60 protein-coding genes (1 of these 60 cut by a window edge) are annotated in these 55273 nt (G+C 67.5%); 32 read left to right on the forward strand and 28 right to left on the reverse strand.

The window, feature by feature from the left end; genetic code table 11:
• Together AAY78_RS04955 and AAY78_RS04960 are read right to left on the reverse strand one after the other, a co-directional pair.
• A partial coding sequence (locus AAY78_RS04955; RefSeq protein WP_046747421.1) for an arsenate-mycothiol transferase ArsC occupies positions 1–299 on the reverse strand: 299 nt, incomplete at its 3' end.
• A 21-nt stretch (positions 300–320) separates the two neighbouring features.
• Positions 321–995: an arsenate reductase/protein-tyrosine-phosphatase family protein gene (locus tag AAY78_RS04960; RefSeq protein ID WP_046747248.1), complete on the reverse strand. Its 675-nt coding sequence runs from the start codon at positions 993–995 to the stop codon at positions 321–323.
• A gap of 48 nt (positions 996–1043) precedes the next feature.
• On the opposite strand from AAY78_RS04960, the gene AAY78_RS04965 reads away from it, so the two are divergent.
• From AAY78_RS04965 to AAY78_RS04990, 6 genes are all read left to right on the forward strand, one after another.
• Positions 1044–1805, forward strand: a complete 762-nt coding sequence (locus AAY78_RS04965; protein WP_046747249.1) for an MIP/aquaporin family protein — start codon at positions 1044–1046, stop codon at positions 1803–1805.
• An 11-nt stretch (positions 1806–1816) separates the two neighbouring features.
• A complete protein-coding gene (locus AAY78_RS04970; RefSeq protein WP_046747250.1) occupies positions 1817–3217 on the forward strand; it encodes an FAD-dependent oxidoreductase in 1401 nt (466 codons plus the stop codon).
• A gap of 109 nt (positions 3218–3326) precedes the next feature.
• Positions 3327–3686 (forward strand): Cd(II)/Pb(II)-sensing metalloregulatory transcriptional regulator CmtR, encoded by a 360-nt coding sequence (gene cmtR, locus AAY78_RS04975; protein WP_045264358.1) that lies wholly within the window; start codon positions 3327–3329, stop codon positions 3684–3686.
• Positions 3683–5593: a heavy metal translocating P-type ATPase gene (locus AAY78_RS04980; protein ID WP_197077672.1), complete on the forward strand. Its 1911-nt coding sequence runs from the start codon at positions 3683–3685 to the stop codon at positions 5591–5593. Before cmtR ends, AAY78_RS04980 begins: the two co-directional genes overlap by 4 nt.
• Positions 5593–6201, forward strand: coding sequence for a cadmium resistance transporter (locus AAY78_RS04985; RefSeq protein ID WP_045264185.1), 609 nt, complete (start codon positions 5593–5595; stop codon positions 6199–6201). The genes AAY78_RS04980 and AAY78_RS04985 overlap by 1 nt, the downstream gene beginning before the upstream one ends.
• Positions 6198–6731: a signal peptidase II gene (locus AAY78_RS04990; protein ID WP_227991975.1), complete on the forward strand. Its 534-nt coding sequence runs from the start codon at positions 6198–6200 to the stop codon at positions 6729–6731. The genes AAY78_RS04985 and AAY78_RS04990 overlap by 4 nt, the downstream gene beginning before the upstream one ends.
• A gap of 85 nt (positions 6732–6816) precedes the next feature.
• Here the strand turns inward: AAY78_RS04990 and AAY78_RS04995 are convergent, their stop codons facing one another.
• The 10 genes from AAY78_RS04995 to AAY78_RS05035 form a co-directional block, all read right to left on the reverse strand.
• Positions 6817–7470: a DsbA family protein gene (locus tag AAY78_RS04995; RefSeq protein ID WP_046747252.1), complete on the reverse strand. Its 654-nt coding sequence runs from the start codon at positions 7468–7470 to the stop codon at positions 6817–6819.
• A 287-nt stretch (positions 7471–7757) separates the two neighbouring features.
• Positions 7758–8069 carry a hypothetical protein gene (locus AAY78_RS05000; protein ID WP_045264357.1) on the reverse strand — a complete coding sequence of 104 codons (312 nt, stop codon included), beginning with the start codon at positions 8067–8069 and terminating at the stop codon, positions 7758–7760.
• 288 nt (positions 8070–8357) lie between these two features.
• Entirely contained in the window at positions 8358–8633 is a 276-nt protein-coding gene (locus AAY78_RS05005) for a hypothetical protein (protein WP_137772159.1), read from the reverse strand.
• 235 nt (positions 8634–8868) lie between these two features.
• A complete protein-coding gene (locus tag AAY78_RS19490; RefSeq protein ID WP_074731521.1) occupies positions 8869–9123 on the reverse strand; it encodes a hypothetical protein in 255 nt (84 codons plus the stop codon).
• 420 nt (positions 9124–9543) lie between these two features.
• Entirely contained in the window at positions 9544–10389 is an 846-nt protein-coding gene (locus AAY78_RS05010; protein WP_046747253.1) for a F510_1955 family glycosylhydrolase, read from the reverse strand.
• Positions 10390–10532: 143 nt separating this feature from the next.
• Entirely contained in the window at positions 10533–11126 is a 594-nt protein-coding gene (locus AAY78_RS05015; RefSeq protein ID WP_046747254.1) for a DUF305 domain-containing protein, read from the reverse strand.
• Positions 11127–11212: 86 nt separating this feature from the next.
• Positions 11213–11647: a DUF6153 family protein gene (locus AAY78_RS05020; protein ID WP_052748655.1), complete on the reverse strand. Its 435-nt coding sequence runs from the start codon at positions 11645–11647 to the stop codon at positions 11213–11215.
• 53 nt (positions 11648–11700) lie between these two features.
• Positions 11701–13830: a heavy metal translocating P-type ATPase gene (locus AAY78_RS05025; RefSeq protein ID WP_197077673.1), complete on the reverse strand. Its 2130-nt coding sequence runs from the start codon at positions 13828–13830 to the stop codon at positions 11701–11703.
• A gap of 54 nt (positions 13831–13884) precedes the next feature.
• A complete protein-coding gene (locus AAY78_RS05030; protein WP_046747256.1) occupies positions 13885–14208 on the reverse strand; it encodes a heavy-metal-associated domain-containing protein in 324 nt (107 codons plus the stop codon).
• 35 nt (positions 14209–14243) lie between these two features.
• Positions 14244–14525 carry a metal-sensitive transcriptional regulator gene (locus tag AAY78_RS05035; protein ID WP_046747257.1) on the reverse strand — a complete coding sequence of 94 codons (282 nt, stop codon included), beginning with the start codon at positions 14523–14525 and terminating at the stop codon, positions 14244–14246.
• A 269-nt stretch (positions 14526–14794) separates the two neighbouring features.
• On the opposite strand from AAY78_RS05035, the gene AAY78_RS05040 reads away from it, so the two are divergent.
• Positions 14795–15196, forward strand: coding sequence for a four-helix bundle copper-binding protein (locus AAY78_RS05040; protein ID WP_046747258.1), 402 nt, complete (start codon positions 14795–14797; stop codon positions 15194–15196).
• A complete protein-coding gene (locus AAY78_RS05045; RefSeq protein WP_231589657.1) occupies positions 15148–15711 on the forward strand; it encodes a DUF305 domain-containing protein in 564 nt (187 codons plus the stop codon). The genes AAY78_RS05040 and AAY78_RS05045 overlap by 49 nt, the downstream gene beginning before the upstream one ends.
• Before the next feature lie 308 nt (positions 15712–16019).
• On the opposite strand, the gene AAY78_RS05050 is transcribed toward AAY78_RS05045, so the two are convergent.
• Both AAY78_RS05050 and AAY78_RS05055 read right to left on the reverse strand, forming a co-directional pair.
• Positions 16020–17228 carry a DUF418 domain-containing protein gene (locus AAY78_RS05050; protein ID WP_052748656.1) on the reverse strand — a complete coding sequence of 403 codons (1209 nt, stop codon included), beginning with the start codon at positions 17226–17228 and terminating at the stop codon, positions 16020–16022.
• Positions 17229–17312: 84 nt separating this feature from the next.
• Complete coding sequence (locus AAY78_RS05055; protein WP_046747260.1) at positions 17313–18275, reverse strand: arsenic resistance protein; 963 nt, start codon at positions 18273–18275, stop codon at positions 17313–17315.
• A 150-nt stretch (positions 18276–18425) separates the two neighbouring features.
• On the opposite strand from AAY78_RS05055, the gene AAY78_RS05060 reads away from it, so the two are divergent.
• From AAY78_RS05060 to AAY78_RS05070, 3 genes are all read left to right on the forward strand, one after another.
• Entirely contained in the window at positions 18426–19079 is a 654-nt protein-coding gene (locus AAY78_RS05060) for a GntR family transcriptional regulator (protein ID WP_046747425.1), read from the forward strand.
• A 234-nt stretch (positions 19080–19313) separates the two neighbouring features.
• A complete protein-coding gene (locus tag AAY78_RS05065; RefSeq protein WP_046747261.1) occupies positions 19314–20354 on the forward strand; it encodes a TerC family protein in 1041 nt (346 codons plus the stop codon).
• A 94-nt stretch (positions 20355–20448) separates the two neighbouring features.
• Positions 20449–21729 (forward strand): hemolysin family protein, encoded by a 1281-nt coding sequence (locus AAY78_RS05070; protein ID WP_046747262.1) that lies wholly within the window; start codon positions 20449–20451, stop codon positions 21727–21729.
• Between the two features lie 16 nt (positions 21730–21745).
• Here AAY78_RS05070 and AAY78_RS19685 read toward each other — a convergent pair whose 3' ends face one another.
• Entirely contained in the window at positions 21746–21898 is a 153-nt protein-coding gene (locus tag AAY78_RS19685; RefSeq protein WP_231589658.1) for a hypothetical protein, read from the reverse strand.
• Between AAY78_RS19685 and AAY78_RS05075 the strand changes: the two genes are divergently transcribed.
• From AAY78_RS05075 to erm, 3 genes are all read left to right on the forward strand, one after another.
• Complete coding sequence (locus AAY78_RS05075) at positions 21882–22589, forward strand: sensor histidine kinase (protein WP_231589659.1); 708 nt, start codon at positions 21882–21884, stop codon at positions 22587–22589. The genes AAY78_RS19685 and AAY78_RS05075 overlap by 17 nt on opposite strands.
• Positions 22586–23188, forward strand: coding sequence for a response regulator transcription factor (locus tag AAY78_RS05080; RefSeq protein ID WP_046747263.1), 603 nt, complete (start codon positions 22586–22588; stop codon positions 23186–23188). The genes AAY78_RS05075 and AAY78_RS05080 overlap by 4 nt, the downstream gene beginning before the upstream one ends.
• Positions 23189–23414: 226 nt before the next feature.
• Positions 23415–24179, forward strand: coding sequence for a 23S ribosomal RNA methyltransferase Erm (gene erm, locus AAY78_RS05085; RefSeq protein WP_046747264.1), 765 nt, complete (start codon positions 23415–23417; stop codon positions 24177–24179).
• 57 nt (positions 24180–24236) lie between these two features.
• On the opposite strand, the gene AAY78_RS05090 is transcribed toward erm, so the two are convergent.
• Entirely contained in the window at positions 24237–25049 is an 813-nt protein-coding gene (locus AAY78_RS05090) for an alpha/beta fold hydrolase (RefSeq protein ID WP_046747265.1), read from the reverse strand.
• A gap of 169 nt (positions 25050–25218) precedes the next feature.
• On the opposite strand from AAY78_RS05090, the gene AAY78_RS05095 reads away from it, so the two are divergent.
• The 8 genes from AAY78_RS05095 (at position 25219) to AAY78_RS05130 (ending at position 35168) form a co-directional block, all read left to right on the forward strand.
• Positions 25219–25725: a methylated-DNA--[protein]-cysteine S-methyltransferase gene (locus AAY78_RS05095; RefSeq protein ID WP_046747266.1), complete on the forward strand. Its 507-nt coding sequence runs from the start codon at positions 25219–25221 to the stop codon at positions 25723–25725.
• An 88-nt stretch (positions 25726–25813) separates the two neighbouring features.
• On the forward strand, positions 25814–27217 hold the full coding sequence (thrC, locus tag AAY78_RS05100) for a threonine synthase (protein WP_046747267.1): 1404 nt from the start codon (positions 25814–25816) through the stop codon (positions 27215–27217).
• A gap of 253 nt (positions 27218–27470) precedes the next feature.
• Positions 27471–28811: a purine-cytosine permease family protein gene (locus tag AAY78_RS05105; RefSeq protein ID WP_046747268.1), complete on the forward strand. Its 1341-nt coding sequence runs from the start codon at positions 27471–27473 to the stop codon at positions 28809–28811.
• A gap of 42 nt (positions 28812–28853) precedes the next feature.
• Positions 28854–30401, forward strand: coding sequence for a hydantoinase/oxoprolinase N-terminal domain-containing protein (locus tag AAY78_RS05110; RefSeq protein ID WP_046747269.1), 1548 nt, complete (start codon positions 28854–28856; stop codon positions 30399–30401).
• 1 nt (position 30402) lies between these two features.
• The gene (locus tag AAY78_RS05115; protein WP_046747270.1) at positions 30403–31503 is read left to right on the forward strand and encodes a DUF917 domain-containing protein; all 1101 of its coding nucleotides are present in this window, start codon (positions 30403–30405) and stop codon (positions 31501–31503) included.
• Complete coding sequence (locus AAY78_RS05120) at positions 31500–32618, forward strand: DUF917 domain-containing protein (RefSeq protein WP_046747271.1); 1119 nt, start codon at positions 31500–31502, stop codon at positions 32616–32618. Before AAY78_RS05115 ends, AAY78_RS05120 begins: the two co-directional genes overlap by 4 nt.
• A 10-nt stretch (positions 32619–32628) precedes the next feature.
• Positions 32629–33657 carry an S-methyl thiohydantoin desulfurase domain-containing protein gene (locus AAY78_RS05125; RefSeq protein WP_046747272.1) on the forward strand — a complete coding sequence of 343 codons (1029 nt, stop codon included), beginning with the start codon at positions 32629–32631 and terminating at the stop codon, positions 33655–33657.
• Positions 33654–35168, forward strand: a complete 1515-nt coding sequence (locus AAY78_RS05130) for a PucR family transcriptional regulator (RefSeq protein WP_046747273.1) — start codon at positions 33654–33656, stop codon at positions 35166–35168. Before AAY78_RS05125 ends, AAY78_RS05130 begins: the two co-directional genes overlap by 4 nt.
• Before the next feature lie 12 nt (positions 35169–35180).
• Here the strand turns inward: AAY78_RS05130 and AAY78_RS05135 are convergent, their stop codons facing one another.
• From AAY78_RS05135 to AAY78_RS05145, 3 genes are all read right to left on the reverse strand, one after another.
• Positions 35181–35594, reverse strand: a complete 414-nt coding sequence (locus AAY78_RS05135) for a VOC family protein (RefSeq protein WP_046747274.1) — start codon at positions 35592–35594, stop codon at positions 35181–35183.
• Positions 35595–35679: 85 nt separating this feature from the next.
• Positions 35680–35946 carry a thioredoxin family protein gene (locus AAY78_RS05140; protein WP_046747275.1) on the reverse strand — a complete coding sequence of 89 codons (267 nt, stop codon included), beginning with the start codon at positions 35944–35946 and terminating at the stop codon, positions 35680–35682.
• Positions 35947–36031: 85 nt separating this feature from the next.
• Positions 36032–36772 carry an SDR family oxidoreductase gene (locus AAY78_RS05145; protein WP_046747276.1) on the reverse strand — a complete coding sequence of 247 codons (741 nt, stop codon included), beginning with the start codon at positions 36770–36772 and terminating at the stop codon, positions 36032–36034.
• Positions 36773–36884: 112 nt separating this feature from the next.
• On the opposite strand from AAY78_RS05145, the gene AAY78_RS05150 reads away from it, so the two are divergent.
• Both AAY78_RS05150 and AAY78_RS05155 read left to right on the forward strand, forming a co-directional pair.
• Entirely contained in the window at positions 36885–38231 is a 1347-nt protein-coding gene (locus tag AAY78_RS05150; protein ID WP_082108589.1) for a M20/M25/M40 family metallo-hydrolase, read from the forward strand.
• Between the two features lie 55 nt (positions 38232–38286).
• Positions 38287–39747, forward strand: a complete 1461-nt coding sequence (locus AAY78_RS05155; protein WP_046747277.1) for an MFS transporter — start codon at positions 38287–38289, stop codon at positions 39745–39747.
• Between the two features lie 3 nt (positions 39748–39750).
• Here AAY78_RS05155 and AAY78_RS05160 read toward each other — a convergent pair whose 3' ends face one another.
• From AAY78_RS05160 to AAY78_RS05180, 5 genes are all read right to left on the reverse strand, one after another.
• Complete coding sequence (locus AAY78_RS05160; protein WP_046747278.1) at positions 39751–40575, reverse strand: acyl-CoA thioester hydrolase/BAAT C-terminal domain-containing protein; 825 nt, start codon at positions 40573–40575, stop codon at positions 39751–39753.
• Positions 40576–40577: 2 nt separating this feature from the next.
• Positions 40578–40889, reverse strand: coding sequence for a hypothetical protein (locus AAY78_RS05165; RefSeq protein WP_231589660.1), 312 nt, complete (start codon positions 40887–40889; stop codon positions 40578–40580).
• Positions 40890–41039: 150 nt separating this feature from the next.
• The gene (locus AAY78_RS05170) at positions 41040–42209 is read right to left on the reverse strand and encodes an RtcB family protein (RefSeq protein ID WP_046747280.1); all 1170 of its coding nucleotides are present in this window, start codon (positions 42207–42209) and stop codon (positions 41040–41042) included.
• 275 nt (positions 42210–42484) lie between these two features.
• On the reverse strand, positions 42485–42889 hold the full coding sequence (locus AAY78_RS05175; RefSeq protein ID WP_046747281.1) for a VOC family protein: 405 nt from the start codon (positions 42887–42889) through the stop codon (positions 42485–42487).
• Positions 42890–42922: 33 nt separating this feature from the next.
• On the reverse strand, positions 42923–43690 hold the full coding sequence (locus AAY78_RS05180) for a siderophore-interacting protein (RefSeq protein ID WP_046747282.1): 768 nt from the start codon (positions 43688–43690) through the stop codon (positions 42923–42925).
• Between the two features lie 99 nt (positions 43691–43789).
• Between AAY78_RS05180 and AAY78_RS05185 the strand changes: the two genes are divergently transcribed.
• From AAY78_RS05185 to AAY78_RS05200, 4 genes are read left to right on the forward strand one after another with little or no spacing between them, the layout of a single operon-like run.
• Positions 43790–44785 (forward strand): siderophore ABC transporter substrate-binding protein, encoded by a 996-nt coding sequence (locus tag AAY78_RS05185; RefSeq protein WP_046747283.1) that lies wholly within the window; start codon positions 43790–43792, stop codon positions 44783–44785.
• A gap of 48 nt (positions 44786–44833) precedes the next feature.
• Positions 44834–45820: an ABC transporter permease gene (locus AAY78_RS05190; protein WP_046747284.1), complete on the forward strand. Its 987-nt coding sequence runs from the start codon at positions 44834–44836 to the stop codon at positions 45818–45820.
• A gap of 19 nt (positions 45821–45839) precedes the next feature.
• Positions 45840–46868, forward strand: coding sequence for an iron chelate uptake ABC transporter family permease subunit (locus AAY78_RS05195; protein WP_046747428.1), 1029 nt, complete (start codon positions 45840–45842; stop codon positions 46866–46868).
• The gene (locus AAY78_RS05200) at positions 46865–47620 is read left to right on the forward strand and encodes an iron ABC transporter ATP-binding protein (RefSeq protein WP_046747285.1); all 756 of its coding nucleotides are present in this window, start codon (positions 46865–46867) and stop codon (positions 47618–47620) included. The genes AAY78_RS05195 and AAY78_RS05200 overlap by 4 nt, the downstream gene beginning before the upstream one ends.
• 16 nt (positions 47621–47636) lie before the next feature.
• Here the strand turns inward: AAY78_RS05200 and AAY78_RS05205 are convergent, their stop codons facing one another.
• Genes AAY78_RS05205 through AAY78_RS05215 form a run of 3 tightly spaced genes read right to left on the reverse strand, consistent with a single transcriptional unit; the run spans position 47637 to position 49571 of the window.
• Positions 47637–47834, reverse strand: a complete 198-nt coding sequence (locus AAY78_RS05205) for a hypothetical protein (protein ID WP_021198082.1) — start codon at positions 47832–47834, stop codon at positions 47637–47639.
• Positions 47835–47856: 22 nt separating this feature from the next.
• Entirely contained in the window at positions 47857–48816 is a 960-nt protein-coding gene (locus tag AAY78_RS05210; RefSeq protein WP_046747286.1) for a DNA-3-methyladenine glycosylase family protein, read from the reverse strand.
• A 44-nt stretch (positions 48817–48860) separates the two neighbouring features.
• Positions 48861–49571 carry a winged helix-turn-helix domain-containing protein gene (locus AAY78_RS05215; RefSeq protein ID WP_046747429.1) on the reverse strand — a complete coding sequence of 237 codons (711 nt, stop codon included), beginning with the start codon at positions 49569–49571 and terminating at the stop codon, positions 48861–48863.
• Between the two features lie 333 nt (positions 49572–49904).
• Between AAY78_RS05215 and AAY78_RS05220 the strand changes: the two genes are divergently transcribed.
• The 4 genes from AAY78_RS05220 (at position 49905) to AAY78_RS05235 (ending at position 55158) form a co-directional block, all read left to right on the forward strand.
• On the forward strand, positions 49905–50213 hold the full coding sequence (locus AAY78_RS05220; protein WP_046747287.1) for a GNAT family N-acetyltransferase: 309 nt from the start codon (positions 49905–49907) through the stop codon (positions 50211–50213).
• Between the two features lie 52 nt (positions 50214–50265).
• Positions 50266–50748 (forward strand): DIP1984 family protein, encoded by a 483-nt coding sequence (locus AAY78_RS05225; protein WP_046747288.1) that lies wholly within the window; start codon positions 50266–50268, stop codon positions 50746–50748.
• A gap of 255 nt (positions 50749–51003) precedes the next feature.
• Positions 51004–52173, forward strand: a complete 1170-nt coding sequence (locus AAY78_RS05230; protein WP_046747289.1) for an exonuclease SbcCD subunit D — start codon at positions 51004–51006, stop codon at positions 52171–52173.
• Positions 52174–55158 (forward strand): AAA family ATPase, encoded by a 2985-nt coding sequence (locus AAY78_RS05235; protein ID WP_046747290.1) that lies wholly within the window; start codon positions 52174–52176, stop codon positions 55156–55158.
• Positions 55159–55188: 30 nt separating this feature from the next.
• On the opposite strand, the gene AAY78_RS05240 is transcribed toward AAY78_RS05235, so the two are convergent.
• Positions 55189–55273: the end of a phosphorylase family protein gene (locus tag AAY78_RS05240; protein WP_046747291.1), read on the reverse strand. Its footprint extends 473 nt past the window's final position; the window shows 85 of its 558 coding nt (coding positions 474–558); its start codon lies beyond the right edge, outside the window; it ends in the stop codon at positions 55189–55191.

Raw genomic sequence — 55273 nt, forward strand, 5'->3', positions numbered from 1 at the left:
CCACCCCGCGGGACTCCAGGCGTCGCCGGCAGGGTGAGTCCGGGCTTCATCAGGACCACGATGTCGGCGGCGTCCAGGTCGTCGACGGTGACGGCGCGCGGCACACGATCGGTGATGTTCATTCCGAGTTCTGCGACGGTGGCGGCCACGGCCGGGTTTACTTCGTCGGCGGGGGAGAGGCCCGCCGACGTCGCGGTGAACCGGTCGCCGGCCAGGTGCTCTAGGAGCGCTGCGCCGAGCTGTGAGCGGCCGGCGTTGTGCTGGCAGATGAAAAGGACGGTTGGGGGAGCGTCAGTCACGGGGTCTCTTCCGGGTTGGGTTCAGCTGGCGGCGAGACGGGGAGCGAGTTCCGCGATGCGGCGCTCCAGCTCGTCAAAGGCGGTATCGAAAGCGTCATCGGTGCCGATCCGCACCGGGTCGGGAATCGACCAGTGCAGGTGCCCGGAGACGCCGAGTTCTTCGTGAGCGTTATCGCACACCGTCACCACGAAATCCGAATCGGTCAGGACCGAAGTCAGGGCGCGCGGTGATTCCGTTGGCAGTGCGAGGGCGTGGCGCTCGGCTGTGGCAACCGCTCCCGGATCTATCCGCTCGGCCGGGTGCGTTCCTCCCGATGACGCCGGGATGCTGCTGCGGGTAGACCACAATGCCGCAGCAAGCTGCGACCGGGCGGAGTTCGCCGTACAGACGAACACGACGCGATCCGCGCGCTCCACTCGGCCGGGAGTGAGCCCGCGAAGTGCGGTTTCGGTTAGGTGAACGTAGCTGCGCCGTTTGTCGGCCTCCGAGCGGGAACGCGAGACCATCCCCACGGACTCCAGCACATTCAGATGATGTGTGACGAGGTTGGAGGGAAGGCCCAACGCCACCCCGATTTCGGTGGGGGAGAGGTCGCCCAGCGTGAGACGGTCGACGATCCGTAGGCGAGATGGGTCACCCAGCGCGGCGTGCTTTGCCGCGCGCGCCTCCACCTGATCAGTTCGTTCAGTGTTCATTGTTTCAATCTTGACTGAACTACCCCTCTCGGGTCAAGATAAGCCGACATGAACATTGCTACCCGCTCCCAGTCCGAGCCCGCGCGACCTCACATGCTGCGCCGAACTGCTGCCGAGTTCCTTGGAACGGGCCTGCTCGTCACGATCGTTGTGGGTTCCGGCATCGCTGCGCAGCGCCTCTCGCCGGATGACGTCGGCCTCCAACTGCTGGAGAACAGCCTGACCACCGCGCTCGGCCTGACGGTCCTGATCCTCATGCTGGGCCCCGTGTCTGGCGCGCACTTCAACCCCGTGGTGTCGATCGCAGATTGGCTGCTCGGACGCCGCGCCGGGACGGGACTCCCGCTGCGCGACCTCACCCCGTACCTGCTCGCGCAAGTTCTCGGCGGGATCGCCGGAACGTTCTTGGCGGGAGTGATGTTCGACGCCGCCCCCGCGCTCTCATCGAACGACCGCGCGACCGATGGCCACCTGGTCGGGGAGGTGGTCGCCACCGCGGGACTTGTGCTGTTGATCTTCGCGCTCGCGCGCACGGGCAAGGGATCGACCACGGCGGCCGCGGTCGGCGCGTACATCGGCGCGGCGTACTGGTTCACAAGCTCTACGTCGTTCGCGAATCCCGCGGTGACGATCGCCCGCATGTTCACCGACACCTTTGCCGGCATTGCGCCCGCCTCTGTCGCGCCGTTCATCGCTGCACAGCTCGTCGGGGCTGCGATCGGCCTCGGCCTGCTGCTCGCCCTCTACCCGACCGCCGCCCGCACGGCCGGCGACGTCGTGCTCCCTCAACAACTCGAAACCCAGCCCTGAAAGGCACCCTCATGCATCTTGTAGCGATCGGCGGAAGCGACGCCGGAATCTCCACCGCCCTACGGGCCCGCGAACTCGACCCGTCCGTCGATGTCACCGTTGTCGTGGCCGACGCGTACCCGAACTTCTCGATCTGCGGCATCCCGTACTACTTCTCCCGCGAGGTGCAGCCCTGGCAGTCGCTCGCCCACCGCACCCACGCGGATCTCGAAGCCACCGGCATGAACCTCCGTCTGGACACCCTCGCCACCGGCATCGACGTCAACAGCCGCCGACTCACGGTCCGCGACGCGAACGGCAGCGAATCAACGATCGCGTACGACGAACTCATGGTCGGCACCGGAGCATCCCCGTCAACCGCCGGCATCGCAGGCCTCGACCAGCTCGGCCCCGACGACGGCGTGCACCTGCTGCACTCGATGGGCGACACCTTCGCGCTAGAGAAGTACCTCGACGACCATCAGCCCGAGACGGCAATCATCGTCGGAGCCGGCTACGTCGGCCTCGAAATGGCCGAAGCCCTGACCGTGCGGGGCCTCCAAGTCACCCAGCTCCAGCGCGGCCCCGAAGTCCTCTCCACCCTCGATCCCGAACTCGGCTCCCTCGTCCACGACGAACTCACCAGACACGGCGTCGACGTCCTCACCGGCACGCGCGTCGAAGCCGTCACCCGTGAAGCCGCATGGATCACCGTCACAGGAACCCACGACGGAGAAGCACTCTCTCGCACCGCTGACGTGGTGCTCGTCGTCGTCGGCGTGCGACCTAACACCAGCCTTCTCACCGCAGCCGGCGCAACCACGGGCGCGGGCGGCGCTGTCGTCGTCGACGAACAGATGCGTACCGGCCTGCCGAACGTGTGGGCGGCCGGCGATGGGGTGGTCACCCACCACCGCCTGCTCGGCGTCACATACCTTCCTCTCGGCACCACGGCGCATAAGCAAGGACGCGTCGCAGGGGAGAACGCGATCGGTGGCGATACGCGATTCGCTGGGAGCCTGGGCACGCAGGTCGTGAAGGTGTTCGATGTCGTGGCCGCACGCACGGGGCTTCGTGACCACGAAGCGACAGCCGCCGGTTTTGCCCCGCACAGTCACACCGCGATCGCGGACGACCACAAGCGGTACTACCCGGGCGCGTCGCCCATCAGCATTCGCATCACCGGAGACACCAACGACGGCCGTCTGCTCGGCGCGCAGCTCGTGGGCACTCGCGGTGCCGAAATCTCCAAGCGCGTCGACACCTACGCCACGGCTCTGCACCACGGCATGACTGTCGCGGCGATGAGTGACCTCGACCTGTCGTACACGCCCCCGCTCGGCTCACCGTGGGACGCCGTGCAGGTCGCAACCCAGGCGTGGGAGCGGGAAACGCGCCGGTCGGCATCTGCGCTGCGACAGCCTGCTGCTTAGGATCGCTCTGACGTGGGGATACTCCGGGCCCACCAACGACGCTGGAAGCCTTACTCGAGTCCTCTTTCGACGATCGCGATTGGTCACCGATGGCTGTATAGTTCAGTACGTGCTGACTATTGCTTCCCGTATCGATGTAATGAACCGGCTTGGCCGGGCGATGGCCGATCCGACGCGCTCCCGGATCCTGATGACCCTGCTCCAGGGGCCCAGCTATCCGGCCGTCCTCTCGCGCGATCTGGTACTCACTCGTTCGAACGTGTCGAACCACCTGACGTGCCTGCGCGATTGCGGAATCGTCGTCGCGGAACCAGAAGGCCGCCAGACTCGCTATGAGATCGCCGATCCGCACCTCGCTGCTGCCCTCATTGCGCTGGTGGATGTGACGCTGGCTGTGGATGAGCACGCGCCGTGCGTGGACTCAGCGTGTACGGTGGCCGGTTGCTGTGCGACGGGGGTGGACGCGTGAGCGCGGCGTGTGGCTGCGAGCACGAGCCTGCCAGCGCGGTGGACGAGGAAATCGAAGAGGCCGAGCGCCCCTGGTGGAAAGACCGCGGAGTTCTGGTGCCGGTTTTCTCCGGGGTCGCGTTCCTGGCCGGCCTGATCTTGGAGTGGTCTGGCCAGGAGATCCCCGCGCTGGTGCTGTTCTGGGTCGGTCTGCTGCTGGGTGCCTCGACGTTTACGCCGGGAGCGGTTCGAAAGCTGTTCAAGGGCAAGCTGGGCATCGGTCTGCTGATGACGATCAGCGCCATCGGTGCAGTCATCCTCGGCTACGTGGAGGAGGCCGCAGCTCTCGCGTTCCTGTACTCGATCGCTGAGGCGCTCGAGGACAAGGCGATGGACCGTGCCCGCGGCGGCCTGCGCGCACTGCTCAAGCTCGTACCGGAAACAGCCACGATCCTGCAGGGCGACACTACTGTGCAGGTGCAGGCGAGAGAGCTGACGGTCGGCCAGGTCATGGTGGTCCGGCCGGGCGAGCGGATCGCGACCGATGGGGTCGTGCGTTCTGGTCGCTCGAGCCTGGATACCTCGGCGATCACCGGCGAATCGATCCCGGTAGAGGTGGAGCCCGGCGATGCGGTGTCGGCGGGTGCGATCAACAGTGCCGGTGCGCTGGAGGTCGAGACGACGGCTGCTGGCACCGACAACTCGCTCACTACGATCGTGGAGCTGGTAGAGAAAGCGCAGACAGAGAAGGGCGAGCGTGCTCGTCTCGCGGACAGGATCGCCCGCCCGCTGGTGCCCGGTGTTCTGATCCTCGCGGCGCTCGTCGCGATCATCGGGTCGCTGCTGGGCGATCCAGAGGTGTGGATCACCCGCGCGCTTGTCGTGCTGGTCGCGGCTTCTCCGTGTGCACTCGCAATCTCGGTGCCACTCACGGTCGTCGCCGCGATCGGCGCCGCAAGCAAGTTCGGCGTGATCATCAAGTCCGGTGCCGTCTTCGAGCGCTTCGGCACCGTCCGGCACGTTGCCCTCGACAAGACCGGCACCCTCACCCGCAACGAGTCCATCGTTACCGCTGTCCTCACCGCAGATGGCGTGTCGGAGGCTCAGGCGCTGGCGTGGGCGGCAGCGCTGGAGCAGCACAGCACGCATCCTCTCGCTGCCGCGATCACGGCGGCCGCTCCGGGTGTCACAGCCGCTGCGGACGTGACCGAGCGGGCTGGTCACGGCATTGACGGCACGGTCGACGACTCGAGAATCACTGTGGGAAGCCCCCGCTGGCTGGACGCCGGCGCGCTCGGGGATCGGGTCGCGGAGCTCGAAGAGCAGGGCATGACCGTCGTGATCGTGCATCGTGACGGGACGCCGGTCGCCGCGATCGGCGTCCGTGATGAGCTGCGCCCAGAAGCCCCCGAGGTGGTCCGAACGCTCACCGGCCAGGGCGTCGGCGTGACGATGCTCACCGGCGACAACGCCCGGACTGCCCGTGCGCTTGGTGCGCAGGCCGGGATCAGTGACGTGCGAGCCGAGTTGCGTCCGGAGGACAAGGCGACCGCGATCGCGGAGTTGTCGAAGGTAGGGCCGGTCGCGATGATCGGTGACGGAATCAATGATGCCCCGGCTCTCGCCGGCGCAGACATCGGCATCGCGATGGGCGCGACCGGCTCCGACGCAGCGATCGAATCCGCCGACGTCGCGTTCACCGGTCACGATCTGCGTCTGATCCCGCGCGCGTTTGACCACGCCCGACGGGGACGACGGATCATCAACCAGAACATCATCCTGTCGCTGCTGATCATCACCGCACTGCTCCCGCTCGCGCTCTTCGGTGTCCTCGGGCTCGCGGCGGTCGTCCTGGTCCACGAGGTCGCCGAGGTCATCGTTATTCTCAACGGCCTGCGCGCCGCCCGCACTCCGCGAGTGAAGAGCTGATGCTCGCGACCATCGGATCAGCGATCGGCCTGTTCGCTGCGACCAACATCGATGACATTGTCGTGCTCACCGTGCTGTTCCTCGCTTCCAGCCGAGGAAAGCCGCGACCGTGGCAGATCGTCGCAGGCCAGTACTTCGGGTTCATCACCCTCGTCGTGATCAGCGTGATCGCCGCGCTCGGCCTCACGATCGTCCCGGACGAGTGGGTGGGCTTCCTCGGGCTGATCCCGCTCGGCATCGGCATCTGGACGCTCGTACGTGGCTTGCGTCGAAACGGTGATGACGATGATGATGACGCCAAGATCACCGCGGTCGGGTTGTGGGGCGTCGCCGGGATCACGATCGCCAACGGGGCCGACAACATCTCCCTTTACACGCCGATCTTCCGCACCAGCGCGCCCGGCGACGTCGTCGTCATGATCGTCGTGTTCCTCATCCTCGTCGCCGTCTGGTGCGCTGCCGGACGGCTGATCGGCACCAACAAGGCCGTCACCGAGGGGCTGGAACGAGTCGAGCACTGGCTCGTACCGGCCGTATTCATCGGTCTCGGGCTGTTCATACTGATCGAATCCGGCGTCATCGTTCGCCTGATTGAGGTCCTCGGATGATGTCTTCCGAGGCCGAAGCTCGCCCGTCTATTGCGCGAAAAGTGCCGTCGGCGCCGCGCTGGCAACTCACGGTTGGAGCGCTCCTGATCGCCGTGTTCGTCGTCCTGATCGATCAGGGAACGAAAGTGTGGGCGGTAGCGACTCTCACGGAGCGCGAGCGCATCCCGCTGGCGGGCGACCTGCTGGGCCTGCAGCTTGCGTACAACCCTGGTGCCGCCTTCTCCTTCGGCGAAGACTTCACCTGGGTGTTCGCGCTGCTCGCTGTCGCCGCCACCGTTACAGCGATCGTGTTCGCGTTTCGAGTTCAACGCCTGGGATGGGCGATCATCATCGGCGCGCTCGGAGGAGCCGCAGCATCACACGCAGGCGACCGTCTCTTCCGAGATCCCGGGTTCGCCCGCGGACACGTCGTGGACTTCCTCGCCTACGGGAACTGGTTCATCGGAAATGTCGCGGACATTGTGATCTTCGCTGCTGCGATCGCCGGAGCGTTCCTTATGATCCGCGGCGGCGATGAGACCCAAGAATGAGACGTCTAGGGCAGCCGCTAATGCGCGGATGCGGTAGGAGGGCTGATTGCGGCGGCAGGACGCGAGAGGGTTCGAACACTCGAGGTCAACGGTTGGTCGCCTCGTCGAGTGCGTTAGTCAGGTCGCTGAGCTGAGTGAGTTCAAGCTTCTCGCCATCCAGGAAAAATGATGGCGTGCCGCTGACCCCAAGATACTGTCCATCGTTGAAGTCAGCTTCGACTCTCTCCCTAGTCGCCGGGGCGGCTACAGCCGCGTCATAGGCACCCAAATCCAACCCGAGGTCCTCCGCGAAGGTACGGAACAGGTCCGCTCGCGAGGTCTGCTGTTCGCCCCACTGAGTCTGCGTTTCGAACAGGCGCTGATACATCTCCTCGAACTTCCCCTGCTCGGACGCGGCTTCCGCAGCCAGGGCGGCGTTCATCGAATTGAAGTGTCCGGGGAGGGGGTAGTAGCGAACGACGTAGTTGATTCCACCCTCGTACTGTTCGCGGATCTGCTCGACGACCGGATAGAACGCACCGCACGCTTCGCACTCGAAGTCGAGGAACTCAACCAGCGTCGGAGCGTCTGGCCCGGACGCGTCGAGCACATGCGAATCCGCACGGGTACCAGGCAGTGCACCTTCTGTGCGGGATTCCGGAGCTGCGGGGCGGGTCATCAGGACGACCACGAGCGCCATAATGGCGAGCACGGTGAGGGTGGAGCCGGTGACGAGGGCGACCTTGACGGGGGGTTTCAAGACGGATGCTCCAGATCGGTGGCGGGCGTCGCCAAGGTAGGGAGGTTTAGAAGAGGGCGAGTAGGGGCGTCTCGTTCATTGCATCGAGACGAAAGCAAAAGTCAGCACACGCTGACTGTACAGGGACTGCTGACTAACTCTCCTGGTGATCCGGTGGATGGTCGCGTCGCAGACGAAGCGCAACCCACCAGCCGCACCGGCGACAGATGAACACCCCGCGCTTCCCAAGGGCATGCAATTTCCTTCGGGGCAACGATCGCCCGCAACACGTACATGTCTCGTCTGACTCAGCGGCCACGAGTGATGATCGCCTCCCGGATCTGATCAACCGTCGGCGTACCTGCCACGCCCGCGGGTGTCGCGTAGACGCGACACGCTAAGGCGACGCTGTGATCCGCGCCGGGGAACAGATCCTTCCCGTTCAGTGTGATCGTGGGAGACCCGGCAAAGGGAACCGCAGCGGCATCCTCCTCCGTGCGGATGAGTCGATAGCGCAACGGCGTGGCCCCATGGCCTGTCTCCCGAAGCGCCTCGGCAACATTGTGGCCCGCGGCGATCCAGCTGGGACAGCCCGCGATATGCAATAACTCAATCTCCATGATCACAAGGATCCTCCCATCTGCTGCTGACCGCGCAGCATCGCCGGGGGCCTACGCTTCAATCTTTTGTAACGATCGGCTATGGCAAGGCAGCGGTCGTCGTCAACCAGGTGCGCGACCAGCCGAAAACGATCATTTACGGCGCGATCTAGTGCCTGCCTAGGAGTTCCCGTCACAAACGTTCGCCGCAACCGCCAAACGACAAGGGCTTTCGGCTGATCTCGGACTGTCCCGCTCGTCTCTGCCCCGTCCGGGGTATGAGGTGACGTTGGTAGACAGTTTGGACGGTTACCAGGCGTAGACGTTCTCGGAGATCTTGACCGCCCCTTCCGGTGCTTGAACTCCGTCGACCACGACTTGGTACTTGCCTGCCAGACCGTCGACCCCGACCGTGCCGCCACCGCAGCCCACCACCCACTCATCCTTGCCTGCGTCCGCGACAAGACAAACGGTTGAGTTTTCGAGGCCGCGAGCGAGCCAGAGCGAAGTGCCCGCATGCTCCCCGACGTAGCGACTCGTCGATACGTCGACGTCGTCATACGCATAGTCCGTGAGTTCCGGCAACTCATCGCGGCTTTCTCTCTCCCCTTGAAGGTCCGAGAATCCGACCAGGTCAGTACTGCAGCCAGAGAGAAGCGTGATCGACGCGAGAACCAGAGCTGTCGCAGAAGCGTAACGGAGGCGAGGCATGGCCCCCATCTTGGCTCACCACAAACAAGAGCACCACAGGTCGACCGCCAGGCAGCCGATAACGATCGTTTCCGGCGAGCTCGCGTCGCACGTCATCGTACGCCCGCCGTTAACGTTCGCCGGTATCTGCTTTCGGTAGACGTTTCCGGCGTTCAGGTAGCTGATCTTGCTCGTCGTCCGTCGATGCGAGTTGGCGTGGTTGGTTTCGTTCCGCGCGGAGTTGTTGCTCGATCTTGGCGTGTGCTTTTCGTTCGTTGCGGTCGGCTCTGATGATGGACCGCAGGACGAACCAGAATGCTGCGACGACGGCGATCGTGGGGATGACGGACCAAAAGGCGTTGGTCCAGTAGTCATTGAGATTCATCCGCGCCTCCCGGGGGCTCACGCAGCACGAGCGCCAGTCCGACGATTGCGAGGATGAACGCTGTTTCGTAGCTTCCGAGCGTGTATGCCCAGAGTGACCATTGGTCTGGAACGGTTGTGTCGATGAGGAGATGAGCCGCGATCAGTGCGACGGCGGCCAGGAGAAGGAAGGCCCCGACACGTACGAGGCGATCGTGACGCCGCTGTGGGGACACGTGGCTGGTGCGCGTGGGAACGTGTGCTGGTGGACGGTGCCGAGCTGGGTGCAGGTGGCGGGTCATCTGAATATGGCTCCGATGAGGTAGAAGCTCGCAAGGGCGAGAAGCAAGGCGAGGACTGTGGCGCACGCGATGAAGACAGATATGCGGCGGAAGGGATTGCGGCGGGGGACCATGGGTGGCCGTTCTGGTGGTGGCGTTCTCTACCGGGCGGGGGCGAGGATGGTTGTGTCGTCGGCTGTGATCTGGACGATGCCTCGGTCGTCGACAACGATGAAGCGTTCGTCATCGATCGCGGTGAAGGCCTGAGCGGCCCCTTGAAGCGCGTCGAGGCGTTGCCATGTTCCTTCGGTGTTCTGTGACCAGAGGGCACCATCGGTTCCGACTCCTGCGAGCGAGCCATTGGGTTTGGCGTCGAGTGTGTAGAGCAGTGGGGCGTCGGCGATGGGGGTGAAGGTGGCGCCGTTGTCGGTGCTGAGGAGCAGCCCTTCTTCTGCGGCCGCGTAGAGACCGTCGCCGGTGGCCGCGAGGTCTGCCGCGGAAAGTGTTGCGCCGCGGGTCCATTCGAGACCGTCGTCCGTGCTGACGAGGAGATCGACGCCATCGGACGCGATCCCGTAAAGAGTGCCGTCTGGTCCGGCGGTGAGGACATGGAAGTCCGTGCTGCCAGTGAGCGCGATCGGTGACCACGATTCGCCGAAGTCGTCACTACGAATGACACCTAGGTTCGGGGAGCCGAGCTGTGCGGGTGTCTGTGTGCCCGGGTGTCCGGATGCGAAGAGGGCGTCGTCGAGGACGGTAAAGCCCATCGCATCGAAGTCGTGGCCTCCGATGGGACCGGCGATCGCACCTTCGGGCGTGAGGGTGAAGAGTCCTCCGTGGGTGGCTACGAAGAGGTCCTCACCGCGGGGGTCAGCGGCAACACCGTGAATGTGTTGGATAACGGGGGGCACCGCGTTGGCGCCGGGGGCCTGCGGCGCGGCGCAGCCGGTGAGGGCGACGGCTACGAGAGCGATCGCGAAAGCGGGTAAGGGCGAGTGGCGGTTCATGAGACTCCGACGTGAAGAAGTGCATGCGGGTGCGCGGCCGGTACGCGAATGAGAGTCGCGACATGGCGCCAGCGCGGTGGCGTGGGTTACTGCGAGAAGGCCAGTTCGGGGGTGCGGGCGAGCGCCGCACCCCCGAAGGTGGATCAGAGCGTGTCGAGGAGGTCTTCCATCGTGGCGATCTCCGTGGTCTGCGCCTCGATGATCGTCTCGGCCAGAGCGACCGCGTCGCTGTTCTGGCCGTTGTCGACCTCTTCTTGGGCCATCTCGACGGCACCCTCGTGGTGCTGGATCATCTGCTCGAGGAACAGGCGGCTGGCGTCCGCGCCGGTGGCATCCTCGAGAGCCTGCATGTCATCTTCGGACATCATGCCGCCCCCGTGATCCATGCCCTCCATGTCGGAAGTGTCAGCGCCCCACTCTTCGAGCCACTGGTCCATCTTCTGGATCTCGGGCTCCTGCGCGGCCTTGATCTCTTCCGCAAGGGCGACGACGCGTTCGTCGACGCCCTCCTTGCTGAGAAGCATGTCGGACATGTCGATGGCCTGGGCGTGGTGCTCCTTCATCATGCTGGCGAACATGATGTCGGCGTCATTGGCGTCCGCGGAGGCCGGGGTGGAGCTGCTGCTTTCATGGTTCATGCCGGGCATGTCGCCGCCGGAGGTGTTACTGGCGCAGCCGGCGAGTCCAAGCACTGCGGCGAGGGTGAGTGCGGCAGTCGCCGCAAAACGGGTCTTCATGATGGGGTTCTCCAAGAGTCGATGGTAGTGCCCAGCGAGAGAGGCTGGGCGAGGGCGTTACCCGCAGAAGGCGGGCACGCCTGCCATCACGTGCGACTGATGCAGAGAACGGTGAGAGACGGAGGCCGCAGCGGATGCAGCGCATCCCGGAGGTGTAGGCGGGACACGGGCGTTCCCGGGGAGTGCGCGACGGCACGCCACCAGGCGGACGGCCGGGTGAGCAGCACGACGGCAATGAGGAGCGCGAGAACGCAGGCCATCCACGCCATGCCGTGATCGTCAGAACACGTGGCGCACCCCGCCTCGTCCATCGCTGCGGCGTCGCCTGAGGCGTGTGCGGGGTGAGCGTCGGCATGCGCGGGTGCGACGGCGATGGTCTCACTGTGCCCGGAGGGCATGGTGTGCGTGTTCATCGAGTGCATAGCCAGAAGCCCGAAGATCACGGAAAAGGCGACGGCGACGACGGCCAGGAGGGTGCGGGTGAGGGTGCGCTGGTTATGCACGCGGCGTGCGATCGTCATCAACACTGTCCCACCTCCCTTTCTTCCAGGGTACGTCGCTGCCGCCCATGCGCCTACTTGTCGACGACGTCGCCCGGGCTGAGGTTCAGCCGTCGCAGCAACTGCGCATTCAGCGCGACAACGATCGTGGACAGTGACATCAACACCGCCCCGACCGACATCGGCAACACGAACCCGACGGGGGCGAGCACACCGGCAGCCAACGGCACCGAGAGAAGGTTGTACCCGGCGGCCCACCAGAGGTTCTGTTTCATCTTCCGGTAACTGGCCCGTGACAGCTCAATCACGGAGATCACCGATCTGGGGTCGTCGCTGGCGAGGATGACACCCGCGGAGGCGATCGCGACGTCCGTTCCTGCGCCGATCGCAATCCCCACGTCCGCCTGGGCGAGGGCGGGGGCGTCGTTCACGCCGTCACCGACCATCGCGACCTTGCGGCCTTCGTTTTGCAGTTCTTTCACCTTGGAGGCTTTGTCCTCCGGACGGACCCCGGCGAAGTACCGGTCGATACCCAGCTCGTCGGCGACGGACGCGGCTACCGCGTCAGCGTCACCGGTGATCATGACGACCTGCACGCCGCGCTCGTGAAGCGCATCGACTGCGTGACGCGACTCGGAGCGGATCTCATCCGCGAGGCGCAACGCACCCGTCACCTGACCGTCGACGAGCACGTGGAGGATGATCGCACCCTCACCGCGCCACTCGTCGGCAACCGGCAGCTCGGCGGCGTGTTCTTGCTCGAGCATGTACGGGCCACCGACCTGCACGACACGACCATCGACACGGGCGCGCACCCCGACCGCAGGCGAGGACTCGAAGTCGGACGAGCCCGGAACGGTGAGGTTCTTCTCCTTCGCCGCGTTGACGATCGCGCGGGCGAGGGGATGCTCGGAGTCCGCTTCCGCGGCCGCAGCCCACGCCAGCAATTGATCCGCGTCGATCCCCGTGATGGGATCGATTGCGGTCACGGCAGGGGTGCCCTTGGTGAGCGTGCCGGTCTTGTCGAACAGCACCGTATCGACGGTGCGCATGCTCTCCAGAGCAAGACGATCCTTGATCAGAACGCCACCACGAGCGGCCCGCTCGGTCGCGATCGAGACGACAAGCGGGATCGCCAGGCCAAGAGCGTGCGGGCAGGCGATCACCAGCACCGTGATCGTACGGATCACGGCAGCGTCCGGGAAGCCGACGATGGTCCAGATGATGGCGGTGATCGCGGCGGCGCCGAGCGCGAACCAGAACAGCCATCCCGCCGCCTTATCCGCGAGACGCTGGGCCCGCGACGACGAGCTCTGCGCTTCGGTGACGAGCTTCTGGATGCCCGCGAGAGCGGTGTCCTCACCGATGGCGGTGATCTCCACTCGCACACCGGAGTCAGTGGCGACGGTGCCGGCGATGACCGGGTCACCGTCGCTGCGGCGTACCGGCCTGGATTCTCCGGTGATCATCGACTCGTCCATGCTGGCCGAGCCCTGCACGATCCGCCCGTCCGCAGGAATCCGCCCGCCGGGGCGCACGACCACGACATCGCCCACCTGCAAGTCGGAAGGTGCGACCGTGACGGTCGTGTCACCGTCGATCTTTTCGGCCTCGTCGGGCAGCAACGCGGCCAGGGAGTCCAACGCCGATGTCGTCTGTGCGAGGGAGCGCATCTCGATCCAGTGCCCGAGCAGCATGATCACGATGAGTAGGGCCAGCTCCCACCAGAAGTCCAGCTCGTGGTGCAACAGGCCGAGGCTCGCACCCCACGAAGCGAGGAATGCCACGGTGATCGCGAGGGCGATCAGAAGCATCATCCCGGGCTTGCGGGCACGGAGCTCACTCACCGCGCCGGTGAGGAACGGGGTCCCGCCCCACACGTACATTACGGTTCCGAGGACCGGGGAGATCCACGCAACCCACGCGGCATCGGGCAACGGATAGCCGAGGATCGTCGAGAACATCGTCGAGAACCCGACCACGGGCACCGCGAGGAGCAGCATGATCCAGAACAGGCGCCGGAACTGGCCTACGTGATCTCCGTGGCCCCCGTGGCCGCCGTGACCCTCGTGCCCGCCGTGACCTGTGTGTTCTGGTGATGCGCCGTGGTCGTGGCCCATCGCCGCGTGGTCGTGCTCTGTTGTGGGCGCCCCGCCGTGTTTGGCGTGTGCGGTGTGATCGGTGTGGTCGTCGTGCTGGCTCATCGGAACTCCTTGCTCGAATCCGCCCGGGTCGGGCCGGACGCTCTCAGGTGCGACTCAGGCGTGGTTGGTCGCGAGGGCGTAGCCGGCCTCTTCAACCGCAGCCTGCACGGCAGCGGGGTCGACAGGGCTGGTGCTGTGAATGGTCACCCGGGAGGGGCCGCCAGCGTTCAGATTTACGGTGACGGACTCGACGCCGTCGACAGCGCTCAGTTCCTCACTGACGCTCGACACACAGTGCGAGCACGTCATTCCCTCGACCAGCACGTCCTGCGTAACCGCAGACGCCACGGGTGCGGATGTCTCCGCGTTCAAGGGGGTCGCGCAGCATGCGCAGCCCGCGTTCGCGTCCTTCAGTCCGAGTTCGATGCGATCAGTCATGCGTGTGTTCTCCTTCAACTAGACAGACGTGGGGGTCATGAACGGACCAGGCGGGCGATTGCTTCGTTGGCCTCGCGGACCTTTTCTGCAGCGACCGCCCCGCCTGTGGCGCTCGCTTCGGTGACGCAGTGACTCAGGTGATCGCTGAGCAGTGACAAGGCGACCGTCTCCAGGGCCTTCGTCGCCGCAGAAACCTGGGTGAGGATGTCGATGCAGTACTTGTCCTCATCGACCATCCGGGCAATCCCTCGCACCTGACCCTCGACACGGTTCAACCGCTTGCGCAGATCGTCCTTGTTTCCGTCATACCCGTTCATGATTCGAAGATACCCCCTGGGGGTATGCAACTCAAGTGGTTCCGGTTCCATTCCCGACGTGAGTACTTTGTGTCCACCTCGCTCACGCTGCGACCCGTGATTCGTCGGCGGTGCTGTCGCGAGTATCCGGAGTTGCGGCGGAGACTCGCGCGAACGCGGCCCACCACAGCTAACACACCCCGGCGGGGTACTCAAGGGCCTCAATGAGTGGAGGGCGCGAGCGTACCTTCGTGGCTCACGAAGCTCGTGGCTCACGAAAGGACCCCCTCATGTCTACTACCGAGGAAATGCTCCGCACCTACCCGAAAGACCTAGGCGGAATCGATCAGGAGAAGCTTGCTGAGTGCATCGACGCGTGTCTGGAATGTGCGCAAGCATGCACCGCGTGTGCCGACGCCTGCCTCAGCGAGGACATGGTCGCTGACCTGACCAAATGCATCCGCACGAACCTGGACTGCGCAGACCTTTGCGCCACCACAGCCCGCATCCTCTCCCGCCACACCGGGTACGACGCCAACCTCACCCGCGCCGCGCTTGAAGCCTGTCGAACGGCCTGCACGAGCTGCGCCAACGAGTGCGAACAGCACACCATGCACGAGCACTGCACGATCTGCGCCGAGGCATGCCGGCGCTGCGAACAAGCCTGCACTGCGCTGTTGGAGACGCTATGACACAGCACCACGCCGACAACGGGGCACGCCCACCCGTACCGGAATCTCACGAACAAGACCACGGCGGAATGTCGAGCTACCTCAAACTCGCCATCTCCCTGACGCTCAGCTTCGTCGTGATGTACTTCCTCACGTTCGCGATGATCAACGTCCTCGATGACCTCTTCCTCAACATCAGCAACCTCTACATGGCTCTGATGATGGTGTTCCCCATGGGCATCATCATGGTCATCGTGATGTGGAAGATGTTCCCGAACAAGGCGGTGAACGTCGGGCTGCTCGTAGGCTTCGCCGCACTATTTCTGGTCGCGTTCTTCATGGGCCGCGCAGAAGCCTTCGTCGGTGACGACCAGTTCCTCCGCTCCATGATCCCGCACCACTCGCGAGCGATCCTGGTATGTGAGCAATCAGATATCAGCGACCCGGAAATCCAAGACCTCTGCAAGCAGATCATCTCTTCACAACAAGAAGAGATCGACCAGATGAACGACATCCTCGACCGGCTCAACGAATAGTCAACCGACCTTTGGCGACGAGTGAGCCCGAAGAAGGACTCCGGACCCACCGCCGATCAGCGGGGTCTAGGCCGACTCGGCACACACTACGCGTGGGGACCTCCGTGAACCACCGAAAACGATCGTTTACGGCAGACGCACGGAGGTCGCCGGCCGATCGCACGACACGCCGATCGCGCACCCGCCGAAACCCCCTGCCGAAACCAGATGCGCCGAAACTGGCCGTTCGACGTTTTAGGCAGCGTGAGAGTGGAAGGTGATTTACGACATCTTTCGTGAGACAGCCGGCAGCCTCGACCGTGCATCACTCACCCGTCTTCCCGGGAATGTTCTGTCTCACCGACCGACAGCTTTCGTGAGATCGGACACGCGCGCCTGCGAGTGGGGAATCGGAAGCTGACGTCCCAGATGTACTCGAGCGGTCCTTTCCGGAACCGGCGGGACCAGAGGTTCGCGAAGAGGACGACGATGCCGGCGATGCCGACGAACATCACGAGGGTTCCCACGAGTGGGTCGAGCGTCGTCGACAGCGGCGAGTGACCGATCAGCTGCTGCGCGACTCTCCCGAGGATGTTCTGCAGCACGTAGCAGCTCAACGCCATCCGTCCGACGAGGGAGAGTTGCCGCCCGACGAACCCGATGGGGTGTCTCTGATAGAACGCGGCCATCAGGGCGAGGATGCCGAAGGCGACGAAGGGAGCGGAGAGGAACCGGTCGAGACCGAACTGGTCCTGCGCGAGAAAGAAGGTGAGCTCCAGCGGAAGACCGATGCCGAGTCCGATGATCATGACCCACCTGCGCAGGCGTGCCCCTCGCGGTTCGAACAGCCCGTGGCGATACAGGATCGCGCCCAGCGTGAAGAGCACGAGCCCGAGCGAAAGGATGGACCCGGTGTCCGTGCCGATGGTGAGGTCGGAGAACACGGTCAGTGAGTTCGCCTGCACCGTCGCCCAGTACCCCGATTGGCCGCTCGAATCGCCCGCGTCTCCGGGGAACACGAGCCCCGGGAGCATGAAGGTGCCATCGGCGGTGAACAGCGGCATGAGCATGAGGGTGATGTGCGCGGTCAGTGCGACCCCGATGAAGATCCACTGGCGCTTCTCGGGCAGCAGGAGCACGAAGGCGACCACGAAACCGAGGATCGCATAGGCCCGGAGCACGTCGAACTGCACCACGAAGATGTAGTTCAGCATTCCGTCGAGGAACAGCAGCCCGGTGCGGATGAGGTAGGTGCCGGGCCACCGGCTTCCCCGGCGCAGAGCGGCTTGACGCTGGATCTCGAGTCCGATCCCGAACATGATCGTCAGGAGCCCGAGGAACTTGCCGTTCGAGGCGGCCGACAGCAGGTCATCCCACCAGATGTCGATGACCCGTTCGCCGAAGAACGCGCGGAACAGCCAGATGTTGCTCGCGAGGGTGCCGATGATGGCCACGCCGCGGATGACGTCGAGCGACGCGATACGGCGGGAGGATGTCGGTGCCGCAGGTGTCGCGGAAGGTGGAGCGAGATCATTCATGGGTCCAGCCCACGGCAGAGGCGGTTGCCGGAGCGTATGGCGTTTTCGATACGGGCGGGATATCGGGCTGTGGGTGGAGAGCGGTCAGTCGCCCCGGACCAGGCGTGGGACGAGCGCCACCATCACGACCATGACGATCAGTTCCACCATCGTCTGCGTCACGACGATGAGCGGGGCGATCGCGAAAGCACTCGGAAGTGCCAGTGCCAAGGGCAGCACCACGAGCGAGTTGCGGGTGACGGCGCTGAACACCACGGCACGCCGCCCCGGCGCATCGAGTCGTGCGACGCGTGCCGCCAGGGCTCCGAGCGGCCCGACGATCACGGCGAATCCCAGAAAGAGCGGAACCGTCACGAGCACGCCTGCCCATGCATCGCCGAGGTCCGCCACCTGCGAGGCGACGACGGTGGACAGGGTCAGCATCATGAGCGGCACCATTCCCCCTGCCGATCCCTGCTCGACGGCCCGAGCGAACGCGTGTCTCCTCGCCGTCAGCTGCGTCAGCGCGGCCAGCCCGAGAGGGAGCACGATCAGGAGGAGGAACGCGTCGACGAAAGGGCGGGCATCGAACGAACGCAGAACGCCCGGCCCCATGATGAGGGAGACGTAGACGGGGAGCAGGAGGATCTGCACCAGCATGAGCAGTGGAGTCGCCGCCAGCAGCCGGGCGCGTTCGCCACCGGCGAGGCCGGTGAACACGATCACGTAGTCCACGCAGGGAGTGAGCAGCACGAGCAGTACACCGAGGAGCACGGCTTCGTCGGTGGCGACGAACCTGGTCAGGCCGAACACCACGAGCGGCACGACGGCGAAGTTCACGATCAGCAGCGTGACGAGGAAACGCCAGTCGGTGAAGGCCCGCCCGACGCGAGAGAAAGGCACGCTCAAGAACGTCGCGTAGAGAAGCAGCCCCAGGGCAGGGGTCATCGCAGACTCCCACCACGGAGCACTCGCAGGTGCCCATAGACCGATCGCGGCGCCGACGACGATGGACGTCAGGTACAACATCACCTGGTGCCGCTCGCCCCATGCCGTCAGCTCGCGCATAACCACCTCCAAGACCCTGTTTTTTCACGGCGATTACGCGGGATGCGATACATTGCAGTGTAGGTAGAACTTCAGGCTCTACTACATTTGCGTGCTCGAGCGGAGGACAAGGCAGTGGCACTCTCAGGCGGACCCCTCGAGCGCAGGTCGATGAGCGATGAGGCCTACAACCGGCTGCAGGACGCGATCATCAGCGGTGAGCTGCGCCCGGGAGAGCGGCTGCGTGACTATGAGCTCGCCGAGCGCCTCGGAACCTCGAAGACTCCGATCCGGCACGCTCTCGACCGACTGGCAGACCACGGCCTCGTCGAGATGCAGCGCAACCGCTACACCCGGGTCGCGCCGATCGACCTCGATCAGGTCCGCAACGCGGTCGACCTCTTCGGAGACATCTGGATCGGATCGGTGCGCCACGTGATGCCGCTCATCCAGGATGACGATCTCGCGTACCTCGCCGAGCTCGCGGATGAGATGTCCGCTGCGATCAAGTCGCGCGACGTCGCCGGCTTCGGTGTCGCGCTGCGAGGCACGGCGACGGGCTTCGCGCGCATCGAGGGCAACGCCTCGCGGGCGGTCATCATCGAACGCCTCGGGCCGCAGATCCGCCGGTTCGGTCAGCACGCGAGGGATGCCTTCGACTGGGAGGGCGTCGGTGGATTCGTCGACTCCCTGCGCAGCGCGATCCTCGAGCGTGATGCCGTGGGGACCCGGGCCGTGCTCGTGACGTTCTTCGATGAAGTGCTCCCCGCGATCATCGATCGCGCCGAGGAGCAGGAGCTCACCCGGCCCGAGATCGGGGACTAGCAGCTCCCGCATCGATCGCCGACGCTCCTTCCTCGCTCGGAGCGGGACGTTCCCGGCAGATCCACAGGAAGCGCAAAGGGTGTTCTCCTAGTCTGGGGGAACCCAAGGGGAGTACTCCGACACGGTGGGGTCGTCATTACGGATGCATGTCGCATCCCGGGCCACCGGTTCCATGTTCCATGGAATGGAGAAGACTTTGGCGGTACTGTCGTACCCCGAGTCTGGAGCCCGAATTTGGACGTCACCCCCCTGATCTGGATCATCACGATCGCCGTCACGATCGCGTTCTTCGTCTACGAGTTCTTCGCGCACGTGCGCACGCCGCACGAACCGACGATCGCGGAATCGGCACGGTGGTCGATCTTCTACATCAGCCTCGCGCTGCTGTTCGGCGTCGGCATCGGCGTCTTCTCCGGGTGGACGTTCGGCGGCGAGTACTTCGCCGGATATCTCACCGAGAAGGCCCTGTCGATCGACAACCTCTTCGTCTTCCTCATCGTGATGACCGGCTTCGCCGTGCCGAAGAAGTACCAGCAGAAGGTGCTGATGATCGGCATCGTGATCGCGCTGATCCTGCGCGGAATCTTCATCGCCATCGGCGCGACGCTCATCGAGAACTACTCCTGGATCTTCTACCTGTTCGGTGCTCTGCTGCTCGTGCTCGCCTACCGTCAGGCGTTCAGCGACCACGAGAGCAACCCGGCCAACGGGCGGTTCATGACCTTCGTGCGTCGTCACCTGCCGGTGAGCGAGGACTACAACGGCGACCGCCTCACCGTCGTGAAGAACGGCAAGCGCTTCGTCACTCCGATGCTGCTGACGATCATCGCGATCGGTTTCATCGACCTCGTGTTCGCGGTCGACTCGATCCCCGCGATCTACGGCCTCACCGACCAGGCGTACATCGTCTTCACGGCGAACGCCTTCGCGCTCATGGGTCTGCGTCAGCTGTACTTCCTGATCGGCGGGCTGCTCGAGCGGCTCGTCTACCTTGCTCAGGGCCTCGCCGTCATCCTCGCGTTCATCGGCGTCAAGCTGGTCCTGCACGCGCTGCACGTCAACGAGCTTCCGTTCATCAACGGCGGCCAGGGCGTCGAGTGGGCCCCCGAGATCCCGATCTGGTTCTCGCTGCTCTTCATCGGCGCGACGATCGCCGTGGCCACCGTGGCCAGCCTGATCAAGACCCGTCGCGTCCCGGCCTCGGGCCACGAGGTCTCATCCACCGAATCCACCACCCACACCAACAACACCACCGACAACAAGGAGCATTCTTGAGCGCGCAGCGCTGTTCTGACTCTTCGGACTCTGACAGTACGAGCGCCCGGTTCGTCCCGGGCGCTCACCCCACCACAGACGAGGCGGCCCGTTGATGGGCGACCTGCTCTGGAACATCGCCCTCGTCCTCGCGTTCGTGCTGATCGGCGGTGTCTTCGCTGCGACGGAGATGGCGCTGGTCACGCTGCGTGAGAGTCAGATCAACGCCATCGGGCAGCGCGGTCGTCGTGGAGCGAAGGTCGCCTCCCTCGCTCGCAATCCCAACACCTTCCTGTCCGCGGTGCAGATCGGTGTGACCGTCGCGGGCTTCGCGTCGGCGGCATACGGTGCGACGTCGATCGCGCCGTCCCTGGCACCGGTTCTCGAGTCGTGGGGGCTGCCGCCCGCCCTCTCGCTGACCGTCGCGACGCTCGTGCTCACCCTCGTGATCGCGTACCTGTCGCTGGTGCTCGGCGAGCTCGTGCCGAAGCGTCTCGCGATCCAGCGCAACGCGCAGTTCGCCTACGCGGTCGCGCCAGCCCTCAACGGGTTCGCGACGATCATGCGTCCGGTGATCTGGCTGCTCTCGGTCTCGACCAACGCCCTCGTCCGGCTGCTCGGAGGGGATCCGCACAAGACCAGCGACGAGATGACCGACGAGGAGGTGCGCGACATCGTGGCCAGCCACCAGGGGCTCCCGGATGACGAACGACGCATCCTCGACGACGTGCTGTCCCTGCGCGGACGCCAGGTCAGCGAGGTCATGCGGCCGCGCCCCGAGGTCGTCGCCCTCGACGAGGCCGCGCGGGTCGGAGAGGTGATCGCGCAGGTGCGCGACCTGCCGTTCTCGCGCTACCCCGTGTCGGAGACCTCGATCGACGACATCACCGGGTTCGTGCACGTGCGCGACCTGTTCGAGGCTGCCGCCGACGATCCGACTCGTCCGCTGAGCGCGCTCATGCGCGACATCCCCTACATCCCCTCGACCGCGCGCGTGCTGCCGACCTTGACCCGCATGAGGGCCGAGGGGCATCACATAGCGGTGGTCGTCGACGAGTACGGCGGGACGGACGGTCTCGTCACCCTCGAAGACCTCGTGGAGGAGGTGGTCGGCGAGATCTTCGACGAGTACGACGCGGAGGTGTTCATCTCGGCGGACGACGGCATCGACGGGCGACTCAACCTGCAGGACTTCGAAGAGGCGACCGGGTTGGCGATGCCGCGCGGATCGTCCGACACCATCGCCGGCTTCGTGACCGAGCAGCTGGGACGCCTCGCCGTGGTCGGAGACACCGTGGAGGTTCCCGGTGCGACGATCCAGGTCGCCGAGATGGACCGCCGACGCATCGCGCGCGTGCGGGTCATGACCGATCCCATCGCGGAGTCGGACGCCTGATCCCGCGCCTCCGTCGTCAGGTGCGCGGTGTCAGGGTTCCCAGCTCGTGGAGTCCCTCCGAGAGGACATCGACCAGCAGGCGGGCGTAGCGCCCATCGGGGTCGAGGTCGGGGTCGAAAACAGTCGACTCGCACCTCGACGTCGCTCCCGAGGTGCCCTTCCTCTTCACCGCCGCCTACACCGTCTTCCTCCCCGTGATGACGGTCACCTCGCTGTGGTGGTGGGATGTCTTGATCACCCTCGATCGCGCCAGGGCCTCCGAGGCTCGGCTCGCCGCCACGCAGGAACGCCTCCGGGTGGCGACCGACGTGCACGACCTGCAGGGGCATCACCTCCAGGTCATCGCGCTGCAGCTGGAGCTCGCCGAGCGTCTGCTGCCGAGTGACGCCGATGCGGGGATGGAGCAACTCCGTGCGGCGCGGATCAGCGTCGACGAGGCGCGACAGGGGACCAGAGACCTCGCGACGCGCTTCCGCTCCGTGCCGCTGGGAGACGAACTCGCCAACGCCCGTGATCTCCTGACGGCGGCCGGCCTCGATGTGGGAGCCACGATCGATGCGGATGCGAACGCCGCACCGGCATCCGCCCTCGGTCCGGTCATCAGGGAGACGACGACGAACGTTCTCCGACACGGCGGCGGACGGTATGCACGCCTCCTGCTGGGTCGCGTCGGCGACGACTGGCGCTATGAGATCGCGAATGATGTCGCGGTCGACGCCGATATCGAGCACGACGGATCGGGCCTCGACGGTGTGCGGCGCCGGATCGAGGAAGCGCGCGGAACTCTCGATGTCCGGCGTGAGGCCACCGAATTCGTCGTCGTCGTCACTGTGCCGATGGGATCGGAGGAGGCTCGATGATCCGGGTGCTGCTCGCCGATGACGAGGCGATGATCCGATCCGCGCTCGCAGCCCTCCTCCGCTTGGAAGACGATATCGAGGTCATCGCCGAGTGCGAGGACGGCGAGCAGGCGGTCGTCGAGGCTCTGCGACTTCAGCCGGATGTGTGCCTGCTGGACCTCGAGATGCCGGGGCTCGACGGCGTTCAGGTGGCCGAGAAGCTGCACAGGGCGATCGCGACGCGGTGCGTGGTCGTCACCCGTCACGCGCGTCCAGGCGTGCTGCGCCGTGCCCTGGCCTCGGGTGTCTCCGGCTTCCTGCCGAAGTCCCGTGGGGCCGATGAGGTCGCCGCTGTCATCCGCCGGGTCGCGGCGGGGGCTCGCTATGTCGATCCGGAGATCGCCGCCGATGCGCTGAGCGACGAGCGCTCACCGCTCACGGACCGCGAGCTCGACGTGCTGCGTGCCGGTCGGCGTGGGGAGACGACCGGCCAGATCGCACGGGCGCTCTCACTCGCCCCGGGGACGGTGCGCAACCATATCTCCGTCATCCTCGGGAAGCTCTCGGTCGGAACCCGTCAGCAGGCCGTGCTGATGGCCGAGGAGCGCGGCTGGATCTGAGGGCGGATATGCTGGCAGGCATGGGAACAATATGCGCAGCGCCCGTGATGGGGCGCACTCTCGTGTTCCGCGACCGCCGCGCCTGACGGCGCGCTCGCTCTCCGCACGCATCTGCGCGCCGTCCACCGAGATGTCACCGCACCTCGGGACGGGCAGTCCTCACTGACGCCTCTTCGCGTCGTCTCCCTCCTCCGAGGTGCTCCGATTCTTCTTCTGGAGCGCACTCATGCCTCGTTCAATCCATGGCGGCCGTCACGAACTCGGCCAGAACTTCCTCACCCACCGCCCGACCCTGACCCGCATCTCCGCCCTCGTCGGTCGGACCTCGGGCTCGATCCTCGAACTCGGCTGCGGCGACGGAGCGCTCACTCGCGTGCTCGCGGATCTGGGCAGACCGCTCACCGCGATCGACGTCGACGAGCACCGCGTGCACCGATTGCGCAGGGCGTTGCCCGGTGTGCGCATCGAGATCGCCGACGCCACACGGCACCCGCTCGATGCGGACACCGTGGTCGGCAACATCCCCTTCCACGTGACGACGCCCATCCTGCGGCGCCTGCTCTCGGGCGACCGCTGGAACGAGGCGGTGCTGCTCACGCAATGGGAGGTGGCGCGCAAGCGCGCCGGTGTGGGCGGCGCGACCATGATGACGGCGCAGTCCGCGCCGTGGTTCGAGTTCGCCCTGGAAGGGCGCGTCCCCGCGTGGGGTTTCTCACCGCAGCCGAGTGTCGACGGCGGTCTGCTCGCCATCACCCGTCGGGGGTCGCCTCTCGTCGCGGTATCGGATCGGCAGCGGTACGAGGCGTTCGTCCGCGCGATGTTCACGGGCCGAGGGGGGAGCCTCGCCGCGGTCGTGGCCGCCGCCGCACGCATCCCTATGGGCAAGGCCCGGCGGGCAGTGGCGGCAGCCGGGGCGAGGGAGTGTCGCCTTCCCCGTGAGCTGCGCCCGGAGCACTGGGCAGCGCTCTGGCATCAGCTCTGCCGCGGTTGACGTGTCGAGGCCGTCGAGCTGGTCGTGCGCTCGATGGCCTCGATCGGCGGGCGTTCCTCAGCGGTCGAGCACCTCACGAAGACGCGCGGCGAACTCCCCGGGGTGATCGACGAATCCGGTGTGGTCGCCGGGGAACCGGGTCGGCTCGACTCCGAGCCGTTCCCCGAGGGCAGTCGTCGTGCGTTCGCACAGCTGGCCGACCGACTCCTGGCCGATTCCGAGCACGAGGTCGGCCGTGCGCGCTCGCAGTGCCGCCAGGTCGGGTTCCCAGCGCACGCTGGCCGGAAGCTCGTGACGGAACCAGAACTGTTCGTCGGCGTGGTGCTGCGGATCGACCTCGCCGCCGAACCACTGGACGAGCGCCTCCTCGGGCATCGGGATGTTCGCCTGCGCGAAGAAGAGCCTCCAGGCGCCGACGCGGTCGCCGGAGAGCGCCGCCGACCGGAGTTCGTCGGTGAGGCGGCGCTGTTCGACGCGGTCGGGCAGCAGCTCCAGGAGTGGGGGTTCGTGGGCGATGACGACGGATGCGAGGTCGCCGTGCGCCTGCAGGACCGCCAGGCTGGTCACGGCGCCGCCGCTGGAGCCGAAGACGGTCGCTGGTCCGCGATCGACGTGCTCGATGAGCGCCGCGAGATCATCGGCGCGCTGCTCGGGGCTGGAGCCCTGCGAGCGGTCGTGCAGGATACTCCGTTTGACTCCGCGCGGGTCGGTGGTGAGGACGGCGTGATCGGTGGCGAGCTCGTCGGCGAAGGGAGCGAAGGCGTCGGCATCCATCGGCGCGCCGATCAGGACGAGCAGCGGTCCCTCGCCGCGGAGCTCGTAGTGCAGACGGACGTCGGCGAGGTCGAGCGCGGCCGTGGTGGTGTTCATGGGGTGCTCCTCGTCAGCGAGATGGTGATCCTGCCCGGTAAGGGGATGCCACCATCCAGGGTCGCGCCGGAAGCGGCGGGGCGCCATACCCTCTCCCCGCGAGATCGCTCATCCGCGCCGTGATCGTTCGGCCGGTCTGCGTGTCCGGAACGGGCGGTACTCTCGACGCATGTCGGCTTTCGGAACGCTCGCGACTCCGGTCGGCGTCGTCGGAGTCGTCAGCGACGATGGGGCGATCACCCGCGTCACGTGGCGGTCGACTCCGCCCGACGGGAGTGTGGTGGTGTCCGAGCCGGGCGCCGATCCGCTGCTCACGGAAGCTCTCGCGCAACTCCGAGCCTATTTCGACGGCAGGCTGCGGTGCTTCGACGTGCCGGTCGACCTCGGCGTGCAGACCGCGGCGACCAGAGCTGTGCTCCTTGCCCTGCACGAGACCGTCGCGCAGGGTGAGACGATCACGTACGGCGGCTTGGCCGCACGCAGCGGAACCGCGGTGCCCGCCAGGGGGATCGGCTCGATCATGGGAGCCAACCCCGTGCCCTTGATCGTCCCCTGCCACCGGGTCGTCGCCGGCGACGGACTCGGCGGCTATTCGGGCGGCGACGTCGGTCGCGGGCTCGAGACCAAGCGTTGGCTGCTGGAGCACGAAGGGGCACTGCCCACCTCGCTGTTCTGAGTGCAGCGCCCGCCTCCGTCATCGCGTCAACTCGACGGGGAACACCCTGCGAGAATGGACGGGCCGAGTCCCGAGCCGAGGAGCCAACGTGCAGTTCATCTCCACCCGCGGCGGCATGCAGCCGCAGTCGTTCAGCGAGACGCTTCTGGAGGGCCTCGCGCCCGACGGCGGACTGGCGGTGCCCGAGGTCATGCCGACTGTCGATGGCGAGACGCTCGAGCGCTGGCGTGCGCTGACGTATCCGCAACTCGCGACCGAGGTGCTCGGGCTGTTCGCCACCGACATCCCCCGTGCAGACCTGGCCAGGATGACGGATGCCGCGTACGCCGACTTCCCCGACGGTGTGGTGCCGCTGCGCGCGATCGACGACGACCTGACGCTCGTCGGGCTCTCCGAAGGCCCGACGCTCGCGTTCAAGGACATGGCCATGCAGTTCCTCGGCCAGGTGCTCGAGTACACGCTGGAGCGCAACGACGCGGTGCTCAACATCCTCGGCGCCACCTCGGGAGACACCGGCTCGGCGGCGGAGCACGCGCTGCGTGGCAAGGAGCGCGTCGCCGTGTTCATGCTGTCGCCGCAGGGCCGCATGAGCGCGTTCCAGCGGGCGCAGATGTTCTCGCTCGATGACGCGAACGTGCACAACATCGCGGTCGAAGGCGTCTTCGACGACTGCCAGAACCTCGTGAAGAAGCTCGCGGGCGACCTCGACTTCAAGCGCGCCCAGCACCTGGGCGCGGTGAACTCCATCAACCTCGCACGCATCACGGCGCAGACCGTCTACTACTTCTGGGCCTGGCTGCGGGCGACCGATGCCGGAGGCTGGACAGAGCTGTCGTTCACAGTGCCCTCCGGGAACTTCGGCAACATCCTGTCCGGTTTCTTCGCGAAGCAGATGGGACTCCCGATCCGTCGCCTCGTGCTCGCCGCGAACGAGAACAACGTGCTGGACGAGTTCTTCCGCACGGGCGTCTACCGACCGCGCAGCGCCGCCCAGACCCTCGCCACGTCGAGTCCCTCGATGGACATCTCGAAGGCGTCCAACCTGGAGCGCTTCATCTTCGAGCTCGTCGGCCGCGACCCCGCTCGCGTTGTCGGCGCCTGGGACGATCTGGAGGCGCAGGGCCACTTCGACTTCTCCGCCGACAAGGAGCGCTTCCTCGAAGAGTTCGGCATCGTCAGCGGCACGTCTACGCACGCGGATCGACTGGCGACCATCCGCGCGGTGTACGAGGCGACCGGCGAGGTCATCGACCCGCACACGGCCGACGGTGTCAAGGTCGCCCGCGAGTATGTCGAGCCCGGCGTGCCGATGCTCGTGCTCGAGACCGCGAAGCCCGAGAAGTTCGCAGAGACGATCCACGAGGCCATCGGTGTCGAGCTCGGCTACGCGCCGGAGCTGCAGGAGATGCTCGACGCGCCTCAGCACGTCACCGAGATGGGCGACGACGAACAGGCCCTGCGCACCTTCATCGAGACCAACGCGCTGCACTGACTCCACGCGCCCCAGGCCGTCCTCGAGACCCACGCCTGGTGCCGAGACCCACTCCTGCCCGCGTCGGCAGGAGTGGGTCTCGGCGTCGAGCGTGGGTCTCGGCGTTGAGGCAGGTGGGATAGCGAGGCGAGAAACCTGAGGTGTGCGACCTGCACATCCTCGCGTGATTCTCGTGCGATATGCACATGTCGGGGCCGTGGGAAGCGTCGCTACTGTGGCGCACAACCCGTCCTCCTCCTCCCGAAGGATCCTCATGGCACGCACGGCGCACGCAGACGACTTCGCGCTCTCCCGAGTGACTCCGGAGGCCCGCAAACCCTGGTTCGGAATCGCCGTGCAGCGATTCGGACAGGTCTCGGCCCTCTCGCAGTTCCTCCTCGGCGCGACCCTCGGCTACAGCATGACCTTCGGCGAGGCCGTCCTCGCCTTCCTGTTCGGCTCGCTCATCCTCGAGGTGATCATGTGCGTGGTCGGCTTCATCGGCCAGCGCGAAGGCCTGAACACCGCACTCCTCGCCCGCTGGACCGGCTTCGGCGAGATCGGCGCCTCGCTGGTCGGCCTCGCGATCGGCATCAGCCTGATCGGCTGGTTCGGCATCCAGTCGGCCATCTCCGCCCAGTCTCTCGACGCGCTCATGCCCGGTGCCCTGCCGGTGTGGGCCTGGAGCCTCATCTTCGGTCTCGCCGTCACCGCGATCGTGGCCTTCGGCTTCGTGGGGATGCAGTGGCTCGCGAACATCACCGTGCCGCTGTTCCTCATCCTGGTCGGCTGGTCGGTCATCTCCGAGCTCACCCGCCACGACATCGGCGAGCTGCTCACCGGTCCTGCCCCTGGTCCGACCATGAGCGTCTGGGCCGGGACCGGCATCGTCGCCGGCGGTCTCATCGTCGGCGCGATCATCACCGGTGACATGACCCGCTTCAACCGCTCCCGCGCCGACGTCATCAAGCAGACCGTGGTCGGCGTCTCGCTCGGCGAGTTCGTGATCGGCCTCGCCGGCGTGCTGCTCGCCCACGCGGCCGCCAGCGGCGACATCGTCGCGATCGTGACCTCGTCGGTCGGCTTCATCGGTCTGTTCATCGTGCTCACCGGCACCCTGAAGATCAACGACTGGAACCTGTACTCCTCCACGCTGGGACTGGTGAACTTCATCTCGACCGCGTTCGGCAAGAACCTGCACCGCGTCACGACGACGATCGTGCTGGGCGTCGTCGGGTCCGTGCTCGCCGCAGTCGGCATCCTCGGCCAGTTCACCGAGTTCCTGATCGTGCTCAGCGTCGCATTCCCGCCGATCGCCGGGATCATGGTCGCCGAGTACTACATCGTGCGTCGCTGGCGCCCCGAGCTCGACGCCACCCGAGAAGCCGGCACATTGCCGGCGACGGCACCGCGCATCGTGCCCGCGACCATCGTCGTCTGGCTCGTCTCGGCACTCGTCGGATACTTCGTCACGTGGGGCATCCCGTCCCTGCTCAGTCTCTTCCTCTCCATGGTGCTGTACATCGTGGCGGGCAAGCTCGGCTGGGTGCGCGGGGTCGGAGTCGCCACGACGCGACAGGCGGCCCCGATCGAAGAAGCGGCAGCAGCGGCCTGACCGGCCCCGAGACAGACATCCCCTCACCGGAAAGCGAGAATCATGCACATCGGCATCGACGTCGGCGGCACCAACACCGATGCCGTCCTCATGGACGGCACCCGCACCCTGGCGGGGGTGAAGCACTCGACCACACCCGATGTGACGAGCGGCATCATCCAGGCGATCGAGGATCTGCGGGTCGGACACGCCTTCGCCGGTGCGGACATCGACGCCGTGATGATCGGCACGACGCACTTCATCAACGCCCTGGTGCAGGCCAGCCGTCTCGCGCCCGTCGCCGCCCTGCGCCTCGGACTTCCGGCGACGCGCGCACTGCCGCCGCTGGTCGACTGGCCGGAGGTGCTGGTCGAGGCGACCCAGGCCCGCAGCTACCTCGCGCACGGTGGCTACGAGTTCGACGGCAGGCCGATCTCGCCCCTCGACCCCGAGGAGATCCGCGCCCACGCCGAGGATATGAAGGCGCACGGCATCCGCTCGGTCGCCATCTCCTCGGTCTTCAGCCCGGTCAACCACGACCTCGAAGTGCAGGCCGCCGAGATCGTCGCGTCGGTGCTGGGGGATGATGCCGCCATCTCGTTGTCGCACGAGATCGGACGGATCGGGCTGCTGGAGCGCGAGAACGCGACGATCATCAACGCCGCGCTCCGTGAGCTCGCCTCCGAGATCGTCGACGGGCTCACCTCGGCGGTGCGTGCCCAGGGCATCGAGGCGCCGATCTTCCTCAGCCAGAACGACGGCACGCTCATGGACGAGGAGTACGTGCGCCGCTACCCGGTCGCCACCTTCGCCTCCGGACCGACGAACTCGATGCGCGGAGCAGCGGCCACCAGCGGTCTCGACGACTGTGCCGTGATCGATGTCGGCGGCACGACCGCCGACATCGGACTGCTGATCAACGGCTTCCCCCGGGAGACGGCGAACGAGGTGAAGGTCGCCGGCATCCGCACCAACTTCCGGATGCCGGACGTGCTCTCCCTCGGCATCGGCGGCGGCAGCATCGTCGATGAGGAGACCGCGGAGGTCGGACCGGCATCGGTGGGGTACCGGCTGACCACCGAGGCCCTGGTCTTCGGCGGTTCCACGCTCACCGCCACGGACATCGCGGTGGCCGCGGGTCGCGCCCAGGTGGGCGATGCGAGCAGGGTCGCACACCTCGACCCCGTGTTCGTGCAGCGAGTGCTCGCCCGCATCGCCGAGCGCGTTTCCGAAGCAGTCGACCGCATGCGCACCTCGCCGGAGCCCATCGCCGTGGTGGCCGTCGGCGGCGGATCCATCCTGCTCCCCGACGAGCTGCCCCTGTTCGGCACCGTGCACCGACCGGAGAACTACGCGGTCGCGAACGCCATCGGCGCATCGATCGCCCAGGTCGGCGGCGAGATCGACAAGGTCTACGCGATCGAGCCCGGTCGTCGCGATGAGACGATCGCCGAAGTCCGCGCGGAAGCTGTCGACAAGGCGATCGCGGCGGGTGCGAAACCCTCGACGGTATCGATCATCGACTTCGACGAGGTTCCGATCCCGTACCTCCCCGGCAACGCCACGCGCATCCGCGTGAAGGCCGTCGGCGACCTCGACATGGGGGCGTGACATGAGCTGGACCATCACGTCTGCGCACATCGACGGACTCGCCCGCGGTGCTGCCGTCCTCGGCACGGGTGGGGGCGGAGACCCCTACATCGGAGCACTCCTCGCCCGTCAGGCGCTGGCCGCCGGTGAGGTCACGGTCGTGGGCCTCGACGAGGTGCCGGACGACGCTCTCGTGCTGTTCGTCGCGATGATGGGCGCACCGACCGTCATGGTGGAGAAGCTGCCGAGTCTCGCCGAGGTCGTCGAGCCGGTCAAGGCGCTCAGCATCCATCTCGGCCGTCCGATCACCCACATCGCGTGCGCCGAGGTCGGCGGAGTCAACTCGACCATCCCGATCGCGGCCGCCGCAGCACTCGGTCTGCCGCTCGTCGACGCCGACGGGATGGGACGGGCCTTCCCCGAGCTGCAGATGGTGCTCCCTACCCTCTACGGGGTGACCGCCTCCCCTCTCGCGTTCAGCGACGAGAAGGGCAACACCGGCGTGCTGCAGACGGTCGACAACTCCTGGACGGAGCGCATCGCCCGCGTGGCCTGCGTGGAGATGGGCTGCTCGGTCATGATCTCCGGGTTCTCGATGTCGGGTTCCGCCGCACGTGAGTCGCTGGTGGCGGGCTCGCTCTCCCGATGCATCGAGATCGGCGAGCGCATCACGGCGGCGCGGGACGCGAAGACGGACCCGGTCGAGGGCGTCGTCGATCTGCTCGGCGGGTGTGAGCTGTTCGACGGCAAGGTGGTCGACGTGCACCGGGCCACCACGACCGGCTTCGCCCGGGGACGCGCGCGCATCGACGGCGACGGCGGGGCGACGCTGACCCTGCAGTTCCAGAACGAGCATCTGGTGGCGGAAGCCGACGGCGTCGTCCTCGCGACCACGCCCGACCTGATCATGGTGCTCGACGGCGAGTCGGGTGAGCCGATCACGACCGAGGCGCTGCGCTACGGACAGCGGGTGCGGGTGATCGCGGCTCCGGCCGACGAGCGCTGGCATTCGCAGGCGGCGCTCGCGATGGTCGGCCCCGGGTACTTCGGGTACGACATGGATGCGCACCGCTTCGACGGCAGCGTCTCCGTCGGAACCGCTGCGGCGGGAGCCGCCGTATGAGCTGGCAGCTCACGGCCGCCGACCTGCCCGACCTCGCCAGGGGCGCGACGCTGCTCGGTACCGGTGGGGGAGGCGATCCGTACATCGGCAAGATGCTCGTCGAGCGCGTTCTCGGCGAGGGCAGCATCACGATCCTCGACCCGGACGAGCTCCCCGACGATCTGTTCGTGATCCCGACCGCGCAGATGGGGGCGCCGACCGTGATGATCGAGAAGATCCCCGCGGGCACGGAGCCCACGCTGGCTCTGCGCACGCTCGAAGAGCACCTGGGGCGCAAGGCCGATGCGACGATGCCGATCGAATGCGGTGGCATCAACTCCATGATCCCGCTCATCGTCGCCGCGGAGACCGGGCTTCCCGTGGTCGACGCCGACGGCATGGGACGGGCGTTTCCCGAGCTGTCGATGGAGACCTTCGCCGTGTACGGCGTGCACGGATCGCCTCTCGCCCTCGCCGGCGAACGGGGCGAGAAGGTCGTGATCGACACGGGCGACGACGACCGGCAGATGGAGTGGCTCGCCCGCGGGATCACCATCCGTCTCGGCGGCGTCGGGCACATCGCCGAGTACGCGATGACCGGAGCCGACGTGCGGAGGACGGCCGTGCCACGCACGATCTCGATGGCGCTCGCGCTCGGTCGCGCGATCCGCCTCGCCCGCGAGGAGCATCGCTCGCCGTTCGAGGCGATCGCCCGCACGCTCTCGACCACCCTGTACCCGCACCTGCGCGAACTCTGCGTCGGCAAGGTCGTCGACGTCGAACGCCGCACGACCGAGGGATTCGCGAAGGGGCGAGCCGTCATCGCACCGCTGGGCGCGGACGAGGGCGACACGTTCGAGATCTCGTTCCAGAACGAGAACCTCATCGCGCACCGCGGCGAGACGCTCGTCGCGATCGTCCCCGACCTGATCTGCGTGGTCGATCACGAGACGGCCGAGCCCATCACGACGGAAGGGCTCCGGTACGGTCAGCGCGTCCGGGTAATGGGTATCTCCACTCCGGAGATGATGCGCACGCCCGATGCCCTCGCCGCCTTCGGACCTTCGGCGTTCGGCCTCGCAGCGGAGTTCGCTCCGATCGAAGCGCTGGCCGCGGGTGAGGGCGTTTCTCCCTAGGCTGGAGCGCATGATGCTGCAGCGCGACGACCTCACGGCGCTCGCCCGCGGCTATGCGCTCCTCGGCTCCGGCGGCGGTGGCTCGACGACCATGCTCGAGCTGATGCTCGCCGGAGCCGAGGGCTGGCCGATCGAGGTCTCACCGGTCGCGGCGCTGGACCCGGCAACGCCATGCCTGGGGGTCGCCTTCGTCGGCTCCACGATGCTGCTCGGTGAGCGGCTCCCCGGGGCGAACCCGTTCGCCCGGCTGCTGGGCGCGGTCGAACGCTGGATCGGCCATCCGGTGCCGGCCGTCTGCTCTCTCGAGGGCGGGGGCATGAACGGCCTCGCTCCGCTGACGCTCGCAGGTTCACACGTGATCGTCGACGCGGACTGCACCGGTCGCGCAGTGCCCGGCCTCGACCAGATGTCGCTGTTCGTGGATCAGGTGCCCGGTCTCGTGTTCGCGTGCGACACGGGGTCCGACGGCGTCGCGCTCGTCGAGGCGCACCGCGCGATCGACGCCGAGAGGGTGGTGCGGTCGGCGATCGTCCAGGCGGGCGGGGTCGGATGTGCCGTGCTCGGCGGGTTCACGGTCGGCGATCTGACGGAGCACGCGATCGGTGGACACCTCGCCTACGCGCTCGAACTGGGCCGGGCCTACCTCGCAGCCTCGGCAGCACCCCTCCCTCTGCTCGCGGACGTCCTCGGGGCGGAACTGCTCGCCGAGGGTCGCATCATCTCGGTATCGCCCTGGGCGCACGATCCACACGTGAACGCGGTGGAGATCAGCGGTCTCACCGGCGCAGTCCATCGCGTGGTCAGCCGCTCCGAGACCCTCGCGGTGCTCACGGATGGCCGTCTCGTGGCGTCGGCGCCGGAGATCATCGTGGTCGTCGACGCGATATCGCGCGAGATCCTCGAGGTGACCGAGCTCCGGCTCGCGCGCACGGTGGCGGTGCTCGCGATCCCGGCGCCTCCCTGGTGGAACGCCAGAGCGGACCGACGCGCGAAGGTGCTGCCCTCGGCGTACGGCCTCGAGGGTGTGGACGCCGCGTGAACGAGAGACTGCAACTGAGCGCGCTGCTCGCCCACTCCGAGAACGGCGCCCTCAGGCGTGTCGCCGGACCCGTGGATGCACTGTGGGATGCCGTCGCGGTGGGGGCGAGTGAGGCAGAGCTGGTCGAAGCCGGCACCGGCCGACTCGCGATCATCACGGCGGCAGCGCCGACATCGACCTGGCAGCAGGATGCACTGCTGCGCCGCCTGCGTGATCGCGGGTACTCGGGGCTCGCCCTCCCCGGAGCCGCCTCGTTCGACGCGGGCGCGTTCCGCCTCGCAGACCGTATCGGCCTCTGCCTGCTCGATGTCGAGCGACCGATCCAGCTCGCGAGGGCCTGCTGGATGCTGATCGAGGCGCGGGATGCGTTGACGCTCAGTCAGGTGCGCAAGGTCGCCCAGTCCTTCGAGTACGCCGCCGATGACCTGGCCGACCTGCTCGGCCACATCGCCGCGAACCTCGGCGTCGGAGCTGCGCTGATCGACTCGTCCGGCGTGCTCCAGGAGGCGGGTGCTCACCTGGACGAGCGGCTGCACGCCGCGATCGGCTTCGAATCCTGGCTGGATCGGACGAGCATCGGGGATGCTGCGGCCGCATCGGTGCGCGTGGACAGCCCGGGGCGCAGCGGTCTGCGGCTCGTGCTGTTCGGTCGGGGGCTCGGCGAGGCGCAGGTGCAGTCGCTGTCCGTCGCGGCCGAGGTCGCGATGCCCGCCGTCGCCGCACGCATCCTGATCGACGAGGTGGCGGCCGTGAACGACGTCGCGGTGTCGTCCGGACTGCTGCGGGACTTCGTCGACCTGCACGGTGCGGCGGATGCCGACGTCGAACGACGGATGCTCGAGCGCGGGTGGCGCACCAGCGGACATCACCTCGGCTTCCGGATGGTGGCACGGGGCCGCCTCGACTCCTTCTCGCTGCTGCGTACGGTCAGCGCCGGCCTCAGCGCCATCGACGGCGAGGCGCATGCGACGACGGCCGGTCGTGGACTGAGCGGGTGGCTGACCTTCGCCGAGTCGCCGGATCCGGATCAGGTGGAGCGGGCCGTCGCCGCTCTGCGGGACCTGCATCTCGGGGTGCTGCGCGATTTCACCGTCGCCACCGGGGTCGGCTCGCTCCAGGGCGGTTCGGAAGGCCTCGCAACGACGCTCGACGAGGCGGGCGACGCGGCGCGCATCGCGGCATCGCGGTCAGCGACGGGATGGTTCGTACGGGTGGACAGTCTCGGACTGGAGCAGCTCCTTCTCGCGTGGACCGGCAACGACACGTTCGTTCCCGCGGCGGAATCGCTGTTGGCTCCGCTGCGGGAGGGAGGCGGCGAACTGCTCGTCACGCTCTCGGCCTACCTCGACCACGAATCGGGCATCGCCGCGACCGCGGCTGCGCTGGGCCTGCACCGCAACACCGTGACCATGCGGATCAGACGCGTGCAGGAGCTTCTCGGGATCGATCTGACCGACCCGGAGGCGCGCCTCGCCCTGCACCTCGCGTGTCGTGCCGTGCAGCCGCGTTGAGCCGGGGAGTCTTCATTCCTCCGGGTCGCCGTGCAGCATCCACGGGATGCCGAACCGGTCCACGAGCATCCCGAACAGGCCGCCCCATGGGGGCATGTCGAGCGGCATGGTGATCGTCGCCCCGTCCGAGAGCCCGTCCCACACGGCGCGGGTGGTCTCCTGCGAGTTCCCGCTCAGCGAGACCGAGAACCCCTGCGGCTTCTCGTAGGGCATGCCGTCGGGGGTGTCCGAGGCCATCAGCACCAGACCGTCCGGAGTGTCCAGCTGCGCATGCATGATGAGGTCCCGCTGGCTCGGATCCTGCACCATGTCGGGGAACTCCCCGAACGTGTTCACCACGAGGTCGCCCCCGAGGACGCGCTGATAGAACTCCATCGCCGCGCGGGCCTCGGTGCGGAAGGACAGGTACGGGTTGAGAGCGGGCATGAGAACTCCAGGAGGCTGACACGGACGACACGGCCGGCGCCGCTGAGGCTCAGTCTGCGCCGCGGTCGTCGTGCCCGCAAGAGGTTCAGGCCGGGAGCGCTCTGACCGCGGCGGTGAGTACCTGCGGCACGGTCGGGACGCCGGCGGCGCGGAACACTTCGAGGCCACTGGCGTCGCGGATGATCACCGTCGGTGTGACCTCGATGTCGAGTCTCTCGGCGGTATCCGGGTCTCGCGCGACGTCGATCTCCGTGATGGTCGTGTCGGGAAGGAAGCGTGCCGCCTCGGCCAGCACGGTCCTGGTCCGTGCACACGCGCCGCAGAACGACGACGACACCAGGGTCAGTTCCATCCGCACCTCCTCGGACGCTCTCGCGTCATCACCACAGGTGCAACCTCCGCCCGGTTCGTCGTGTTCCCCGACCGGCTCCAGGACACTATTGCGCGGCGAGCCACTCGGCGAAGCCCTGGTGCCCGAGGTCGGCGTCGGGGCCGGGGAGCGCATGGCCCGCCCTCATCCCCGCCATCTGCGGCCCCGGCACGTTCACGGTGGGCACCCAGCCGCGGTATCCGCGACGTCGAGCGAAAGCGCGGACCATGTCGGACAGCTGCTCCTCGCGGGGTCCGGCGAGGTCGCGTACCCGGCCCTGCGGTTCCGCCCCTGCCAGTGCCGCGAGACGCGCGCCCACCTCACGGGCTGCCACAGGCTGGGTGCGGGCGTTCGGGGCGAGGTGGAGTGGTCCGAGCTTCGCCCGCTCGAACATCTGCCCGGCGAACTCGTGGAACTGCGTCGCTCGCAGAATCGTCGACGGCACGCGGGATCCCTCGACGATCTTCTCCTGGGCGATCTTGCCGGCGTAGTAGTCGTACGGGATGCGGTCGATCCCGACGATCGACAGCAGCACGAGATGTCCGACACCCGCGTCGGCAGCCGCAGCGGACAGGTTCCCGGCCGCCGCGGTGAAGAACTCGATCGCCGTGCTCGCCTTGAGGGTCTCGACGCTCACGACATCGATCACCGCATCCGCGTCGGCGAGTGCCTCACCCACGCCCTGCCCGGTCACGAGGTCCACTCCTCGGGATCGGCTGAGGACGACGGCGTCGTGATCGGCCGATTGCAGCGCCTCGACCGTGTGTCGACCGACGGTCCCGGTTCCTCCTGCGACGGCGATCCTCATGTGCGTTCTCCTTCGTCTCGGTCCATCCTCGTCTTTTTCGCCGAGCCGGACGAGCGCGAACGCAGTCGGAAGGCTCGCGATGAGCGGATCCGCCGCTGGGTACGATGGCGCTGTGACCACATCGACCGTGCGCCCCGGCATCGCCGAGAGGCTTTCGCAGATGATCCGGATCCCGACGGTGTCGGCCGAACTCGATGAACGCGGCTCGGCTCCGTTCGAGGAGTTCGTCGCGCTGATCGCCGAGCTCTACCCGTTGACGCACGAGAGGCTGCGTCTGGAACGGCACACCGAATTCGGCCTGCTGTTCCACTGGAAAGGGAGCGGGAGCGCTGCGGCGGACGAGGGGCCCGTCGTGCTGATGGCGCACTACGACGTCGTCCCCGTCGACGAGAGCGACGCCTGGACGCACCCGCCCTTCGCGGGCGTGATCGCCGGCGGATCGGTCTACGGTCGAGGTGCTCTCGACGACAAGGGGCCGCTGATCGTGATCCTGGAGGCGGTCGAGAATCTGCTCGCCGACGAGTTCGTCCCGCCCCGCGACGTGTACCTCTCCTTCGGCGGCAATGAGGAGACGTACGGACGCGCCGCCGAGGAGATCGCGCGGGTGCTGCGCGACCGGGGAATCGTCCCCTGGCTCGTCGTCGACGAGGGCGGTGCCGTCGTCGATGCGCCCTTGCCGTTCGTTCCCGGACGGGCCGCGATGATCGGTGTCGGCGAGAAGGGTGTGATGACCCTGCGGCTCTCTGCACGGGGCGAAGGCGGCCACGCCTCGGCCCCGCCGACCCTCACGGCGGTCCGCCGCATCGCCAGGGCTGTCGACCGACTCGGCCCGACGACCTTCCGCCCCCGTGCCTCGAAGGCGATCCTCCGGATGCTGTCGCAGTTGGCCGCGCAGACGCCGGGCACGGCTCGCCACCTGCTGCGGTTCCTCGGCTCTGCGCCGCTGCTGACCGCGCAGATCTTCGCCGCGCTGGGTGGTGAACCGGCCGCTCTCGTGCGCACGACCGTCGCGCCGACGATGCAGTCCGGAGGAACCGCGGCGAACGTGCTGCCGTCGCAGGCTTCGGCTACCGTCAACCTGCGCATCGCGCTCGGGGAGACCACGCAGCAGACGGCGTTCCGGGTGCGCCGGCGGGTCCGCGATCCGCTCGTCGCGGTCGAGGTCGTCGAAGCGAGCGAACCGTCGCCGGAATCATCGACCGATAACGCTCAATTCGCTCTGCTGGCCGACGCGCTCGAGGTCGCGTTCCCCGGCGTGCCTGCCGTCCCGTATGTGATGATGGCGGCCACCGACTCGCGACACTTCCATCGCTTCTCACCCGCGGTCTATCGGTTCGCGCCGCTGGACATGTCGAATGCGCAGCGCGCGTCGATCCACGGCGTCGACGAGAGCGTGGAGATCGCCGCGCTGGAACGGGGAGAGCGGTTCCACAGGGCGCTGCTCGAACGGCTAGGGTGATCTCACCCTCCCCTCGGAGCCTGCCGGGGGACCCGAAGCAGAAGCAGGAGACGCGATGACGCGCACCCGCACCCTGGGCACCCTCGCCGTCGTGGTCGGCTTCCTCGCCTTCGTGGAGTTCACGAGCGGTGTGCTGCAGGGGTACTACACCCCGATGCTCACGGACATCGCCCGCCATCTGGGCATCCACGACGCCGACGTGAACTGGCTCGAGGGCACGCAGCTGATGCTGTCGGCACTCGTCGTCCCGGCCTTCGCCAAGCTGGGCGACATGGTCGGGCACAAACGCATGCTGCTCATCTCCACCGCGGTCACGGCGGCTGCGGCGCTGGTGCTGCCCTTCACCGATTCGTTCCCGGTGTTCCTCGCCGCGTGGGCGCTGATGGGCTTCTACGTCGTCTGGCTTCCACTCGAGATCGCCCTGATCTGGTCGCGTTCGCGCCGCATGGAGGGCCGTTCGTCGATCACCGCCAAGGCCGCGGGGCTGCTCGTCGCCGCTCTCGAGGGCGGCGCGATCATCGGCGCCCTGGTCGGCGGTGCGCTCATCGACGTGCTTCCCCTCACCATCGTGCTGCTGGTCCCGGCCGTGCTCATCGTGGTGTGCTTCTTCGTGATCCTCCTCGGGGTCAAGGAATCGCCGGAGCCCACCGGCGGTGTCTTCGACACGGTCGGCCTCGTGCTCATCTCTCTCGCCCTCGTCTGCTTCACCGGCGGGCTCAGCCTGCTCCGCCTGGAGGGCGGTCTGACCAACCCGTGGTCCTGGGCGGTGGTGATCCTCGGCGTGCTGCTCGTGGTCCCGTTCGTGCTCTGGGAGCTGCGCTGCGCAGACCCGCTGATCGACGTGCGCATGTTCCGCTCGCCCGCGCTCGGACCGGTGTTCCTCACGGCCGGGCTCTTCGGCGTCAGCGTGCTCGGCGCGCAGGCCCCGCTGTCGACGTTCGCGCGCACCGACCCATCGGTGTACGGCTACGGTCTGGGCACGACCGGCTTCGCCACCTCGTTGATCATCGGCGTCTACCTCATCGCCATGATCACGGGGGCGCTGCTGTTCCCGACGGTGGCGCGGCGTGCCACACCGCGGGTGACGCTGATGGGAGCGTCGATGCTGGTCGGCATCGGCTTCCTCCTCTTCCTGCCGTTCCACGGATCCTATGCGCAGGTCATCACGAACATGGTGGTCGTGGGGGTCGGGTCCGGGGCACTGGTCGCGGCGCTCCCCGCGGCGGCGGCCTCCGCGGCCCCGGCCACGCAGACCGGCGTCGCGACGGGCCTGACGAATTCGGTGAAGACCGTGGGCGGAGCGATCGCGTCGTGCGTCTTCGGCATCGCACTCCTGCACGGCGTCGCGAGCACCGCCGGCGCGACGGATGCCACCGCCGGTTCGCTCGCCGGGTACTTCACGGTGTGGATCGTCTGCGGGGTGACGGCGCTCGTCGCCGCCGTGATCCTCGTGTTCGTCCCGAAGACCGCATTCACCGATCGTGCCCCGGAGGTCGAGGTCGCGCCGGCGCTCTGAGCGTCAGGCCCGCAGGTGGAGCGCGTTCACGATCCGCGGCCATGCGAGGGCGCCGAGCTCCGCGTCGGCGGCGGGAGAGCCTCCCCGCGCCATCGTCACTCCTGCGGTCACGGCCGATTCGCCGGGGAGCAGCAGTCGGTGCCCCGCGTCCGGGTGAGTGATCACCGTCGTGTCCAGACCCTTCGCCGTGCGGCGTTCGACGAGCTCGCGGGCGAATCGGGTGCTGGGCCAGACCCGGTCGTCGCCGCCGGCGACGAGCACGACGACACCGTCGATGTCCTCCGCCCGGATCGCGGCGGCTGCGGCGGCCGAAGGGTCACGATCGACGCTCGACTCGTACAGAGCACGATACTCGGGCGGGTCGGTCGACGGCGTCCACGACGGAGCGAACGGGACGAACGGCATCGGGGTACCCCGACGGGTCCAGTGCGACGACCAGGTCCCCTCTGAGTTGCCAGCCCAGACGACAGAGGGCGGGGCGACGGCGACCGTCGCATCGATCGGGTGCAGGGACGCGGTCACCAGCGCCGCCTCCGCTCCGAACGATGTTCCGAAGATCGCCACGCGATCGGCGTCACGACGCAGCAACTCCACCTCTTCGACAAAGGTCTCGATCGGCACTTCGTGCGGGGCAGGGCGCTGGCTGATGCCGCCGAACCAGCGGATGGCCCTCACACGGGCGCCGTGCCGTGCCAGCATCTCCGCCCGCTCGACCTCCACACGCCCGCTGGATCCGGCGAGGAGCAGGACAGCCGTGCCGCACGGGTTCTCCGGGAAGGCATCGTGGCGGTCGGCCGGGTGCACCCCGATGCTGTGTCGAGGCGTCATCGTCACTCGCGGTCGAGGCCGAACGTGCGTTTGACGAGCGCCTGCACGTCGCGGTCGAGACCGTCGATGCGGGTGTTCACGGAATCGAAGCGGGTGTTCACGGAATCGAAGCGGGCATTCATCTCGGTGCGCAGCCCATCGATCTGGCCGTTCATCTCGGTGCGCAGTCCACCGATCTGGCCGTTCATCTCCGTACGCAGGCCCCCGATCTCGCTGCGGAGGATGCGGACGAACAATGTCGAGACGACGGTGAGCGTGCTGAACATCAGCACGGTGAACGACCCGATCATCGTCCAGATCTGCGCGTCGTTCATGACTCCCACTCCCTCATCGTCGCATCGATCCGGCAAGCCTGCCAGAGCGCAGGAGCCGAAGATATCGGTTGCCCACGATCCGTGGATGACACGCTCTCCGTCGCGTCGGTGCAGGAAGGACTGGGCGGGGGAGGCCCCGCCCAGTCCCAGTCAATCGCCCTTCACGTTGACGACCTGCCGCAGCGTGTGCCGGATCGACACGAGGCTCGCGGCATCCGCCATCACCCGGTCGATCGGCTTGTACGCCTGGGGGATCTCGTCGATGAACGCGTCGGTGTCACGGAACTCGATGCCGGCCATCGCCACACGTAGCTGCTCGTGAGTGAAAGTCCGTCGCGCCGCGGACCGCGAGTACTCCCGGCCGGCGCCGTGCGGCGAGGAGTTCAGCGACTGCGGGTCACCGAGCCCTTCCACCACGTACGAGGCGGTGCCCATCGATCCGGGGATCAGCCCCGGACGACCGGCGTCCGCCTGGATGGCGCCCTTCCGGGACACCCACACCTGCTTTCCGTAGTGCTTCTCCGACTCTGTGAAGTTGTGGTGGCAGTTGATCCGCTCCTGCTCCTCGACCGGAGTGCCGAGGAACTCCGACACCTGGCGGATGACCCGATCCATCATCTCCTCCCGGTTCAGCAGGGCGAAGTGCTGTGCCCACCGCAGCTCCCGGATGTATCGGGTGAACTCCGGTGTGCCTTCGACGAGATAGGCCAGGTCGGGGTCGGGGAGGTCGATCCACCACTGCTTCGCGAGCCGCTGCGCGACACCGATGTGGTGGCCGGCGATCTTGTTGCCGACGCCTCGCGACCCCGAGTGCAGGAACAGCCACACCCGGTCGAGCTCATCCACCGACACCTCGATGAAGTGGTTCCCGGATCCCAATGTGCCCAGCTGCAGGCGCCAGTTCCCGGCGTACTGTGCGGGGTCGAAACCGTTCTTCTCTGCCAGCTGCTCGAGCTCGGCGATGCGCGGCTCGGCTGTGGCCACGACCTTGCGGTTGTACCGGCCGGCCGACAGCGGGATGGCACGTTCGATCTGCTCCCGGAGCTCGGCGAGTTCGCGGCCGTCGAGGTCGCTCCTCGTGAACTGCGTGCGGACGGCGATCATGCCGCAGCCGATGTCGACGCCGACGGCGGCGGGGATGATCGCGCCGAGCGTCGGGATGACCGAGCCGACCGTCGCCCCCTTGCCGAGGTGCGCATCCGGCATCAGCGCCAGGTGCGGGTGGATGAACGGCATGCGGGCCGTGGTGTGCGCCTGAGCGAGTGTCTTCTCGTCGATCAGTGACGCCCACGACAGCAGCCGTGCGGAGAGCCTCTCCATGATTCCTTTCCTTGTGGTGGTGTTCAGCCACAGGTCAGGGGAGTCTCCAACGGAAGAACGCCCCGGACCTGACGGTACGGGGCGTTGCGAGAGCGGATGCTGTCACACGACGCGTGCCGGAGGGTACGACTCGTAGCGGTCATTGCGCTTGTGCTGAAGCTGCAAGACCGCGGCGATGGGGAGGTTCCGCTGCGCGGTCATCCGTCGACTCCTCGGCTGGTGTGCTGCACCGATCGGCACAGCTTTGCCACCCTAGGGGGCGACGCGCCCGGGAGTCAACTCGCCTCGCGAGGAGGGTTGTGCATGAACTCGATCCGGATGCCGTCGGGGTCTTCGACGAAGGAGGCGAAGTAGCGCTCCGAATAGCGGGGGTACTCCTTGGGCTCGCGCACGGCCGTCCAGCCGGAATCCACCGCGATCGCGTGCAGGCGTTCGACGTCGTCGCGCGAAGGCACCGCGAACGCGATGTGCTGCCAGCCCACGCGGCCGTGCCGGTGCGGAGTGGCGTCGTCATCCCAGGTGTAGAGGATGATCTCGGTCTCGTCGCCGTTGTTCCACGAGATCGAATGATCGTTCGCTCCGCCGCTGACATACCCGAGGGCGGAGAGCACGGGATGGAACTGCGCCCTGCCGCGTTCGAGGTCGGTCACGGTGATGCCGAGGTGATCCAGAAGTGCCATGTGCCGAGTCTCCCAGCAACGGCCGACGTCGCACTAGTGCGGCGCGTGGTACTCCGCCTCGCCGCGTTTCCAGTACCCCTTCACGACTGCTTTCGCACTGTCGACGCCCCACCGTTCGAGCAGTGCCCTGCCCGGCTTGACGATCGACTGCTCGGCGGCGACGAAGACGAACGGGTCGAGGCCGACCGTGTCATCGGCCGTCAGCCCCTCGAGGAAGGCGATGAGGGCGGAGCCGGAGGGCTTCTCTCCCCGGTGCAGCCACTCGACCTCGACCGGGGCCTCGACCTCGACCTCTCGGCCGGGGTTCACCGTCTCGATCACGATGCGTGCAGGAGCGCCGTCGGGGATGAGCGCGGCGAACCGTCGGATCGCGGGGATCGCCGTCTCGTCGCCGACCAGCAGCCACGATCCGGGCTCGCCGACCAGCACGGCCGCCCCGCGGGGGCCGCCGACGCCGATCGTGGATCCGAGGGGCGCGTTCGCCGCCCAGGGGGCGGCGACTCCCTGGTCGCCGTGCACCGCGAACTCGACGTCGAGCCAGTCGTCGCCCCAGGCGAGCGGCGTGTACTCGCGGCTGGGGGAGGCGCGCAGCTCCTCGACGGAATCCGTCGGGCCCGCGGGGAAGAACAGGCGCATGTGGTCGTCGGAACCGGGCGAATCGAAGCCGGCGAGATCCGAGCCGGTCAGTCGCACCCGCACGAAGTCCGGCGCCAGCCATTCACGCGTGCTCAGTGTGACGTTGCGGAAGCGCAGCTCGAGGCCGCGACGCTCGATCGAGAAACCGGATTTCGTATCGCTCATAAAGTAAGGCTAACCTAAATGGGACGGCGCGGGTGATCCCCGTGCGTCGCCCCGGCGCCCATCGTGTGCGCACCGATCCCGCAGAACAGGAGTCTCTCCATGTCCGTGCCCAGAACCCTCACCGCTACGAGCGCCGCTCTCGTCGGCCTCCTCGCCCTCGCCGGGTGCACCTCCGGAGGCTCGGAGGAAGCGGAGAAGACCGAACCGGCAGCAGCCACCGTCACGATCGAGGACAACACGGGCACGAAGGAGATCGCCACCCCACCCGCATCGGTGGTCGCCCTCGACAACCGCACCTTCCAGACGCTCTCCGACTGGGGCGTCGAGCTCTCCGCCGGGGCCGTGGCACTCATGCCGGAGACCGTGTCGTATGTGAAGGACGACGGGATCGTCGACATCGGCCTGCACAGCGAGCCGAACCTCGAAGCCGTCGTCGCCGTCGAGCCCGACCTGATCATCAGCGGCCAGCGTTTCACGCAGCACAACGCGGCGATCGCGGACCTCGTCCCCGACGCCACCATCGTCGACCTCGAGCCGCGTGACGGCGAGCCCTTCGACGAGGAGCTCAAGCGCCAGGTCACGGTGCTCGGCGAGATCTTCGGCAAGCAGGACGAGGCGAAGACGCTCGTGGACGACTTCGATGCCGCCGTCGAGCGCGCGAAGGCCGCATACGACGACGCCGACACCGTGATGGCCGTCAACACGTCGGGAGGCCAGATCGGCTACCTCGCGCCGACCGTCGGCCGATCGCTGGGACCGATCTACGACATCCTCGGACTCACGCCCGCTCTCGAGGTGGACGATGCGAGTGACGACCACCAGGGCGACGAGATCTCCGTCGAAGCCATCGCCTCCTCGAACCCGGACTGGATCCTCGTGCTCGACCGCGATGCGGTGTTCGCCGCCGAGACCCCCGACTACGTGCAGGCGGCCGAGATCCTCGAGAGCACCGAAGCCCTCGCCTCGGTCACCGCCGTGAAGGAGAAGCAGCTCGTCTACATGCCGACAGACACCTACCTGAACGAGGGCATCCAGACCTACACCACGTTCTTGAACGACCTCGCCGACGCCCTCGAGAAGAGCGCGAAGAACTGAGCTGACGCGGCGGCATCCGGGTGATCCGGATGCCGCCGCCGCACCACCATGGTCTCCACAGACATCGCTTCGCCGCCCCGCAACGCCGGGCGGCTCTTCGACGTGAAGCTGCTCATCGGCGTGCTCGTCGTCGCCGCCCTGCTCGTGATCTCGCTCTTCACGGGTGTGTACGACATCGCCGGCGCGGACGACGGCGCGCAGATGTTCCAGATCACACGTATCCCGCGCACGGTCGCCCTCGTCCTGGCCGGCGCCTCGATGGCCATGGCGGGACTGGTGATGCAGCTGCTCACCCAGAACCGCTTCGTCGAGCCGACCACGACGGGTACCACGGAGTGGGCAGGGCTCGGCCTCCTCGCCGTCATGATCCTCGTGCCGCAGCCGTCCCTCCCGCTGCGGATGGCCGGTGCGGTACTGGCAGCCTTCGTGGGCACCATGGTGTTCTTCGCGTTCCTGCGGCGGGTGGCGCTCAGATCATCCCTGATCGTCCCGATCGTCGGCATCATGCTCGGTGCCGTGGTGGGTGCTCTCTCGACCTACCTCGCTCTGGCCACGAACTCGCTGCAGATCATCGGCGTCTGGTTCGCCGGCAGCTTCACCTCGGTGATGCGCGGCCAGTACGAGATGCTCTGGATCGTGGCCATCATCGGCGTGATCGTCTTCATCGTCGCCGATCGACTCACCATCGCCGGACTCGGCGAAGAGATCGCGACCAACGTCGGGGTGAACTACAACCGGATCATCCTGCTCGGCACCGTCCTGATCGCGGTCACCACCGGCGTGGTCACCGTCGTCGTGGGGAATCTCCCCTTCCTCGGATTGATCGTGCCGAACATCGTCTCGATGGTGCGCGGCGACGATCTGCGCAGCAACCTGCCCTGGGTGTGTCTGCTGGGGATCGGGATCGTCACGGTCTGCGACATCATCGGGCGCACGATCATCATGCCCTTCGAGGTCCCGGTCTCGCTGATCCTCGGGGTCGTCGGCGCCGTGGTCTTCGTGCTCCTCCTGCTCAGGCAGCGTCGACGTGGCTAGCGGCATGATGCGCGCCGCGATGAGCGACGCGGCAACTGCCGGAGGGCTCCGTTCGGCGGGCTCCTTCACGACCCCGCAGGCGCGGCGTCGGTACTTCCTCGTGCTCGGCATCCTCATCGTCCTCGCCGCAGGTTCCGGTTTCGGTCTGCTCGCGTGGGCGAATCCCATGCCCGTCGGCTCCGCGGGCTTCTGGCGCATCGCTCAGCACCGGGCGACAGACGTGACCGTGATGGCGCTCGTCGCCGTCGCTCAGGCCGTCGCCACGGTGAGCTTCCAGACCGTGACGAACAACCGCATCATCACGCCGTCGATCATGGGCTTCGAGTCGCTGTACCGGGTGGTGCAGACCTCGACCGTGTATCTGTTCGGCGTGGCGGGCATCGTGGCCATCCAGGGCGTGGGGCAGTTCGCGATCCAGGTGGCGATCATGGTCGGCCTCGCGGTGGCGCTCTACGGCTGGCTGCTCTCGGGTCGTTACGGCAACCTGCAGATCATGCTCCTCGTCGGCATCGTGATCGGAGGCGGTCTCGGCGCGATCGCCACCTTCATGCAGCGTCTGCTCACCCCCAGCGAGTTCGACGTGCTCGCCGCGCGTCTGTTCGGCAACGTGTCGAACGCCGATCCCTCGTACCTGCCGCTGGCGATCCCGCTGGTGGTCGCGGCCTCGGGGCTGCTGTGGCTGCGCTCGCGCCGACTCAACCTGATGGCACTCGGTCCGGATGCCGCGCGCTCACTCGGCGTCGATCATCGGCGCGAGCTGTTCATCGTGCTGTTCCTCGTCGCCGTGCTCATGGCGACCTCGACCGCGTTGGTGGGGCCGATGACCTTCCTCGGCTTCCTGGTCGCGACGCTCGCGTACCAGTTCGCCGATACCCATGATCACCGGCTGATCTTCCCGGTCGCCGTGCTCACGGCCTTCACCATCCTGGCCGGGGCGTATTTCGTGATGAAGAACATCTTCTACGCGCAGGGCATGGTGTCGATCCTGATCGAGCTCGTGGGCGGCATCGTGTTCCTCATCGTCATCCTCAGAAAGGGCAGGCTGTGATCGCACTCGACGGCGTCCGCCGGGACTACAGCAGCGAGGTCGCGATCGGCCCCGTCGACCTCGAGATCCCCGCCGGCGGCATCACCGCTCTCATCGGTCCGAACGGTGCAGGCAAGTCGACTCTGCTCACGATGATCGGGCGTCTCAGCGGGATGGACGCCGGAGCCATCGAGATCGCCGGACTCGATGTGGCGTCCACGAAGTCGAAGGACCTGGCGAAGGTCGTGTCGATCCTGCGCCAGGAGAACCACTTCGTCACGCGCCTCACCGTGCGTCAACTGGTCGGCTTCGGGCGCTTCCCGCATTCGAAGGGTCGGCTGAACCGCGCGGATGAGGAGATCATCAGTCGAGCCATCGACTTCCTCGACCTCGGCGCGCTGGAGGGCAGGTATCTCGACGAGCTCTCCGGTGGGCAGCGCCAGCGCGCCTACGTCGCGATGGTCCTCGCGCAGGACACCGAGTTCGTGCTGCTGGACGAGCCGCTCAACAACCTCGACATGCGGCATGCGGTGCAGATGATGAAGCACCTGCGACGCGCGTCGGAGGAGCTCGGACGCACGATCGTCATCGTGCTGCACGACATCAACTTCGCGAGCCACTACGCCGACCACATCTGCGCCATGAAGGACGGAGCCGTCGTGGAGTTCGGGGCGCCGGCCGCGATCATGACGGACGACGTCCTCACGCGGGTCTTCGACACTCCCGTGCGCGTTGTCGACGGTCCGTCAGGGCCGCTCGCCGTCTACTACTGACCCGTCGTCCCGAGGATCAGAGCTCGATGCCGTGGTCCTCGTCGTTGACGCCGGCGTTGTTGCCGCGCCGCGATTCGTACCCGAGGAACCAGCCCAGCCACACGATCGCGGCGAGCAGCACACCGAGCCAGACGTTCTGGAAGATCAGCCCGATCACGACGCCGACGATCAGAAGGCCGACGGTGACGAGGATGCGCAGCATGGAACGGGACATGGCACCAGCATAGGTGCCGGTGTCAGCGGCGGCGATGGTCCTCCGGTGCGAGGCGAGGACCCCGTCGCGGTTCCTGCACACCGCTGGCGTGGATGAGGCGCACGACGCGTTGCCGCTGCCCGGACCAGGGGGAGAGGAGTTCGATCATCCCGTCGTCATCGGTGCGAGTGCCGGTCAGGGCGTAGCCGACCTGGTGGGCGAGGTGGTAGTCGCCGACGCTCACCGCGTCGGGGTCGCCGAGCGAGCGGATGCGGGTCTCCGCCGATGTCCACACCCCCACGCCGGGAAGGCTCGTGAGCACCCGATCGCGATCAGCCCCCGTGGAGGCCGTGCGTACGGCGCGGGCGATGCGGTCTCCGCGTTCAGCCGCACGCACGATGGTGCGAGACTGCGGTGGCTCGACTCCGGCTCTGTGCCAGGCCCAGGAAGGGATCCGGTGCCACTGCTCAGGTGCTGGCGCGGTGAACATCGGGCGCGGCGTCGGTCCCGGCGCGCGCGTTCCGAAGCGGCTGACCAGCCAGCGCCACGCGCCGAAGGCCTGCATGCCGGTCACCTTCTGCTCGATGATCGCGCACGCGAGCGCGTCGAACACCTCGTCGGTGCGGGTCAGGCGCAGTCCCGGATGCCGCCGCGCGGAATCGGCGATGAGGGGGTGATGCGACGCGTCGAAGTCCCCGGCGTCGTCGTGCGCCCCGCACAGGGCGGGGACGAGCTCGAGGGCCGGACCCGATCCGGGGCCCCACGCCGTCGCGCGCACCTCGCCGCCGATCATTCGCAGCGCCAGGGTGGCCGGTCCGAGCGGCGTGCGCATCGCCCGCCAGATGACGGGGCCGTCTATGACCATCGTGGGGTCGTTGCCACCGCGTCGGAGCATACCCACGGTGCTGCGCAGATCGAGCTCGTGCGGCGGTCGGTAGACCGTCTCTCGAGGGGCCTCCGAGCGAGCGGCTCCTGCCGCAGCGGGGTCGGCCGTCAGAGTCATGCGCCCACCCTACGCTCCGGTCCTGACACCGGAGTCCTGGGTGCTCAGAACCGGTCGGGCGAGGGCGTGCCGTGACCGTAGCGGATCACGACGTCGGCGTGCCGATCGAAGCGGTAGCCGATTCCGCGCACGGTGCGCACGATGTCCTCGTAGCGACCCAGCTTCGCCCGGAGGCGGCGCACGTGCACGTCGATCGTGCGCTCGCCCGGCGTCTCGTCGTCCTGTGCCTGCCAGAGCGCTGACACCAGTTCGCTGCGCTCGATCGTGCGTCCCTCGCGCAGCACCAGGTACTGCAGCAGCTCGAACTCCTTGTAAGTGAAGGCTGCGGACTCGCCGTCGATCAGCACACGCTTGCGGGAGATGTCGACCGTGACGCCGCTCTCCTCGTCGGTGGTCTCCTCCTCGGCGGCGGCCTTGGTGCGGGCGATCGCGCCCGGCTCCTGCAGTGCGAGGCGCACGACGTCGAGGTCGCGCCCTCCCGAACCGTGGGGCGCGAGGGCGACGGTGGCGTGGGTCTCGGCTCCCGGCGCGAGCTCGGCGAGCGTGCGACGCAGGGCATCGACGAGCAGGGGGAGGCTGACTCCGGCCTCTGCGGCCTTGATCTCGTCCAGGCCCACGTAGAGGGCGAAGCCACGGGGCGAGCGCACGGCGGGGAGGTCGGCTCCGGCAGGAGAGAGCGGCGCGGCGGTCTCGGGCTGCGTGCGGACGGCGGCGGTGGTGGTGGCGGGACGCTCGAGAAGTGCGGTGTTCGACATGATGATGAAGTCCTCAGGACGTGAGCCCGGACCGAAAGGGGCTCTGATGCGTTGCATGAATGACCGGCGGAGCCGGGAATCGAGCAAAGGGTGGATGCTCGGTGACACTGACCTCGCAGATGGCGAGGGGTTCAGGTCAGGCGGGGTGGCTGTTCGTTCAGCGACACATTCGGCAACACATGCCAACGCGACCGGGCATCATCATCCCGGCAGTCCTGTTCGCCTCCTGGGCGGACGAGGGGCTTGCGTTGGTAGTCATGGGGGGATTATGTCCGATCGTGACGTCTCATGTCAAAACGCCCGGGCGTCCCTGACGGGCGTAACGTGGTTCCAATGACGATCTCGCACACCGTCGGCGGCTTCATCCTGACCGACGAGAAGGACGCCTCGCGTTACACGCTCATGCGTGACGGCAAGCTCGTGAGCGTGCTCGACTACCGCGACGACGGCCACACGATCGCCCTCACCCGAGCCTTCACGATCCCGACTTTCCGCGGGAACGGCTATGCGGGGAAGGTCGTCGAAGGTGCGGTGGCCGACATCGAGCAGCGCGGCGATCGCAAGGTCGACGCCGTGTGCTGGTACGTGGCCGACTGGTTCGCCGCCCACCCGGAGCGCGCCAGCCTGCTGCGTACTCGCTGACTCTCCGACCGTATGACGAACTGTTACGCCGCGCCCCTGCGAGGATGACGTCATGAAACTCGCCGAGGCCCTCACCGCACGCGCCGACCTGCAGCGCCGGATCGAGCAGCTGCGGGCGCGCATCGTCGCGAACGCCCGCTACCAGGAGGGCGAGGAACCGGCGGAGGATGCCGCCGCCCTGATCGTCGAGGTCGACGCGGCGTTGACGCAACTGCGCGACCTCATCCGCCGCATCAACGCCACCAACGCGCGACTGCATCTGGGTGCGGACGGCACCATGACCGACGCGCTGGCTTCCCGCGACGTGCTCCGTCTTCGGCACTCCGTGCTGACGGATGCGGCAGCCGCCGCTTCGGGGGCCAACGACCAGTTCCTCCGCCAGATGCGCTCGGAGCTGCGTCAGGTCTCCGCGCTCCCCGTCTCACAGCTGCGCTCGCGCGCCGACGCCGTCGCGCAGGAGTTGCGTGAGCTCGACAACAGGATCCAGCAGGCGAACTGGTCGAACGATCTCGAGGAGGAGAGCGGGAGTCGGTAGTCACGACGAAGCGGGCACAACCCTCAGCCGGCGGGGCAAGCCGGCACCTGTCGGGCGGAGGGCAGCCCTGATCTCGCATCGCGCAGCCCTGCACTCCGCACAGGTGAAGGTGCACAGCGCATCTCGCATCACCGCGTGCCGATCGTCGTGGCGAGGGTGGGTCAGGGGACCTTCCGCTCCCTCCTCCGCGCCGGGTGCGGGCCGCGCACGGCACGCCTCGGACGGAATGTCGGAGGGGGTTCGTACCGTGTGAGTATGCGGATCCTGCACACCTCGGACTGGCACATCGGCCGGACGTTCCATGGCAATTCGACCATGGACGCTCTCGCCGAGGTGCTCGAGGCGCTCACCGCGCAGGTTCGCGACAATGCGGTCGACGTGGTCGTCGTCGCGGGAGACGTCTTCGATTCCGCCACCCCGTCCGGCGCGGCATACACGCTGCTGGGCGATGCGCTGGTGGCGCTGCACGAGACGGGCGCCCGCGTCATCGTCACGAGCGGCAACCACGACTCCGCCGCACGACTCGGGTTCCAGGCGCGCCTTCTCCGCGAGGGCATCCACGTGCTCACAGACCCCCTCGCGGTGGGTGTGCCGGTGACCATCGCCGATGACCACGGACCGGTGCATTTCTACGGCATCCCCTACCTCGAGCCGGCCATCGTGCGTCAGCACTGGCCCGAGGGCGATGCATCCGGGCGTCAGCTGCGCACCCAGGCGCAGACCATGGCGCATGCGATGGACCTGGTCCGCGCCGGCATGGACCAGCACGGAGGCCGAGCGGTGGCGATCGCGCACTGCTTCGCCGCGGGTGTCGACGCGACCGCCGGGCTCGAGCGCGAGGTGCGACAGGGCGGTCTCGACGTCGTGCCGCTGAGCGTGTTCGACGGACCCGACTACGTGGCGCTCGGCCATATCCACGGACGCCAGCAGCTCAGCGACCGCGTGCGCTACGCGGGCGCGCCTCTGCACTACAGCTTCGGAGAGCAGCACAAGCCCCGTGGTTGCTGGCTCGTCGACATCGACGCCGAAGGACTCGCCGGCGTGGAGTGGATGGAACTGCCGGTGCCCCGGCGGCTTGTCACCCTCACCGGCCCGCTCGAGGAGATCCTGTCCACCGAGCTGGTCGCGCAGCACGCGGATGACTGGGTCTGCGCCGTCTACACCGATGCGGTGCCGCAGCGCGAGCCCATGCGGCGTCTTCGCGAGAGCTTCCCGTACTGCGCCATGGTGCAGCACCAGCCGGAGGTGACCGCCGAGGTCGACGAGCGCTCCTATGTGCAACGGCTGCGCACCGCTGTCACCGATGCCGACCGCATCGATGCCTTCCTCGAGCACGTGCGGGCCGGGCACGGACCCACAGAGGCCGAGAGCGAGCTGATCCGCGCGGTGCTCGACGAGCGGGTGCGTGCCGAGGCGCTCGTCTAGATGCGTCTTCATCGTCTGGAGGTCGAAGGCTTCGGCCCGTTCCGGTCGCGACAGACCGTTGACTTCGACGCCTTCGCCGACGACGGCATCTTCCTGATCGCCGGACGGACCGGGGCGGGCAAGTCGAGCATCCTCGATGCGGTGTGCTTCGGCCTGTACGGCGGGGTGCCTCGATACGAGGGCGGCGAGAAACGCCTCCGAAGCGATCACTGCGAGCCTGACGATCCCTCAGAGGTGGTCGTCGAGTTCAGCACGCCGGCCGGTCGATACCGCGTCACGCGCTCGCCCGAGTACCTGCGCCCGGCCAAGCGCGGTGGTGGCATGACCAAGCAAGCGGCCGCCGTGTCGCTCGACGAGTGGACGGACAGTGGATGGATCGGCCGTGCCGCGCGGGCGGTCGACGTCGCCGGCGAGCTCGATGAGATCCTTCAGCTCAGTCGCGAGCAGTTCCTGCAGGTGATCCTGCTCGCACAGAACCGGTTCTCGGAGTTCCTGCTCGCGGGCAGCCGCGATCGCCAGGCACTGCTGCGGCGGCTGTTCGGAACGCAACGATTCGAAGACGTGCAGGCGCGGTTCGACGATCGTCGCCGTGCGGCCGAACAAGTGCTCGGCAGTCGTCTCGCCGCCGTCGAGGCGCGTATCGACGAGGCCGAGAACCTCGTGGTCGCCGGCGGGCTGTCGGGAGACGGCGATGACACCGTGGCGGAGACGTCGCAGGCTCCCGCGTCGATCGACGAGCGGCTGGAGGCCCTCCGGCGGGCGAAGGCTCGCGCCGACTACCGTGCGGAGCGTCGTGCCTCCGATCGCGCCGATGCCGAGCAACAGTCGACCGCTGCCGATGCCGAACTCGCCATCGCCCGGGAGGAACGACGCGCGCAACAGGAGCGCGATCGAGCCAGATCCGCCCTCGAACGCCTCGATGCCGAGGCGCCGTCGATCGAGCACGCCCGTGCCGAGCTCGCCGCGTCGCGCGCCGCCGAGTCGCTTCGTCCGATAATCGCCGCCGCTGCGCGAGCGGCTGGAGCGCTCGAGGCTGCCGGCCTGGATGAGCAGAACGCCCGCGTGACCGGGCAGGCGATGGGGCTTCCCGTCGACGACGACCTCGAGGCGTGGGCGCAGGAGCGCACCAGGGAGATCGGCGCCTGGCAGCGGGCGCGGGAACTCGAAGAGAGCGCACCGGCTCTGGACGCCGAGGTGCGCGCCGCCGAGGAGGCGGTCGCGGTCGCCACCGCACGCATCCAGGCCGCCGATGCGAAGCGGGCCGCGCTCCCGGAAGAGGTCACCGCACTCAACGCATCGCGCGACGCGGCGCGGAGCCTGGCAGATCGGGTGGAGGACAGGCGGGCGGCACAGGAGACCGCAGACGCACGACGCGTGGCGGCGCGGGAGGCGGAGAGGCTGCGGACAGCGGAGCTCTCGGTAGACGTCGAGCTCACGCAGGCGACGGCGTTGCATGCGGCGGCTCAGTCCACGCTGGCCGAGCTGCGCCGGCGCCGCACGGACGGCATGGCGGGAGAACTCGCGTCGACGCTCCGACACGAACAGCCCTGTCCGGTCTGCGGCTCGCTCGAGCACCCTGCGCCGGCCACGCACGCCGATCCCGTCTCGCCGGAGGACATCGCCGTCGCGGAAGAAGCGCGCGACTCCGCGGCCCGGCGGGAAGGCGAGCTGGCATCCAGATCCTCTGCGCTCCGCGCCGAACTCGCGGCCGCCACCGCTCGCGCCGACGGGCGCGACGTCGAACGTGCCGAGACCGAGTACGAGGAGGCCGCTGCGGCTCTCGCGGACAGCCGAGCGGCTGTCGAGACGCTGACCGCGCTCGACACGCAGCTCGCGGACCTCGTGACGCGGCTCGAGCATCTCGACACCGAACGAGAAGACGACGCGAGGGCTTTGGCCGAGGCACGCGAACAGCATGCCGTCCTGCGTCAACGTCGCACGGAGGCACGGGAGCTGATCGCCGCGGCGCGGGCTGCGTTCCCCACGGTCGCCGAACGGCTGGCGGACAACGAGGCCAAGGTCGCGGCTGCGCGTGCGCTGAGCCAGGCGATCTCCGAGCGCGTGCGCAGGGCCGAGGCCCTCGTCGGCGCCCAGGCACAGCGCGACGCCGGTCTCGCGGACTCCGTGTTCGCTGACGAGGTAGCAGCAGTAGAGGCGCTGCGCCCGCTCTCAGTCCAGGAAGCGCTGGACGCGCGGATCACGCAGCACGCGGTGCAACGGGAGAAGGAGCGGGCCGTGCTGTTCGACCTCGAACTCCGCACCCTGCCGGAAGAGCCCATCGACCTGGCACCGGCCGAACGAGCATCAGCGGAAGCTCGTAGCCTCTGGACCACGGCGGTCGACGAGGCAGCCAAGGCCGCCGGCGCCGCGGAACGGCTCGGCGGGCTGATCGATTCTGCCGCGATCGAGCAGGCTCGCAGCGCCGACGAGGCCGCGGAGTTCGAGGTGCTGCAGAACCTCGCGGACACGATCGCGGGCAGGGGCGTCAACACCCGCAAGATGACTTTGGAGACGTTCGTCCTCGCGGCAGAGCTCGAGGAGATCGTCGAGGCGGCCAACCGTCGGCTGCACGAGATGTCCACCGGGCGGTATCAGCTGCGGCACTCCGACGCGCTCGCGGCCCGCGGTGCGGCTTCCGGACTCGGCATCGTGGTGTTCGACGCGTTCACCGGCCAGACCCGACCACCGCAGTCGTTGTCGGGAGGTGAGACCTTCCTCACGTCACTCGCGTTGGCGCTGGGATTGGCAGAGGTCGTGACGGCACGCGCGGGCGGCATCCGCTTGGACACACTCTTCATCGACGAGGGGTTCGGTTCCCTCGACGGTGACACTCTCGACGTGGCCATGCGCACACTCGATGAGTTGCGGCAGGGCGGCAGGACCGTCGGCGTGATCAGCCATGTCGAGGCCATGCAGGAGCAGATCCCCGCGCAGCTCACGGTGCGAGCGCTGCCCAACGGCCCCAGCATCATCGACGCCCGCTGACGCGGGCCAGTGCGATCCGCCTGTCGTGCGTCAGACGCCGTATTCGCTGCGGATGACGTCGCGCAGCTGCACGCTGCAGCGGGCGACGGCCTCGCGCCAGTCTGTCAGCGCGCCG

It is taken from the genome of Microbacterium sp. Ag1, from assembly GCF_001005635.1.
GTDB lineage: Bacteria > Actinomycetota > Actinomycetes > Actinomycetales > Microbacteriaceae > Microbacterium > Microbacterium oxydans.

What these genes read in the sequence shown, in the direction of transcription:
- AAY78_RS05175 (WP_046747281.1), bottom strand. Translation starts at nt 42,889, where the DNA reads ATGGCACTTCTGGATCACCTCGGCATCACCGTGACCGACCTCGAACGC.
- AAY78_RS05035 (WP_046747257.1), bottom strand. Translation starts at nt 14,525, where the DNA reads ATGAACGGGTATGACGGAAACAAGGACGATCTGCGCAAGCGGTTGAAC.
- AAY78_RS05165 (WP_231589660.1), bottom strand. Translation starts at nt 40,889, where the DNA reads ATGAACGACGCGCAGATCTGGACGATGATCGGGTCGTTCACCGTGCTG.
- AAY78_RS05235 (WP_046747290.1), top strand. Translation starts at nt 52,174, where the DNA reads ATGCGTCTTCATCGTCTGGAGGTCGAAGGCTTCGGCCCGTTCCGGTCG.
- AAY78_RS04990 (WP_227991975.1), top strand. Translation starts at nt 6,198, where the DNA reads ATGATGTCTTCCGAGGCCGAAGCTCGCCCGTCTATTGCGCGAAAAGTG.
- AAY78_RS05220 (WP_046747287.1), top strand. Translation starts at nt 49,905, where the DNA reads ATGACGATCTCGCACACCGTCGGCGGCTTCATCCTGACCGACGAGAAG.
- AAY78_RS05095 (WP_046747266.1), top strand. Translation starts at nt 25,219, where the DNA reads ATGTCGGCTTTCGGAACGCTCGCGACTCCGGTCGGCGTCGTCGGAGTC.
- AAY78_RS05070 (WP_046747262.1), top strand. Translation starts at nt 20,449, where the DNA reads ATGGGCGACCTGCTCTGGAACATCGCCCTCGTCCTCGCGTTCGTGCTG.
- AAY78_RS05110 (WP_046747269.1), top strand. Translation starts at nt 28,854, where the DNA reads ATGCACATCGGCATCGACGTCGGCGGCACCAACACCGATGCCGTCCTC.
- AAY78_RS05115 (WP_046747270.1), top strand. Translation starts at nt 30,403, where the DNA reads ATGAGCTGGACCATCACGTCTGCGCACATCGACGGACTCGCCCGCGGT.
- AAY78_RS05160 (WP_046747278.1), bottom strand. Translation starts at nt 40,575, where the DNA reads ATGACGCCTCGACACAGCATCGGGGTGCACCCGGCCGACCGCCACGAT.
- AAY78_RS19490 (WP_074731521.1), bottom strand. Translation starts at nt 9,123, where the DNA reads ATGAATCTCAATGACTACTGGACCAACGCCTTTTGGTCCGTCATCCCC.
- AAY78_RS05045 (WP_231589657.1), top strand. Translation starts at nt 15,148, where the DNA reads ATGCCGGCGCTGCGAACAAGCCTGCACTGCGCTGTTGGAGACGCTATG.
- AAY78_RS05225 (WP_046747288.1), top strand. Translation starts at nt 50,266, where the DNA reads ATGAAACTCGCCGAGGCCCTCACCGCACGCGCCGACCTGCAGCGCCGG.
- AAY78_RS04960 (WP_046747248.1), bottom strand. Translation starts at nt 995, where the DNA reads ATGAACACTGAACGAACTGATCAGGTGGAGGCGCGCGCGGCAAAGCAC.
- AAY78_RS05170 (WP_046747280.1), bottom strand. Translation starts at nt 42,209, where the DNA reads ATGGAGAGGCTCTCCGCACGGCTGCTGTCGTGGGCGTCACTGATCGAC.
- AAY78_RS05015 (WP_046747254.1), bottom strand. Translation starts at nt 11,126, where the DNA reads ATGAAGACCCGTTTTGCGGCGACTGCCGCACTCACCCTCGCCGCAGTG.
- AAY78_RS04985 (WP_045264185.1), top strand. Translation starts at nt 5,593, where the DNA reads ATGCTCGCGACCATCGGATCAGCGATCGGCCTGTTCGCTGCGACCAAC.
- AAY78_RS05210 (WP_046747286.1), bottom strand. Translation starts at nt 48,816, where the DNA reads ATGACTCTGACGGCCGACCCCGCTGCGGCAGGAGCCGCTCGCTCGGAG.
- AAY78_RS05120 (WP_046747271.1), top strand. Translation starts at nt 31,500, where the DNA reads ATGAGCTGGCAGCTCACGGCCGCCGACCTGCCCGACCTCGCCAGGGGC.
- AAY78_RS05190 (WP_046747284.1), top strand. Translation starts at nt 44,834, where the DNA reads ATGGTCTCCACAGACATCGCTTCGCCGCCCCGCAACGCCGGGCGGCTC.
- AAY78_RS04970 (WP_046747250.1), top strand. Translation starts at nt 1,817, where the DNA reads ATGCATCTTGTAGCGATCGGCGGAAGCGACGCCGGAATCTCCACCGCC.
- erm (WP_046747264.1), top strand. Translation starts at nt 23,415, where the DNA reads ATGCCTCGTTCAATCCATGGCGGCCGTCACGAACTCGGCCAGAACTTC.
- AAY78_RS05080 (WP_046747263.1), top strand. Translation starts at nt 22,586, where the DNA reads ATGATCCGGGTGCTGCTCGCCGATGACGAGGCGATGATCCGATCCGCG.
- AAY78_RS05025 (WP_197077673.1), bottom strand. Translation starts at nt 13,830, where the DNA reads ATGAGCCAGCACGACGACCACACCGATCACACCGCACACGCCAAACAC.
- AAY78_RS04965 (WP_046747249.1), top strand. Translation starts at nt 1,044, where the DNA reads ATGAACATTGCTACCCGCTCCCAGTCCGAGCCCGCGCGACCTCACATG.
- AAY78_RS05060 (WP_046747425.1), top strand. Translation starts at nt 18,426, where the DNA reads ATGAGCGATGAGGCCTACAACCGGCTGCAGGACGCGATCATCAGCGGT.
- AAY78_RS05185 (WP_046747283.1), top strand. Translation starts at nt 43,790, where the DNA reads ATGTCCGTGCCCAGAACCCTCACCGCTACGAGCGCCGCTCTCGTCGGC.
- AAY78_RS05195 (WP_046747428.1), top strand. Translation starts at nt 45,840, where the DNA reads ATGAGCGACGCGGCAACTGCCGGAGGGCTCCGTTCGGCGGGCTCCTTC.
- AAY78_RS05205 (WP_021198082.1), bottom strand. Translation starts at nt 47,834, where the DNA reads ATGTCCCGTTCCATGCTGCGCATCCTCGTCACCGTCGGCCTTCTGATC.
- AAY78_RS05000 (WP_045264357.1), bottom strand. Translation starts at nt 8,069, where the DNA reads ATGGAGATTGAGTTATTGCATATCGCGGGCTGTCCCAGCTGGATCGCC.
- AAY78_RS05140 (WP_046747275.1), bottom strand. Translation starts at nt 35,946, where the DNA reads ATGGAACTGACCCTGGTGTCGTCGTCGTTCTGCGGCGCGTGTGCACGG.
- AAY78_RS05180 (WP_046747282.1), bottom strand. Translation starts at nt 43,690, where the DNA reads ATGAGCGATACGAAATCCGGTTTCTCGATCGAGCGTCGCGGCCTCGAG.
- AAY78_RS05020 (WP_052748655.1), bottom strand. Translation starts at nt 11,647, where the DNA reads ATGACGATCGCACGCCGCGTGCATAACCAGCGCACCCTCACCCGCACC.
- AAY78_RS05155 (WP_046747277.1), top strand. Translation starts at nt 38,287, where the DNA reads ATGACGCGCACCCGCACCCTGGGCACCCTCGCCGTCGTGGTCGGCTTC.
- AAY78_RS05030 (WP_046747256.1), bottom strand. Translation starts at nt 14,208, where the DNA reads ATGACTGATCGCATCGAACTCGGACTGAAGGACGCGAACGCGGGCTGC.
- AAY78_RS05215 (WP_046747429.1), bottom strand. Translation starts at nt 49,571, where the DNA reads ATGTCGAACACCGCACTTCTCGAGCGTCCCGCCACCACCACCGCCGCC.
- AAY78_RS05050 (WP_052748656.1), bottom strand. Translation starts at nt 17,228, where the DNA reads ATGAATGATCTCGCTCCACCTTCCGCGACACCTGCGGCACCGACATCC.
- AAY78_RS05125 (WP_046747272.1), top strand. Translation starts at nt 32,629, where the DNA reads ATGATGCTGCAGCGCGACGACCTCACGGCGCTCGCCCGCGGCTATGCG.
- AAY78_RS05010 (WP_046747253.1), bottom strand. Translation starts at nt 10,389, where the DNA reads ATGAACCGCCACTCGCCCTTACCCGCTTTCGCGATCGCTCTCGTAGCC.
- AAY78_RS05145 (WP_046747276.1), bottom strand. Translation starts at nt 36,772, where the DNA reads ATGAGGATCGCCGTCGCAGGAGGAACCGGGACCGTCGGTCGACACACG.
- AAY78_RS05230 (WP_046747289.1), top strand. Translation starts at nt 51,004, where the DNA reads ATGCGGATCCTGCACACCTCGGACTGGCACATCGGCCGGACGTTCCAT.
- AAY78_RS05040 (WP_046747258.1), top strand. Translation starts at nt 14,795, where the DNA reads ATGTCTACTACCGAGGAAATGCTCCGCACCTACCCGAAAGACCTAGGC.
- AAY78_RS05055 (WP_046747260.1), bottom strand. Translation starts at nt 18,275, where the DNA reads ATGCGCGAGCTGACGGCATGGGGCGAGCGGCACCAGGTGATGTTGTAC.
- AAY78_RS05135 (WP_046747274.1), bottom strand. Translation starts at nt 35,594, where the DNA reads ATGCCCGCTCTCAACCCGTACCTGTCCTTCCGCACCGAGGCCCGCGCG.
- AAY78_RS05090 (WP_046747265.1), bottom strand. Translation starts at nt 25,049, where the DNA reads ATGAACACCACCACGGCCGCGCTCGACCTCGCCGACGTCCGTCTGCAC.
- AAY78_RS05105 (WP_046747268.1), top strand. Translation starts at nt 27,471, where the DNA reads ATGGCACGCACGGCGCACGCAGACGACTTCGCGCTCTCCCGAGTGACT.